This is a genomic window from Mucilaginibacter paludis DSM 18603, from assembly GCF_000166195.2.
In the GTDB taxonomy this organism is placed as follows: Bacteria; Bacteroidota; Bacteroidia; order Sphingobacteriales; family Sphingobacteriaceae; genus Mucilaginibacter; species Mucilaginibacter paludis.
This window is the reverse complement of record NZ_CM001403.1, coordinates 7,278,904-7,336,574: the sequence shown is the minus strand read 5'-3', so window position 1 is coordinate 7,336,574 and position 57,671 is coordinate 7,278,904. Positions and strand designations below refer to the sequence as shown.

The following is a 57,671-nucleotide window of genomic DNA, read 5'->3' as shown; positions in this document are numbered from 1 at the left end:
ACAACCGCACGTTCTGCCTGACGGGGACCTGCGTTCCAATCTTCGTCAGCCATCGAATCATTCGCTTGTTGAATATTCCAATACCTCTCCATAGCGGCCTTCATAAGGGGTTTATAGGAAGTGAAAGTCGCTAAGGCACTAGCTTGGGAATTTCCGGTTAAGGGTACTGAATAGGTATTCATCATACTTTTAAAAAAGGGGATACATTCCTTTAGCGACGGTAAAAGCCTGCCTATATGGAAGTTTTCGTGTGCAATTATGGCACTTAACATATACCAGGTGGTTGCGCCTATACCAGACGGATTACTACCTAAGTTATTGAGGTCGTCCATTTGTTGGCAATAGTTTGAAGAGTTCGTATTGCCACCTGGGCCAGTCACTTCTGTCGTTCCCGGCATAAGGCGTGACGTAGAATAGTAGTGCCCTGTTATTGAGGTTATATATGGTTTCCAATTCGTACCGTCAGAGCAAACATCCATAGTGAAATCTATAGGACCGGTAGATGTTACGCCATATCCTTCGGGTACAGGTCCTCCGGCATCTTTTATAATTATAGCAGATGGATCCATGACAATCCAACACTGGAGTGGCGGCTCTGGACTTTCATCGCCAATCCCCATTACTCTCAAGGTACTTCCCATTGGGTTCTTCTGCCAGGTTTTTGTTACGTGATAGTTATTGGTTGCATTGATATACCCTTCCTCTATAGGCTTCCCATTAATGCTATACGTACGAACTACAGTAAAGTATTTATCGGTTTTATTGTACTGTTTTACAACACCAGCATACACCTCGCCGGTCAGGTTGATGACCACCTCCCGGCGTACGGTGCCATTGGTATACGCAGGTGTAGTAAATGTCCTGGTATCGCTAACCTGTTTGACAGTAGTTTTACTCCAGTCGGGTTTATTGAGTGAAGCGAAGCCGGTATCTGCCGTACTTGGAATCAACTGGCTGTTATACCATTGGGCAACGCTGGCTACATCTTTGGTGAAAACGGTTTCAGAACTTTGCAATGCGTAGTCATGTTTTTGGCAGGCAGCCGAAAGCAGCATAGTGAACAATGCGAGGGCCTTTGCCCAGGAAGCATAGTTTTTGATTTTTAACATTTTTTAAGGTAGGTGAAGTAATAAGATCTGTTTTTTAATTACTGTCTTTAGTTTTCCAACTTGAGCCTACGGATAAGGTTTAGGCCAATGGAAGTTGATTTTGATTTTGTTCATTTTTAGATTGGATTTTAATAAGGTTTAGTTTTTAATGTCGACTGGTGCCAGGTTTTGTAAGTATTGCCGGGCCGCGTTTTTGATCACCGCAATTTTTGCTGAAGGTACTTTTACCGGCTTGTTAATTATCAGGAGCGCCATATTCTGAGCTTTCTGCGTTTGCCGGGTATTTTGATAGAAGATGAAGAGGTTATCCAACGGGACAAACCTTTTCGGGTCCATATAGGCAGCTGTCAAATAATATTGTTCCGCCTGTTTTTCCTGATGCAGCTTGCTGTTCAGCATGGCCAGGCGTGTTGACAGTTCTACATCGCTTAAATAGCGCTTCGCCAGGCTCAGTATTTGCAGACTCTTGTCATTAATGCCCATCTCGCCCAATTCGGCACCATAGTTAAATAAGAATGCGCCATTATTGCCCAGCACGCGGTAGGTCTTCTCATACTGCCTAAAGGCATCGCCTTCCGAGTATAACATGGTTTTTTCTATTTTTCTCCAACTGAGCAGCGCGTTTATTTTTTGCAGGCACAGCAAAAGCAGTAGGCAGGCGGGTATAAAAAGGGCAACCTTAGCCATGCGGCTGAAGCGGAACGCGAACAAGGGCTTTTGACCGGACGCTATTACCGCTATGGAGAAATAAAATACGCAATTGATAGCGGCACTTTGAAATGGGTAAGAAAACATCCCGAAGACAAGGATAACTATGAGCAAGGTGGTAAAAAGCGCAGCATTGGGAACTTTTGCCTTAACCGAACGCCAACCCTGGATACAGGCGAGCACAATGGCCGATATAAATAAGCCAAGGCCGATAATGCCGTTTTCGATGGCGACTCTTAACAGCTCATTAAAGGGGTAATAGTTCAGCCCGGCGGTTTGTATCTCTTGCGGCGCGCCTTTGCCCGACTGGAAGTAGGCCGCCTGGTAGTTACCATATTCGGTAAAGAAATTGCCATAGCCTATTCCCCATAAAGGATGCTCAGTAAACATCCGGGCGCTGATCTTCCAGATCAGAAACCTGCCCGAAACTGATAAAGTATTGCGCTGCCACAGGTAATAGGCAAGGGCGGCAAACACAGCTGCGATAATAACTGTTAGCAGAGGCCAGAAACGGATAAACAACGGGCGAATTTTATCCTTAAAGCTGAAAAATAACAACAAACAGATACCCGATATTGCAGCGACATAGGCCGTACGGGAAAGTGAAAACACCAGGGCGGCCGCTATGATGAGATTAGCAATCGCCAATAAAATCAACCCCAATTTCGGACCTCTGTAAATACCGGCCAGGTAAAGGCCAATAATCAGCCCGACGGCCATAAAGCACCCATATATACCGGGGTTGATAAAGCCTCCCTGGATTCCCGGCCTCCCGGCAAAGGACGGCAACAAGGCAAAATATTGCAGCAATCCCCAACTGGCCTGTAAAAATGATACCAAGAGGATACCGTAAAGTACCGTGACCATCCCATTCCGAAAAAAGCCGAGTCTGATCCAGCTATAGTATATGATACATCCTGCCAGGCTGTAAATCCTGTCTACAGGCAGAAAGGGAGATGCCAGGATATAGGCACTTACAACACTATAGAAGAAAAATGCAAGGATAGCGACGTCAATGATACTGATACCAGCAGCATCTTTCCTGAAGCTGATGATGGACACCATAAAAAAGCAAGCCATGGCGCAAAACAGGTAAGGGGGTAATTCCACCGCCCAGAAAATTTCCCTGATCTTAAAATAATCAAGGAATGACGTAACCGATACCATCAGTGTTAAAGACAGCGCTAACAGAAATGATTTAATATTCAAACCGGTATCCCGGCCAGCTACAGAACCGGAGTCTGCCCTGGATTCTGTCGTAATAACTTGTTCCATTATAATTATAGTACTAATGCAGTTATTACTTCAATAAAAAAACACGTGATAGGTAGTTGCATGCAAGGTTTTTATATGAGAGGATATTTTTTTCAACCTCATATATATACAAGTGTGAAAAAACAGCCGCAGCACCTACTCATTTTTCACTTTTTTTTTAAAAAAGTGAAAAATGAGTAAAAAAACCATGAAAAATACGGTATTAATAACTTATCAGAAGAAAAAATCATATTATTTACCTTATTCTAAGCCATAACAAAGGGATTGTGACGATAGATAAAAAGAAGATGCTATGAAGAGGTACAATATTAGCGCCCTCTATAAAACAAACTGATTTCGACAGCCAGTTTATCACACTCTGAGCCATTGCAAAGCAACATCCCAAAAGGCCGTAGTGAAAAAACCAACCAATATACTTACGCCGATAATGAGGTTAACGAGCCGGAAGTTGAGGTGAAACTGCTCAGATATGATGCTCGAGGTAATGAGCGTGGGCATAGCGGCCTCAAATATGCTTACACGGGCAATGTCTCCACGGATGCCGATCACCAGGGCCGCAATAAGTACAAGTACCGGTGCAATCATCAACTTGTACAGCATCGTTACCGATAGTTGTGATATTTGCTGTTTCCACCCTTTAAACTTGAGTTGCAACCCTACCGAGAAGAGCGCCAGCGGGCCTACGGTTGCCGCAAGTTTGCCGAAGAAGGGCTGGGCGAAAGACAGGTTGAAAAAATGCGAAAGCACTAAGGCCAACACACAGCCGATAAAAGGCGGAAAGGTAACCAACCGCTTTAATATCATGACAACTCCGGCCCGGCCTGCCCCTGTTCTGTCTCCTTTTACTACGTTGATAATACCGGTTGTTGATAGCAGTAAAAACATCATCTGGTCGCAAATAATGGCAATGCTCAGGTATTGTTCGCCAAAATAGGCAGCAATAAGGGGGAAACCTAAAAACGAAGTGTTGCTGTAACCGCTGGCCAGTTCCAGGGTGCTCCGGGTACGTTGCGTATATTTTTTACTTCTGCAATACAGTTCCATAAAAACCCAACTGCCAGCCCATACCACCACAGATGATAAAGCCGGGAACAACATTTGGGCCGACCAATGGATACTGGGGATATACTTGAATGATACCGCGGGCAGCGCCAGATACAAAATCCAGGTATTGATACCCTTATGCGCATCCGCCGGTACAAGTCGCGCCGCCTGGAACACCATTCCGGCTATCATACAAACGGCTATCATTACAAAATTATCCATCGTTCTTTTTATTTCACAAAATTGGGCAGAAGATGAGCCATAGTTATTGTATATTGATAACAAATACTTGTACATTTATACCATGAAGAAATTAAAGCAGTTTGATGCCTTATTGGTGGAAGAATATGAGGAAACTGTTTTCCATCAACCTTCGCACAGCCAGAATTATTATGAGATAGTTTATATTTTTGAAGGCAATGGCGTGCATTGGCTTAATGATAGTGGCATAACCTATAACTCCGGCGACCTGTTTGTAGTTTCGCCGGAGGACAAGCACTACTTCGAGATAAAGCAACGCACCCGCTTTGCCATAGTTAAATTTACCGATAGCTATTTCTGCGATAAACAACATTTGATACCCGATGACCTGTTGATCAACCGCCCCGAAACCATCATGCGGAATAAATTACTGAAGGAAGGTAAACTGGCTTTGGATGAATCTGCAAGGTATCTGTTAAACAATACAATGTGCAATATAGTTGCCAGCAAAGATAGAAAGGACCTCACCTCCTCCCCTTTTATTTACTGCCAGGTTCTGTCTGTTTTTGGATTGATTAAAGAAGCCATGGCGCAACTGGATATCCCCCTGCGAAGCAGGCTTCCTGACCTGAAGGCCCTCACCCTCTATATCCATCAGCATATCTATGAGCCTGAAAAGATACAGGTTAAAAATGTGGCGGCTAATTTTAACATTGCACCCAATTATTTCAGCGTTTATTTCAGCCGGAACTTTGATATGAGTTACCGCGACTATATTAACAACTACCGTATTAAACTGATTGAAAAACGGGTAATGGCTGGCTTAACGCTGAAACAAATTGCTAACGAGTTCGGCTTTAGCGACGAAAGCCACCTGTCCCATTTCTTTCGTAAACGGATAGCGCTTTCCCCTGGCCAATACCGTGCGCAAAAGGCAAGGCTTGATCAAAAGACATAAGGTTTGGCCTATTACATGCCATGCTGAAAATAAGACCAGAATGGTGTAAGTTTGTTTAGGATCAACAACAAGATAGTATGCCATTTTTATCCCAGATATCGCTTCCTCCCCTACAGGATGGCACTTACCTGCAACATATCCAGAGCCTTAACCGGGGCTTACAACTTAAGCTCAAAAGCAATGTTACCTTTTTTGTAGGCGAGAATGGATCCGGGAAATCTACTTTGCTTGAAGGTATTGCCGAGCAATGCGGGTTTAGTTTAAGGGGAGGTAACCGTAACCATAATTTGAACACAGCGCGCCTGTTTGAGGATTTTGAATCGCCCCTGGCAGCCTACCTGAAATTTGTATGGACCCCACGACGGGTGAACAAAGGTTTTTTTATGCGTGCTGAAAGCTTTTTCAATTTCGCTTCTTATATTGATGAATTGGCCGCTGAAGAAGAGGATGAGGAAGATAATATTTTAAAAGCCTACGGTGGCAAATCATTACATGAGCAATCTCACGGAGAATCGTTCCTCGCCCTGTTTAATAACCAGTTCGAAGCAGGTATCTACATTCTTGATGAGCCCGAAGCAGCCCTGTCGCCGGGCAGGATTCTGGCCTTTATGTCGGTAATTCACCAGCTTGAGCAGAGCGGCCGTGCACAATTTTTAATAGCCACTCATTCGCCTATGCTCATTTGTTACCCGGGCGCATCTATTTATCAGTTTGACTACGCCGGTGTGCGCCAAACCCGCTATGAGGATACAGAACATTTTTATCTCACCAAATCGTTTCTGAATAACCCGGCGTTATATCTTCGCCATCTGATGGATGAGTGAAAAATAAATCTTCTCATTTTTTACTTAAAACTGCTGATTACAACAAGATTATTTTTATAAACAGAAGCTATAATAAGGATCAATAAGTACATATATGCCGTTTTTATCTCAAATATCGCTCCCACCCCTGCAGGATGGCACTTACCTGCAACACATCCCCAGCCTTAACAGGGGCCTGCAACTCAAGCTCCAAAGCAATGTTACCTTTTTTGTGGGCGAGAATGGATCGGGGAAATCTACTTTGCTTGAAGGCATTGCCGAGCATTGTGGCTTTAGTTTAAGGGGAGGTAACCGCAACCATAATTCAAACACTGGGCACCGGTTTACGGGATACGAATCGCCCCTGGCGCGCGCCTTGCAACTCACCTGGACACCACGCCGGGTAACCGAAGGCTTCTTTATGCGTGCCGAGAGCTTTTTTAATTTTGCTTCGTACATTGATGAGTTGGCTGTCGAGGATGCCCGCATTTTACAAGCTTATGGCGGCAAATCATTACACGAGCAATCTCACGGAGAGTCGTTCCTCGCCCTGTTTAACAACCAGTTCGAAGCGGGCATTTACATCCTTGATGAGCCCGAAGCTGCCCTGTCGCCGTCCCGGATCCTGGCCTTTATGTCGGTAATTCACCAGCTTGATCAGAGCGGCCGGGCTCAATTTTTAATAGCAACGCATTCGCCCATGCTCATTTGTTACCCGGGCGCATCTATTTATCAGTTTGACGATGCCGGTGTGCGCCAAAGCAGCTACCAGGATACCGAGCATTTTTATCTCACCAAATCATTTTTAAACAACCCGGCATTATACCTTCGCCACCTGATGGATGAGTGAAAATCATTTCTAAATTGAACTTATATTTTAAACTAAACATCAACCTAAATAAAAACCGATATGATTTCGTTAGAACCGGATTTTGAAGACTACAAGAACAATTGCCTTGAAGATTTGATGGATCTGCAAGGGGAGTTTATGAAATTATATGACATTGATAGTTACGAACACTGGTATTACGACCACGGTATTGGCGCCTTCCATTTTAAAGCTGATGATGGAAGAAACCTATACTTTAAATATGTTGACGTTGGATCGTTTTCTACAAAGGCCAATACCTGGAACTGGAGTTGGGATAATCAAACCACACCGGCGCATGTATGCCGCGGGCTTGAAAAAGTAAAAGCATTTGGCCAGGCTAATAACTTTGATCAGCTTACCAAGGGATTGTTTGAGGGCGATGATTACACAGGCTGGGCCATGAATGCCATAGCGGCCAGGCTGTTAAGTGCCATTGGTGCATACCGCGTTCCGCAAGAGCACTTGTTTATTTATTTTGTATTCACCAACCAATTAACGCAGGAAGAATACGATGGATTAAAGGATAAATATGTCGATTGCAGTATCCATAACTCCGGCAGGTTGAGTTTTGTATGCCAACACATCAGTAAAGACCAGTATACCGGCTTTCATGAGGCATTTGAATCCGATCCCTTGGTTGACGACGATGAGGAAGACGATTACCAGGCCTGGTGTGATGAATGTGAAAAAATAAGATTGAGTGAAGGCGAATGGAATGATGTATCAATGGCTTTTGCAAAAATTAAAATTGTTTGCGGCCAATGCTATTTCGAGATCAAAAAAAGGAATCAAACCGGCCAGTAAAAAGTGTTATATCCCCCTGTATGAAAAAAATATTCCTGTTTATTATAATGCTTGTTGTAATGAGCGGAAAGTTAAGCGCCATCAACCTGATTAAAGATAGCCTTACCCGTCAACAATTTATCAAGAGCCAAACGGTTAAAGCCGATACCTTGAATCAAATTGCCTTGACGCTTGCCACGCCAGGCGCACGCTCGGCCGATTTAAACGAAGCGATTAACTATATCATGGAGGGCCTGCATATTTATTCCAAATTCAGGGATAGCACAGGCCTGCGCGAAACTTTTGATCATTTGGCCCTGGTGTATCACTTACAAAAAAAGTATGTCCAGGCTAAGTGGTTCTACATACAGTCAAACAGTTTATCCCGCGATATGCGCGATACGCTTAACATTATTCATTCCCTGCTTAACTTATCAGCTGTAAAAACAGATATTAAAGATTACCCTATGGCCCAAAGGGATTTGCGCGATGCCTTAAGCCTGGCAGGCACCATTCCCGGAATTGATCTTCAGGTTGAAGTACAAAACAGCATTGCGCGGTTTTATACTAAAAAAGGTAATGCTGACAAAGCCGCCGCGGCACTTTACAGAATCGCCTTTTTAACCGACTCCGTATCCCAGGCTAAACAAATGGCTTTAAATCAACAGCAGCAAAAGGCCAAAGAACTGGCCGACAAACAAAAACAATTGATATTGCAGCAAAAACAATTTACAGAACAAAAGTTAACAAAGGAAAAAAACGGAATTACCACTATAGCCGTCATGATCATCGCCCTCCTGGCCGTCGTTTGTTTTATAGTCTTGTTTAAAAGGAAACAGTAAAAACTACTGTGAAGCAGTTACAGTTGGGTAGATAAAAATGGGGCAATCACGCCCCGCCAACAGTCTTTATTAAATTTAAAATAGTTTAAATACCTAATTTTCAGATATTTAAATAAAGCTTTAAATTCCGGTATCCTTATTGTGTCTTCTCTAAAAAACAGAATAAAGAGATGACAAACACATTATTAATAGTCGTAACCCTTGTTTTGGTTGTTATGTTAGCCGACCGTATCCTAACTAAATTTATCGATCTGTTCAATAAGTTTCGCTAATACTATTTGCTTAACGGTTATTTAAAATTTCGGCCAGTTTGGAAGTTTCGCTATCGGCTAACTTTTGCAACGGACCGCTTACCAGCATCTTCATCATCATATTCAGGTCTGCCGAAATTTGATGTGTGGCTACTGTGTTGTCGCCATCACCTTGTAATATCCATTTTAACTCCATGGCAAAAGGAGGTTCTTCAGCAGGGATGATCTGTATCTCCTGATTCTCTATCCTGTTACTCACTTTAAGAGCCAGTTTAGCCATGTTTTGTATGGTAAAACGGGCCTCGTCGGTAGTAGATGTCCAGTTGTAAATATTTTCGGGCATCAGTTGCTGATGATTATTTAAATCAGCCAAAAACTGGTAAACATCGGCAACAGGTTTCTGAATGGTAATCTTGCTCTCAATATTAGTCATGGTAGGTTTTATTTTGTTCAATCCGGTAATTTAGCATCCCATCCAGCAGGGTCTTCGCGCCATTGCTCCAACAGCCTTACATCGTTTTTTGAAATATACTGATTCTTTTCAGCATACTCAATTAACGCGTTATAATTTGATAAGGTAGCAAATTTGCAGCCTGCTTTTTTAAAGTTTTCAACCGAGGCATCAAAGCCATAAGTAAAAATAGCTACCAGCCCAGCCACATCGCAGCCTATGGCTTTAAGTGCTTCAACGGCCTGTAAACTACTTTTACCGGTAGATATCAAATCTTCTACAACCAAAACGCGCTGCCCCTCAAAAACATCGCCTTCAATTAAATTGCCGGTACCATGTTCTTTAGGCTTAGCACGCACATAAACAAACGGAAGCCCAAGCTCCTGGGCAACCAATACGCCCTGGGGTATGCCTGCCGTAGCCACACCTGCTATGCAGGCAACGGGGCCAAATTCTTCCTGTATTAAACGGACCAATTTTTGACGGATGTAAGTACGGATGGCCGGGTGTGAAAGTGTTGTGCGGTTATCGCAATAAATTGGAGATTTCCATCCCGACGCCCATGTAAAAGGATTGTTAGGTTGTAATTTAATTGCTTTAATTTGCAGCAGAAACTCGGCAACTTGCTGTTCGATCTCACTTTTATTAAACATGGCTCAAATCTATAGAATTTATATTAACCAAAAGACACTTCTGATCACAGAATCGATACCGGCTAACCTGACAAACTTTCAACAAATTGAACATCAATCTTTTGATTTGAAAATAATTTATCCACTTATACTGGAGCATTATAAGGGGTATAATTTTTTTGTGATCTGTAACGATGCCCGCGCGTTTTTTAAAAAAATAACCAAAGCGATACCCGTTATCGAAGCCGCCGGCGGATTGGTGAAAAATGAACGGAAGGAGTATCTTTTTATTTACCGGAACGACAAGTGGGACCTGCCCAAAGGAAAAATTGAAAAAGGCGAAAAGGTGAAAGAAGCAGCCGTGCGCGAGGTGGAGGAAGAATGCGGTATTACTGTAAAAAAATTAGGTAAACGAATTTGTAAAACCTACCACGCCTATATTTACAGGGGCGAAGTTGTATTGAAGAAAACCTATTGGTTTAAAATGAAGTGCGAAGGCCAGGAAAAACTGAAACCCCAAAAAGAGGAAGGTATTACCGATGCGCGCTGGTTTGTTCCCGAAAAAATGAACGTCATCACCAAAAACACCTTCCCCTCAATTTTAGAGGTTATGGAAACCGTTGAGTTGGTTAAAGATAAGGCAAAGCTTCCTTAGGAATAAACTGCTCGGCGTTACCATTATAGCGCAAAATTTCGCGTACGATGGTAGAGCTGATAGACGAATAACCGGGCTTGCTTACAATAAAAATACTTTCAATTTCGGGTTCCAGGGCGTGATTCATCTGCGCTATGGCCTTCTCGTATTCAAAATCGGATACGGTACGGATACCGCGGATCATGTAGCCCGCTCCAATTTGTTTGCAAAAATTAATGGTGAGGCCCTCGTAAGCTACCACGTGCACTTTGGGTTCGTTTTCAAAAACGGCGCGCAGCATCTGCTCGCGTTTCTCGATACTTAAAAAACCCTTCTTGGTGCTATTCACACCAATACCAATGTATACCTTATCAAACAAAGCTACAGATCGTTTAAGGATGTCGACATGAGCCTTGGTAACCGGATCAAACGAGCCTGGGAAAAGTGCAATTTTCATGGATGTTGTTTTAAATAAAAGATAGTTTACCTTGTTTAATTAGTATGAATGGGTGAGTGTATAGCCTAACACTTGCTTAATTGTAAAATGGTCTGCATCGGTGCTGTCGGTTGGAAACTTATTGTAGGCCTGGTAAATAATGCCCGGCTTGTTTTTGTCAACCCCTTTAAATAGGGTGCCTATAATTTTTTGTAGTGCCTTGTTCTCACTTTTTATAGCGTTGGTATCGGCAAGGGCGATATGTGATTTGTATTTAATTACCGCAAAGATACCAACCGGACTACCTTCTCTCACTACCTGTGGGCCAATGGCAAATATTTGAGGTTTTGACTTAATACTGTCAACCACAAATGGAAACTTGTAAACCGATTTGGCTTCTTTCATCACATCGGTATAAAAGGCACTCATCGCGTTATCGTTCAGGTATTCAAACTTGTCGCCTCCGGGATCAGCAAGTTTCGAGGCTACAACAATCATGTCTACAGCATCTATATAATTGGTGCTTTGGAAATGGTTAATCGCCGACTGATAATGATCCGGAGCAGTTTGATCCATTACCGAGTAGTCGCCTACTCTTAAAATATTCAGCTTCCAGCTATCGCCATACTTGCCGTAGATGGCCAGGATCATAAAATTAACCGGCAAGCCTGTTGTTACCAAAACGGAAACATAGGTTTTTTTGTTAATGGCCACAAAGTTTAAGCGGTAGTCGTTACTATTATCGTTGTTAGACGCCAGCGCCACATTACTCACCTCATTCAGGTTTTTAACATAGTACTCATCTAAAACCCTGTAGCTTTGCGCGTTATATTTGCTAAACACTTTCAGAATTGTGTCAATATCCGAACCGGAGGTTTTCACCGAGGCATCACACATTAACTTTTTAACCCCCTTGGCATTGCCTTTTGCTATACTTTTAAACAGGCTGTTATTTAAAGCGGATATTTCGTCCCTAACATCCTGATCAATGGTTTTATTGTGCCACGAGCCCACTGTAGCCACCTCAAAAAAACATCCTTGAAAAACAATGCTTGATAATAGGGCGAAAAGAAGCAGGTAAAGGTATTTTTTCATTGATTTTGGATAGAGCTAAATTACCATGTTTACTCCAATCAAGATACTAAATTTTTAAAAAACGAAAATGATGAATGCCCATATTTACGCTGTTCAACAAATGCAGGATGCTGGCTCAAATTTTGCATCGATTGATGCTCCACAATCAGCAAGCCATCGGCGCTAAGCAGGCCTTTCTCAAAAATAATTTTTGGTATTTCGGGTATACGGTTCAGGTCGTAAGGCGGGTCAGCAAATATCAGGTCGTACTGTTCGGTTTCCATTTCCAGGTATTTAAAAACATCGGCCTTATAGGTTACTATATCTTCCACCTTATGCTGCCGGGCCGTATCCTTTACATAATTAATGCAATGCACGCTCCGGTCAACAGCAACAACCTGCCTGGCTCCCCGCGAAGCAAACTCCAGCGAGATATTACCCGTACCGCTAAATAAATCAAGCACGTTTAAACCCTCAAACTCTATCTGGTTGTTTAAAATATTAAACAAAGCCTCTTTAGCTAAGTCGGTTGTAGGGCGTACGGGTAAATTTTTAGGTGTATTAAGCCTTAATCCCCTTAATTTTCCACCAATGATTCGCATAATGTTAATCCGGAAAGCAGTAAAACCTGGTGAGGTAAAAATCCAAGAGGCAAAGCAACAATTTGCGTTTGGTTTAAATAAACTTTGGGTAGCAAATCGCTTAAGCGCTGTATCTTTTTATCGCTGATACTAACCTCTCCACTTAATATCAATGATGTTTCATCTAAATTCAAATCTAACTCGTTGGCAACCAAAACAATGTAATACATCAGTTCGTCGGGGTTGCTAAACGCGTAGCTGTTATAAAACCTTAGTAAATCATCTTTCAGGTAAACCAATTGCAGTTTGTTACCTTGTATATGGGCATACAAATTAAATGCATCCGGCTTTAAGTAGTTTAAAGCCGCTATCAACACTTTTCCAGCAAAAAATATGGAGTTTAAATTTACATGGTTCCCTACTGATTTCATTAAAGCTTCGGTAACTTTAAAAATCACATAGTTGGAGGCGTCCAATCCGTTAACTAATACGGTATCTGTTGGCCCGAGCGTTAAAAGTTTGCGATACGCGTCCACATCGTGCTCGTTATAAAGCGCCTTCGGGATAATTGTAAAACTGTCTGATGGTACAACAACTTTAACATCCTCATATTTTACGGTTAAAATCTGCTTGAGTGTGTCGGGATTATCCAGTTCGCTTTGAGCATAATTCTCGCCCCACACCAGCACTCTTTTACTCTCGGTTTGCAGTATCACAAAAGAGAAATAGTTATCGTTGATATCAATCAACAGTTGGTTACCTTTTGTTATTTGCGGGTTAAATTCGGGATCGTAGTAGTTGTACAAGCCATTACTCATATAGCAAAAGTAAAAAAAATAACACATCCGCGGTTAAGCCTTTTTTCTGCATTTTTGGTATGTGAATACCAACGCCGAATATTTAATCAAATCGTTTCCGCATACACCTAACGGGCAGCAGCTTGAGCTTTTTAAAAGGCTGAACAATTTTTTGCTGAGCGACGATGGCGACGAGTGTTTTTTATTGAGAGGTTATGCCGGTACCGGTAAAACAACTGTAATTAGCGCACTGGTGAAAGCTTTAAGGCAATATAATTACAAGTACGTATTGCTTGCGCCTACGGGCCGGGCAGCTAAAGTAATATCGGGCTACTCATCAAAAAAGGCGTTTACCATTCATAAAAGGATCTACCGTAAAAAATCGGCAATGAGTATCGATGAGTCGTTTATGTTAGGTGATAACGTAGCCACGGATACTTTATTTATTGTTGACGAGGCTTCCATGATATCCGATGAGGCTAACGGCAATAACCGCAACAGCCTGTTGCAGGATCTGATCAGCTATGTTTATAATACCAAAAACTGCAAACTGATGCTCGTGGGCGATACGGCCCAGCTACCGCCGGTGGGCTCGGTTAGCAGCCCGGCGCTCGAAGAAAAAATATTGAAAGATCATTTCCGCCTTAACGTATTTGCTTTTGAATTAACCGATGTGGTACGGCAGGAAAAGGATTCGGGCATCTTAATGAATGTTACCGGCGTTAGGGAACTCATCAGGAACAACAAAAACGAAATACCAAGCATCATTACCAAAGGCTTTAAAGATGTTTTCCGCCTGAATGGCGACAGGCTGGAAGAAGGGTTAAACTATGCTTATAAAAAATACGGCATGGATAGGACGCTGGTCATCTGCCGGTCGAACAAAAACGCCAATATGTATAACCAGCAGATCCGCGGGCGGGTTTTATTCCGCGATGAAGAAATTACCGGCGGCGACCAGATTATGGTGGTACGCAATAATTATTTTTGGCTGAAGGAGGAAGAAGAGAACAGCACCGGTTTTATTGCCAATGGCGATATAGCCCGCATTAAAAAGATCCGCAATTTTCAGGATATGTATGGCTTTAGATTTGCCGATGCGCAGCTGGAATTTATAGATTATGCCGAAAGCCTGACCATCAATTGCAAACTAATGCTGGATACGCTATACACCGATGCCCCTGCCCTGCCACCTGCCGATCAAAAACGTTTTTACCTGGAGGTAATGAAGGACTACGAGCATATTGCCAACAAGCGGGCAAAATTTGAAGAACTTAAAACCAACCCCTACTATAATGCCCTGCAGGTTAAATTTGCCTACGCGGTTACCTGCCATAAAGCGCAGGGTGGCCAGTGGGACGCCGTTTTTGTTGACCAGGGATACTTAACCGAAGAGATGGTGAACAACGATTTTTTACGCTGGTTTTATACCGCCTGCACACGCGCTACCACGGCTTTGTTTTTGGTTAACTTTAACCAACGTTTTTATCCCGCCGGTACCGAGGCCAATTATTGAGGAGAGCTTGGCATGCCGAAAGTTTTTCTTTACGCCTTTACAAGCACTTTTTTTTACCTTACGTTAATCTACGACGAATAGCGGCCAAGATTTAAACAGCAGCTTACGCAGATTTTGAGAAAGATTTTGATGCGTTGAAATTTAGCTTGTCGCGCTGTGCCCTAATACTGCCAACCTGCTCCAGCACTTACAGAAAGCAGAAGCGGCTTTTATCAAAGCCCACTTCTGCTTTCAACTCAAAAACCTTACCTTTGCAGCATGATTACCGTTTCTAATCTTTCCTTGCGTTATGGTAAACGCACACTTTTTGAAGATGTTAACTTAAAGTTTACTCCCGGCAACTGCTATGGCATTATTGGCGCCAACGGTGCAGGTAAATCAACCTTTCTAAAAATCCTTTCCGGAGAAATCGATCCTACAAGCGGGAGCTACAGTTTTTCGCCAGGCGAGCGTATGGCGGTTTTAAAACAGAACCACTATGAGTTTGATGATTTCCCGGTGATTGAAACTGTTTTAATCGGTTATAAAGAGTTATACTCCATCATGAAGGAAAAGGACGCCATCTATATGAAGGAAGACTTTACCGATAAAGATGGCGAACGCGCCGGTGAACTGGAAAACATGTTTGCCGAAATGGACGGATGGAACGCAGAAAGCAATGCCGCCACCATTTTGAGTAACCTGGGTATCAAAGAAGAGCATCATTATAAATTGCTGAAGGAACTGGATGGTAACCAAAAAGTACGGGTATTACTGGCACAGGCCCTGTTTGGCAAACCGGACATCCTGTTACTGGATGAGCCCACCAACGATTTGGATATCAATACCATTGCATGGCTTGAAGATTTTTTAGCCGGATACGAAGCTATTGTACTGGTGGTATCGCACGACAGGCACTTTTTAGATACCGTATGTACCCACGTGGTAGATATCGATTTTAGTAAAATGACGATCTATACCGGTAACTATACCTTCTGGTATCAGTCAAGCCAGTTGGCCTTAAAACAACGCTCCGATCAGAATAAAAAACTGGAAGACAAAGTTAAGGAGCTTCAGGATTTTATCAGGCGCTTTAGCGCGAATGCGTCAAAATCGAAACAGGCTACCAGCCGTAAAAAGGCTCTGGACAAGATCAACCTTGACGAAATTCAGCCATCAACCCGTAAATATCCGGGCATTATATTTAATAACCTGGGCCGCGAAGCTGGCGACCAGATATTACAGATTGAAAATTTAAGCAAAAGTCTGAACGGCGAAGTGCTGTTTAATAACGTGAGGCTGATGGTAAACAAAGGCGATAAAATTGCCGTATTATCGCAAAACAGCTTAGCAACAACCGCTTTTTACGATATATTAACCGGCCGGGATAAGGATTTTAAAGGCGAATTTAAATGGGGTGTTACCATTAAAGCCGCCGATATACCGATGGATAATGCGGCCTACTTTAACGGTAAGGACGAAAACCTGATAGACTGGTTGCGCGAATATTCTGAAGGTGAAAAGGATGATCAGTTTATCCGTGGCTTTTTAGGACGGATGTTATTTTCGGGCGAAGAGGTATTGAAAAAATGTAACGTATTATCTGGAGGCGAAAAAATGCGCTGCATGTTTAGCCGGATGATGTTGCAGCAGCCCAACGTATTGTTGTTTGATGAGCCTACAAATCACCTCGACCTGGAATCGATCACGGCGCTTAACAACGGCATGAAAGATTTTAGGGGAACGATGTTGTTTACCTCACGAGATCATGAGCTTACCGAAACCGTAGCCAACCGCATTATTGAACTTACCCCAGGCGGCATTATAGACAAGTTGATGGACTATGACGAGTACATTAACAACGAAGCCGTACAAAAGCAACGCGAAGAAATGTATGCCATGGCATAAAAGATAAATTAAACAAAAAACGCCGACTGAATTTCAGCCGGCGTTTTTTGTTTAATTCTATATTGTAGTGGTTGCTAACGGCGTACTAATCAACTAACCTAATTGGCATTAAGTTGGGCAGATTTTCCCGTAGAAATGCAAGGGCGGTAAAGTTCTTTGTCCTTTATTTCTTAGCGTCTTTGCGCCTTCGCGTGAGCATCTTACGTTTTAACAATCAAGTAAATTTTTGATTAAATCATCTTGATCTGCACTCAAATGCTTACTTCACCTCGGCCAGGTACTTATGCACAAAGCTGATCGCCATGGAGCCCTCTCCTACTGCGGATGCAACCCTGTTCATGGCACCGGCGCGTACATCTCCGGCGGCGAATATACCGGGGCAACTGGTTTCCAATAAGTACGGATCACGGGCCTGCTTCCATATCTTTTGGAAGGCATCATAATTTTTAAGTTCGCGGCCAGTTTCTAAAAAGCCTTTACCATCCTTGATAATATCCAGCTGAATCCAGTCGGTAAAGGGCTTGGCGCCTATAAAAATATAAAGTCCGTTCGCTTCTCTAAGCTCTTCATGGCCATCAATAATGTTTCTGACAACCAATTGTTCCAACTTATCCGAGCCTCTGGCTTCCGCAATTTCCGATTTTGGTATGATGCTGATGTTTTCCGTTGCGCCAATCTGCTCGATGAGATAGGCAGACATCGTACTGGTTAAATCCTCTTTACGGATAATGATATAAACGTTTTTAGCAAATTTAGACAGGTACATAGCCGCCTGCCCTGCCGAATTGCCGCCGCCCACAATATATACCTGCTTATCCTTACAAGCGGCAGCCTCCGTCATGGCCGAACCATAATAAATGCCTGCGCCCGCAAAATCGGCTATGCCTGTAGTTTCCAGCTTACGATAATCAACCCCGGTGGTAATCACTACGCTGCGGGTATTAATTTCGCCTGCATCCTCCAGTATAATTTTTTTATAGCCATCTTTTTGCTGTATTGCAGTAACGGATAAGGGCGATAAAAACTCTGTTCCCAACCGGGTAGCCTGCGTCATGGCCCGCCTGGTGAGTTCGGATCCGCTTAAACCCGTCGGGAAACCTAAATAATTTTCAATCCGGCTACTTGTGCCGGCCTGCCCGCCCGGTGCGCGGCGTTCTATCAGCAGGGTTTTCAAACCTTCCGACGCTCCGTAAACTCCGGCCGCTAATCCGGCAGGGCCGGCGCCAATAATCACCACATCATAAATCTCGTGCTTAATTTGCGGGTTTAAGCCGATATGCCTGGCAATATCAATAACCGGCGGATCAACCAGGTAAGTACCGTCCTCAAAAAACACTACCGGCAGTTGCTTAGTATTTAGGTTATTCAGGGCGAGCAATTTTTCCGCGTCGTCGGATACTTGAACATCCTGCCATTGGTATGGTATCAGGTTGCCTGCCAAAAAATCTTTAATGGCGTGCGATTTTTTTGAATACTGATAACCTAATACTTTAATGCCCCTGAAATCCGGGCGATAGGTATTGAGCCAGTCGTCCAGTAAACCATCAATAATAGGGTATAGTTTCTCTTCCGGTGGATCCCAGGGTTTCACCAGGTAATAATCTAACTGAATGGTATTAATGGCCTTGATAGCCGCATCGGTATCCGAATAGGCGGTTAACAAAATACGTTTGGCATCCGGAAAAAACTTCATCGCCTTTTCCAGGTATGATACACCGTCCATTTGTGGCATGCGCTGGTCGGAGATGAACATCGCTATATTCTCGCCTTTGTTCTTCAGCTCCAGCATACTGTCCAAACCTTCCTGGATAGATGATGTGCTCAATACGCGGTAGCTGTCGCGGTATTTGCTTTTCAGGTCGCGGGTGATGGCCCTTAAAACCTGAACATCATCGTCAATGCAAAATATAATAGGTAAACTCATTTTTTATAGCTTCTACAGGATAAAGTTTAGGGCTTATTCCATGTCCAAAAATACAATTTTAAAAATCGGTTTTATCCATTTATGGGGAAACAAACAACAAATGCAGTATTACCCGGGGTTGATTTTACTTTGATTTCGCCATGGTGCTGTTTAACAATTTGCATCACCACATCCAACCCCAGGCCAGTGCCCTTACCAATCTCTTTGGTGGTAAAAAACGGCTCAAATATGCGGGTACGTATCTGTTCGGGAACACCCGGACCGTTATCAATGATAGACACCTGTACAAAAGCTCCATCGCGTTCGGTCCTGATCTCCAGTATTCCCTTGCCGTTTACTTCCATGGCATCAATAGCATTATCAATCAGGTTGGTCCAAACCTGGTTCAATTCGCCTATCATGGCTTTTACCATCGGCAGCTCCAGGTCAAAGTTTTCAATAAGATCGATATTGCCTTTGCGGATTTTATATTGCAACATGGTAAGCGTATTACGGATGCCGTTATGGATATCGGCAAATTGCTTATCACTTCCCTGGTCCATGTGTGTAAAGGTTTTCACCGAGTCAACCAGTTTGCCAATCCGCCTCGAGGCGTCCTCAATATCGCCAACCATTTTTTCAATCACCAGGTTGCTGTTAATCCAGTTAAATACCGGCGAAATATAACTCTCGGGTATGTGATCCTTAAAGGCATCCAGATCAGCGAGCTTAAAGCCATAGTCTACCAAATTTTCAGCAATATCCGTGCTGCATTTCACATCGTATCGCTCCATCCAATCAACCATATCATCTTCCTGTTGGCTCCGCTGCATCATAGTCAGCACCGGCTTGTCGGTTTTATTCAATACGGCAAACATCAGGTCGTTAACCTTGTCTACCTCTTCGGGGCTCATGCGGATAGAAATTACATCTTTAAATCTGTCGGGTATCAGTTGCAGATGCTGTTTCAACGATGCCGATCCGCGTACTACTGCCGATGCCGGGTTATTCAACTCGTGGGCCAAACCTGCTGAAAGCTTGCCGAGCGCCATCATTTTTTCATTCTGTTGCTGCAAAGCGGTAAAATCGCGTACGCGGGTAGTCATTACATGTACAAGCGATTGCGTGAGCTCAAAGTAATTGGTTATAAGCTCTTTACTTTTCTCGATGGGCAGGCTCATTAATTGTACATCGCCGTTGGCTTCGGCATAAGCAACCGCTATTTTACCGCGCGAATAAGGAAGATACCCGGCAATTGCCTTGGGCTCAAGGGTAGTGATCTGGCGTGTTTCGTTATTGGTTACCAGGAATAATTTGATGCGGCCGCTAACAACAAAATGCGTAGCATCAATAGGGCTATCGGTTTTGAAGAGGAAATCACCATCTTTAATGATATGGTGCTTGCTGTTATCAATAAGCCATTGTAATTGTACGACCGGAACATCCTGAAGCAGATCTATCGTTTGTAGCCAACTGGTAGTAACCTTAATCATGGGTGCAAAAATTAGTGCAAATAAATATAAGAGAAATATGAACAAGTTTGTGGCCTGCTTTGATTGGAAATGAGGTAACTGATTTAAAGTATTGACTGAGTGAATAAAAAAATGCTACAGAAGCAAAGGCAAGCCACCAAACCAATTTAATTTGAGCATGGCAGTTTCATGAAACTGTTAGCCGACGATGCATACCGGAGGATAAGGTTTTAAACTATTCAGGATAAACAGATAAAATACTTTTTTATATTGCCAAAGCTTCGTACATTAAAAACATCACCATGATAACTACCGAAAAAATCAAGCTATTTGATAACTATAAGGGCGATATTGACGGCTTTACGAGACGTGAGCAAAAATCAAAGCTGAACTTATTTGAGGCCCACGAATGGGCTTTATTGGATAGCTTTTACCAGGATATTGAACTGCTTAACAAAAGACTGGTGAGCAAATATTACGCTGTTTCGTTTTTAGCTGAGTTGCGTAAAAAATGCGACCAGGATGGTTTGGCCATGCTGACAGACAGAATAAATTGTTTAACTGAATTTTAAAAAGTGTTTACCAATCCGAAGTAGCGCCGCTATCGGACGAGCCGCTGTCGGAAAAGCCGCTGTCGTATGATGAGCTGTCGTTACTGCTACCGCTATCGTCGGATGATCCCCAGCTACTGCCAGACCTGCTATCATCGTCATCATCACTATTATCCGCGTATGACGATGAATCGTCTGAATCAGAATTATCAGATAAATTGTCCTGCATTTTGCTTGCGGCATAAGCAGTAGCGGCACCAACCGCGGCCCCTGCAATAAAGCTTCCTGCGCTTGAGCTATGGCCATACGAGCGGTTAACAGGGCGGCCTGTGTACCCAGGCATTGACGGGCGGGAATTGCCCGAGTTTCTCTGATTCTTGATCACGGCAGCAAAAAGCTTAAAGATGCCTATTCCAACCGCCAAAAGGAATAATAACACTAATATAGTGACCGGCCAGTCTTCCCTTCCTTCTGGCGGAGTTTGTGGTTGAGGTTGCTGAACAATTTTAGCGGGCGAAGTGACGGTTACTGGCGCTGGGGAATTATATCCATCTGCTATTTGCCCTACCAATAGTTCCAGGCCACCAGCATAATTCTTGTTTTTAAACCAAGGCTTCATGGCATCCAAAATAGCGGCGCACTTTTCGCTGGTAAAAACAGAATCCAAATTGCGTGCTACCTCAATACGTTGCTGGTGTTGTTTAATGGCTGCAACATATACTAAACCACTCTGGTTATCTCCTACTTGCCATTCCTGACCTATTGCCGTCGAAAAACTTTTGATAGTATACCCATCCGGAATTTTTTCTACCAAAACAATGGCCATTTGCACGCCCAATGCTTTGTCCATTTCGGCTATCTTATCGTTCAGGTCATCAACATCTGCTTTACTTAATACATGCGCAAAATCATCAACATAGCTGTTTTTTTGCGGCTTGGGTATTTGCGCCCAGGCTGTGTTGAAAGTAAGCGCGAGCAGAAAAAATAACAGTTTTTTCGTCATGGTAGAGGCTTTAGTTTAACGCAGTTAAAATAGCATTTAATTGCTAAATAAAGCATGGGCAATAAAAATACTTATTATAAGCGCTGGCAATATGCTGCCACGCCTATTTTGGGGGCGTTACCAGATACGCATGATACTGAAAATTTGACACTGGTGCAGAAAAAAAAGCATACGTGAGCTGCCGCTTTTTCACCTTTACTGTTGCTAAAGTCAGCATTAGCGCTTTGGCATTGGGATTGTTAAGGTTTAAGCGGACATGCGTCCGGAAGTTTAATGAATTAATGATCATTTATTTTTTAAAAAACAATTTAAAGGAGAAAAGGCCATGACATTGGTTAAATTTAAAAACAACACCAACAACGCGTTATTGCCAGGCTTTAACGACGTATTTGAATCTATTTTTAACGATACTTTTTTTAATGACCGACTGGTTACCCGCGTGCCAGCCGTCAACATCAGCGAATCGGCAGATCATTATCATATCGAATTGGCAGCGCCCGGTTTAAAAAAGCAAGATTTCAAAATCAGTGTTGATGATAACCTGCTGAATATTTCGGTAGAACAGCAAACCGAAAACAACGACCGTAAGTATAACAAACGGGAATATTCCTATACTTCGTTCGTCAGGTCGTTCACCTTACCCGAACTTGCCGATCACGCTAACATCGAAGCTACCTATCAAGACGGAATCCTGAAAATTGATGTAGCCAAAAAAGAAGAAGCAAAATCGGTGAGCCGTCAAATCGAGCTCAAATAAGAGTCACATTTTAATCTTTCAAAAAAGAAAAGGCTGCTATTGGTGGTGTGACCCCAAAAAGTTGGACAGTTTACAAAATTAAGTTTTTTGTACGAGAGCTCGGTATTCCACCGGGCTCTTTCCATTTAACCTGTTTTTTATTCTTTCATTGTTATAGTAATGAATGTATTCTTTTAACGAAGTTATAAATTCTTCCGCAGTTTCAAAGCTCTGTTTGTACAGTAATTCTGTCTTTAAGATCCCAAAGAAGCTTTCGGCCAAGGCATTATCCAAGCAGTTTCCCTTTCTGGACATGCTTTGAATAATTCCATGTTTTTCCAAAGCCTTTCTATATCCATAATGTTGATATTGCCACCCTTGGTCAGAGTGAAAAATAAGTCCCCTTATATCTTTCACTTTATCAAAAGCCTCATATAACATTTCATCTATCATCTGCATATTTGGAGATTTTGAAATACTATAAGAAATGACTTCCCCGTTGAACATGTCAATTATAGGAGATAAATAGATCTTCTCCCCTTTAATGTTCATCTGAGTGACATCCGTAGCCCATTTCTGATTAGGCAGATTTGCCTCAAAATCCCTTTCAAGTACATTAGGGGCAATTTTACCAACCTCACCTTTGTATGAGCGATAACTTACTTTCCTGATATTGCATTTTAGGCCTAATGTTCCCATCAATTTTTGGACAGTCTTGTGATTTATGCTATAACCCCGGTTCTTCATTTCGGCGGTGACCCGCCGATAACCATATCTGCCTTTATGCAAGTGGTATATACTTGCGATCTCTTCTTTTTCATGCTTGTATTTATCATCATTTAGGCGCTTGCGATGATAATAAAATACAGAACGAGCCATCTGTTTGCAATCCAATAGAATTGAAACATCATGTTCGGGCCTTAGTTCTTCGATGGCTTTTGCCCACTCATGCGTTCGCGGGCTTCTTTTTCCTTGACTAAGGCCGTGACTTTTTTTAATAGTGCGTTCTCCGCCCGCAAACGGCTATTTTCCGCCTGGAGCTTCTCTACTTCTGTTTCAGGTTCAAGCTTCTTTGATCTTCCCATGCATTTAGGTGGTCGTCCAGGATTCTTTTGCTGGTATAGTACTGCATATCCCTCAACCCGTACTGATCTTACCCAGCGCTCTAAAGCAGTCTTGCTTAATCTATATTCCAGAACAACCTGATTTAAAGGTACTTTTTTTCCTATGACAAGCCTTACAACTTCTTCTTTGAAATCAGGCGTGGGCTTGACGTTAGGTTGTTTGAGCAGCCCACTTTCGCCATAAAGATCATATTTCCGAACCCATTCCAATATCATGCCTTCACGGATATGGCGTTCGCGGGATATCCGTAGAATCGGCTTTCCCTTTCTTACTTGAGAAACTACATCAAGTTTCTCTTCAAATGTGTGCTTTGACATAAATAATAAACCCCAAAAGTTTTTGTCTAACTTTTGGGGTTCACTTCATTGGGATAGCAGCCTTTTTTTTGGAAGTTAACCTTGTCATATCGCACATTTCAAGTACCTCATAACGGCAAAATAACGTAGCAATTTCCATACCCGCGTAGCAATATACATTCGATGCCCCCGCCGGCAAAGCGAAGTATTCCTGGCAATATTGCGCCAAACGGCAATCATACCATTGCAAAAATGCACCAGCAAAAATGCAAAACTTACAATATAAGGTTACTTTTGTTGCAAAATACAATAGTGTATTAATCAAACAATTAATAATGACTGATAAACCATTCGCGGTAATATTTGATATGGATGGTGTAATTATCGATAGTAACCCATTGATAACCAAAGCCTGGAAAGAGTTTTTCCGGATGTACGATATTGATCTTACCGACGAACAGTTAAACCACTATGTTTTTGGCCGGATCTCGACAGATACGCTTAACCTGGTTTTTAATAAGCCAATTAGCACAGATGAAATGCTGGGCTACCAAAAACAGATAGAGGGATTAGTAAGATCACGTTACCGGGAAGACGGTTTGATTGTACCCGGCTTTAAAAATTTTGTTGAATTGCTGATAGCCCATCAAATACCAGTAGCTATCGCCACCTCATCGCCAGCAGAAAGCGTAGCTATCGTTTTGGATATGGCCGGAGCTACATCCTACTTTACTGTAATTACAGATTCGTCGCAGGTACAGCATTCCAAACCTCATCCGCAAATCTATTTAAAAACAGCGGCCAAATTAGGCATACCGCCTGTTGATTGCTGTGTTTTTGAGGATTCTTTCTCTGGCATCCAATCGGCCAAAAACGCAGGTATGAAGGTGATCGGCATCAGTACTACGCATACCCAAGAAGAGCTTTCCGGGTTAGCCGATGCCGTGATACCCGATTTTACCCATATTGGCATTGACCTGATCAGTGAGCTGCTTGCCAAATAGTTATTACACTAAATGAATACCGAAATTACATCAGCCCAGTTAAACCATTCGCCCAAAGTAGTCAGGCTCGCTGTAGCCGCTATGTTTTTTATGGCCGGGTTGTGCTTTGCCAGTTGGGCATCGCGCATTGCCACCATTCAGCAAAAACTATCCCTGTCAGACGCAGCATTGGGTGGCGTATTGTTTGCTTTGCCGGTGGGTCTGATGTTATCGTTGCCCTTGTCGGGATGGTTGGTAACCAAAATAGGCAGCCGTAAACTACTGGCAGCAGCATTAAGCACCTACGGCCTGGCTTTAATTACCCTTGGCGCGGCAACGCAGGTTTACCAATTGGTGGGCTGCCTGGTAATATTCGGCTTAGCCAGTAACGCAACCAATATAGCCGTTAATACCCAGGCCGTAGCTACCGAAGGTTTGTATGTTAAACCTATAATGGCATCCTTCCACGGCGTGTGGAGCCTGGCCGGCTTTATTGGCGCAGGCATAGGCACGTTGATGATAGGGATTAACATTTTACCATTGTATCATTTTATACTGATAGCCATCATTACGATCATCACTGTAGGTATCAGCTGGCATTACCTCCATAATGATCATAGCCCCGCCAGCAGTGGCCCTGCTTTTGTACTACCCGATCAATCGCTGGTTACCTTGGGCCTTATCGCCTTCTGTTCAATGATTGTGGAAGGCGCCATGTTTGACTGGAGCGTTATTTATTTTAAAAAAATTGTTCTGGCAGAAAAAGCCTGGATAGCAGCAGGCTACACCGCCTGCATGTGTACCATGGCTATGGGCCGGTTTGTGGCCGATAGCTTTTCGGCCCGGTTTGGCCTAAAACGTACCTTGCAGGTTAGCGGGGCACTAAGCACACTGGGCCTGCTGGTGGCAGTTACATTCCCCACTATGCTTACGGCCATTATCGGTTTTATGCTGGTGGGAGCCGGTATATCATCAGTAGTGCCGATGGTTTACAGCGCTGCGGGCAAATCAAAAACCATGCTGCCGGGGGCAGCCATAGCTGCGGTATCAACCATCAGCTTTGTTGGTTTTTTAATTGGGCCACCTGTTATCGGTTTCCTGGCCGGAGCTTTTACGCTTCGGGTTTCGTTTATGTTTTTAGCTGCCATGGGCGCCTGTGTGGTTATCTTTTCAACCAAGGCGAAGCTCTGACAGATTTTAAGTTTTGCTGAGTAAGCGATCCAGCCAACCGGGGAAAAAGGGGATGACATTTGAACCTCTTAGATGATCAAGTGCAGATAAAAAAGTGCGCAAAGGCCCCGACTGCACGCCGGGCCGGGTTTGGCCTGTGGGTGGAAGGATCGGGCAGTCTTGACTTTTTTGGTTCTTTTTGTGTCAAGACAAAAAGAACAAAGCCCTTCCCGCGGCGTTTGAGCGGGCCGATGTCGTAAATTAAGAATACTGATTATAAAAGCAAAGATAGCACAATGATAGTCAGCGCACTTAATATGATGCATACTTATCGCACGCAAAAGGTCCCTCCTCTCGTCGGGATGACACGATGGAGAGGAATTTGGTATTGAAATCAATAACTTAACAGAACACTACTATAAGTAACGAGCACAGCCAACCGGGAAAAAATAGGAATGACGTTTGCGCCTGATAAATTGCCAAGCGCAGATAGGAAAAGCGGGCAAAGGCCAGATTGCACGCCGGGCCGGGTTTAGCTCAGCCACAACGCTACAAACCCGAATAATAATCATACCCTTGTTCGGCCCAGTAATCGGGTGGGCGGGTATTGCTAAAGGTAATAGTTGATATCCGTTTCAGATTTTTAATGCCATATTTCACCGGGATAATCAGCCTCAAGGGTGCGCCATGTTGGGGCAACAAAGGTTCATCATTCATCTCGTATGCCAATATGGTTTGGGGGTGCATCGCGCTGGCCGTGTCCAGGCCCACGTAATATTTTTTATCAGGCGTAGCCATACCCACATATTCCATCTCGGCTTGCTTATCCAACTGGTAATGCGCCACAAAATCACTAAATTTTACGCCCGCCCAATGCTGTATCTGGTCCCAGCCCTCAACGCATTTAAAATCAAAAACCAGTTCAGTTTTAGGCAGGGCCTGCAACTCTTTAAGACTAATGCTCAGTACATCGCCGGGCGCCCGGTTTATATTGAGTTTCCAATCAGCTATGTTAAAATCGCCGGTAAGGCCAATATCACTATTCACGCGCACCTTTTTTGCCGCCATCTCTTTAGGATAGGTTTTAACCAGGTGATTATTACTGAATAGCCGCCTAAAAAACAACTCGGTTTGGTTTAAAGCCCTTCGCAATGGCTTGCGCGTTCTGGCGGTAATGCCTGTTGTTTCCAGCTCGGCATTATAAAGCAGCTTCCAGCCGGTTAAGGCCGCCGCCTGCAATAAAATAAACGTTCCAAAGGCTATAAAACTGCGCCTTTTTATTTGCTTATCCACCGGCATTTCTGCACGTGTATCTTCAGGCTGGTTAGCTGGCTGATCCATCATTTGTAACTAAATTAGGGTTTGTATCCCCGGGTTTGTCTTCGTTTACAACCTCAAAGCCGGTTACTGCCGAGCTAAAGTTTGCCCATCCCGCTAATATTACCTGTACAATATGGATCACAAAAAACAAACAGTAGCCTATGGTTAACGCAAAATGTATAATACGGGCAAAATGGTAACCGCCGCACAAAAAGCAAAGCCAAGCAAACTGCACGGGTTTATAAATAGCCAGCCCGGTTAACAAGGAGCCTAAGCCCATTAAAATAATAGCGGTGTAGGCAATGCGTTGCGCTGCGTTATATTTACCCTGTGCAGGTGCACTTTTACGGATATGAAGATCGTGGAGCAACACCAGCCAGGCTTCCTTAAAAGAATGCTTTTGAGGAACAAGATCGCGCCATTCGCCCGAGATGAGCGTATAGGTTACATATAAAATACCGTTAACGGCAAAAAACCACATAAACAAAAAGTGAAAGGCCATACCCTCTGAAAGCCGGTGCGTTATATGGAAATATTTATAAAAGCTCTCCGGAAAAAAATGAAATAGCTCGTTGCCGCCTATCGATATTTTGTAAGTATCGCTGGCCCAGTAAATTAATATACCGCTCCATATCATCACCATCAGCACCGGGAAATTAACCCAGTGAAACCAACGCATGGCAAGAGAATGTTTTTCTTTAATTTTTTTCAAGATACCTTGGCGGTTATTTATACTCCCGAAATTACGATCTTTTATGCAGATATCATTTATAGCCGGTTAAAAAAATCGCGTCTGCCCCGGTCAACTCCACTATCCTAACACAGCGCCGCTATCCTAACTTAAACCATGACCCATCCGGCTTTAATTGGGATAGCAAATAGGTAATGAGGTGTATTCTATAAAACCAAATAACAAAATACTGGTTTTGCAGTTAATAGTTTTTATCCTGCGCAATAATATTTTATCGTTGAACACCTTTATAGCAAATGAGAATAAATAATACCGGTTCAGAAGAGTTTAACACCTATAGCGAAAATATTTTCCGTACACTAATTGAAGAATCGCCCCTGCCTGTTGGTTTATATGTGGGTCGCGAAATGGTAATCAGCGTGGTTAACGATACCATTTTAAAAATATGGGGTAAGGATGAATCCGTAATTGGTAAAACTTACAGAGAGGCCCTGCCTGAACTGGAGGGTCAGCCCTTTTTTAAATTGCTGGATGATGTATACACCACCGGCATACCTTACCACGCCAAAGAAGACGTTTGCTACCTGATGGTTAACGGCGAACTAAGAAGATATTACTTTAATTTTGCTTTTAAGCCTTTAAAAACGGCAGAGGGCAAAATATGGGGCATTTTAAATACCGGCACCGACGTTACCGACCTGGTATTGATGCGCAAACAACTTGAAGAGGCCGAAACGCGCACTAATTTTGCCCTCGACGCCGCCGGGATGGGTACCTGGGACCTTGATCTGATCAATAACAGCGTAACCTGCGACAATCGCTGCAAAGAGCTTTTCGGCTTTCCGAAGGATGGACTGGTTCGATATGAAGATCTATTAAGCCATATGCACCCCGATGATATCGCCCGGGTGGATATCGCTGTGATGAATGCCATCAATCCGCAGGTGAAGGAAAATTATGACGTAACTTATCGCACTGTAGGCTATAAATTGAGATGGGTGCGATGCAAAGGACGCGCTTATTTTGATGACAATAACAAAGCCTATCGTTTTGCAGGTACCGTGATTGACATTACTCCGGAAATAAATACCCGCGATGAACAACAAAAGTTACTTTTCCTGATTGAAAACAGTTCTGATTTTATCAGCCTGTCTACCTGGGATGGTAAGCTCACCTATCTTAATACCGCCGGGCGGCAAATGATGGGCTTTAATAACATGGAAGACGCGCTGCAAGACGCACATCACTATCTGATGCCAACCGAAGTGGACAAAATTAACCAGGTAATTTTGCCCGCGATGTTAAAAAACGGACGCTGGAGCGGCGAGCTTTTGTATAGGCACGCAGTAACGGGGCAGCCTATTCCGGGGCATGTAAACACCTTGTTAATTAAGGATCCGCTAACCGAAGAGCCATTGGGCAGAGCTACCGTGGTAAGAGATTTGCGTAACGAGATAGCTTTAAAAAAAGAACAGCAGAATTTGATAACCGTTGTAGAAAACAGCGCCGACATGATTGTTGTTACCGACCTGGAAGGTAATGTAACTTACATTAATAAAGCGGGGCAGCAATTAATAGGGGCCGATAATATTGAAGAATGTTATAAAAAAGCACTTGGTTATTTTATGCCAGACGCAACGCATTTGCTGGGCAAGGAAGTGCGCCCTAACATGCTGAAAAACGGGGCATGGGCCGGTGAAATACAATGCAGGCATTTTAAAACCGGCGAAGCAATACCCGCCTGGTTAAACGCCTTCACCGTAAACGACCCTGCGACGGGAGAACCAATAGGTTTTGCATCGGTTACCAGGGATATGCGGGCCGAAAAAGCAGCACAGCAGGCTCTTGCCCAAAGCGAGGAACTTTTTAGAAAGATCACCATCGCTTCGCCAGCAGCCTTATGGATGACGGATATAAACAGCCAGATTACCTACGTTAACGAAGTCTGGATCAATTGGACGGGATATAGTTTAGCCGAACAATTGGGCGCAGGCTGGCTCAAGGCCGTGGTTGAGGAGGACAGGACGACGGCGGCTAACAAGCTGACAAGCGATTTTGAACGGCACAAATTCCATGAAAGCCAGTTCAGGATCAAAAGCACGGATGGTCAGTTACGCTATATCATCTGTACCGGCAACCCTCAATACAATACCCATGGCGCATTTACAGGCTATATTGGCGCATGTGTTGATATTACCGAGCTTAAGCAACTGCAAAGGCAAAAGGATGATTTTATAGGCATTGCCAGCCATGAGTTAAAAACCCCGGTAACCAGTATTAAAGCATATACCCAACTGCTGGAAAGTATGATGCGCAAAAAGGGCGACTTAAAAGAAGCGGGCATGATATCCAAAATGAACGTACAGATAAACCGCCTTACCATGTTGATTGAAGACCTGCTTGATGTTACCAAAATCACTTCGGGCAGGTTGCAGTTCCATCAAACCTGGTTTAACTTTAACCAGATGATGCAAGAAGTAGTTGAAGATTTGCAGCGCACTACCGCCAAACATACGCTGATTGAAGATTTTAATGCTGATACGGAAATCTATTCGGATAAGGACCGTGTAGGACAAGTTTTGATCAACCTCATTACCAACGCCATTAAATACTCGCCTGATTCGGACGAGATCATCATCCGAACCGCAATTGAAAACAATGAAGTACAGGTTTCCGTTCAGGATTTTGGTATAGGCATAGCGCAGGATAAAATTGACAAAGTTTTTGAACAGTTTTATCGCGTAAGCGGCGACAAGGAACACACCTTTCCGGGCCTGGGCTTAGGCCTGTACATATCCTCGGAAATTATTAAACGCGAAGGTGGAAAAATATGGGTGGATAGCGTTGAGGGTAAAGGATCGAAGTTTTGTTTTTCGCTGCCCATTAAGGCACGGGTTTAAAGTTTGGATTATTTACCGCGAGGCATGTAGATAATAATACCGGCGCCCATTAAGGCTACCAGTGCTCCAATAATATCGTATTTATCGGGCTTAAAACCATCTACTTTCCAGGCCCATAACAAAGCCATGGCAATAAATATACCGCCGTATGCCGCGTAAACGCGGCCAAAGTTAGCGGTTTGCAGGGTTGCGGCAACACCGTATAGAGCCAGGGTAACACAGCCAACAATACCGTACCACAAAGGTTTATCTTGTTTAAGCCATAACCAAACCAGGTAACCGCCGCCAATCTCCAGCAAGCCCGCTACTATAAAAAGCGATAACGATTTGATGATGTTCATGTTATTATATGGTATTTATGTTTTAATGTGCTGATCGATTCCACGTATGCGGATGAAAGTGTTAAGCCCAACCATAAGTGCAATGCAGGCCCGCCCTGTTGCCAACAATTAAAAACAAGGTATTTATGCCGGCCGATGGCAAAATCATCCATCAATCCCTTTGCCCATCAGCCCTTTCTTATATTTAACTGGTGGCGCAGCCTTGCTAAAATATATAATTAATTTTAAATGCAACAGTTATCTTTGCTATTCAATTTCAAGCCGATGAAAAAAGTAAAATATCTTATTATTGCCCTTATCCTGATGGGTACTTATCATGCCAATGCACAAAACGGCACGGCCAATGCAGGTTTGAACCAGGTGCTGGCATCATACCTGGATATTAAAAACGCCCTTGCAACGGATAATAGTAAGTTAGCAAATCAAAAAGCAACGGAATTTACCGCCGCCCTTAAAGCGGTAAACGCCGGTAAACTGGATGCCAAACAAAAAACCACCTGGTTGGCCTACAGCGAAAAATTAAGATTTGACGGCGACCACATCAGCGAATCTCAAAAGATAGATCATCAGCGGGAACATTTTACAAGTTTATCTAAAAACATGTTTACCGTTGTTAAAGCCCTTAAAGCTAATAAACAGGTAATTTACCAGCAGTATTGCCCCATGAAAAAAGCAAGCTGGCTAAGCGAAACAATGGCTATTAAAAACCCTTACTATGGCAAAGAGATGCTTGAGTGCGGGCAAACTAAAGAAACACTGAAGGCAAATCCATAAGCTTCGTTATTGAATAGGGGCTCGCTACTTACCGGCATCAGTATCGTGTCAACGATAAAATGTCTATTATCGCTGAGCTAATTTATTAATAATCAATCAGGAATTCCGAATTTGACTCAAGACTCCGGACTAAGTACTATTGACTTTACACTGCTTAGTATCAGCCCCGCCACGGCCTTACCACTTGCCAGCGCAGCTTCTACAGTGCCCATTTCAGCACCGTCGTACAATGCTTCGCCTGCAAAATAAATGGTGTTGTTGAAGGGCTCGGCTAACAGCCTGCGCGATTTTCCGGTGGCAATGGTAGCGTAGCTGTATGATCCTCTCGTAAAATCGTCGGCCGTCCAGTTCATTATTTTATGGCCCGTTAGTTTTTCATTCAGGGTGGATACAGGCATGCTATAAATTTCAGACAAGGAAAGTAAAGCCAGTTGCAAAACCTCATCATCTGTGGCATCCTTAAGGGCCATGGCTGGCGGCCCTCCTATCCAACCGGTTAACATCGGGATGGCATCAGGAGTTTGTGTCCACCACGTAGGGATGGCCTGGCCGCTAAACAGATATATCATATTTTTCACACTGGCATCGGCACCCTTTTCAAGCGCCTGCCTTTCCCAAAATATATCATTAAACTGCAACAGTACTTTAATAACCGCTCCCATACCCATTTCCAAGATGGCTTGTTCCCTTTCGGGGATCTGCGGTACAAAGCTGAGGGCAGCCCGCTCATGCTTGCCAGCCTGCAATACACCAAGGGGCAATGCAATTACCACTTGCTGTGCCGAGTATTGAAGCCCGGCATCATCCACAGCAATAACTTTGCCTGGCTGCCATTGTATTTGTTTAACTATAGTTGATAAATGGATAACGCCACCTGCCTTAATAATCTGCTGCTCCAGGTAAGCTATCATGACCGAATATCCCCCTGTTACACGGTATTGATGTTCTTCGTCTTCACTCTGTAGCTCCCGGCGCATCGCAAAAGTGCTGAACCTGGCTGCGTCGGCGGTATCGTAACCGGAAGCAAAACTGCGTAGCATGTCCCTGGTTTCGGCATATCTTGCTTCCGTTAAATGCGTATCTAAAAAATTATCAAGCGTTATATCCTCCGTCAAGGCATTCAGCTTTTGTATCAGCAGTTCATAATCAGGTATAAACTGTTCGGCCTTTTTAAAACTGCCATCGTTGTAACGCCACATATCACCGGCGGCATTTGTTGCCCCTATGCCAGCCTCTTTTAACAAATGCAGCGTAACAGGGAGCTTGCCATGTATAAACTCGGCGCCCAACTCGGCACCATCAATAAACACATCATCAACAACCGTATGGATGCGTCCGCCGGTTCTGTCGCGGGCTTCCAGAACCGTCACTTTTTTTCCAGCCTTTGCCAAATGCATCGCTGCCATTAAGCCCGCAGCGCCTGCGCCTATAATTAGTATATCCGTTTGTTGCATTATTCCGTTTAATTATCCTTATACAAAACAAACCAATTATTGTTAACAGGATATATATTATTCTGTCAATTTAAAACATAACCATCCGCTTAACCGTTAATTAATCAAACCCAAAATCAAATCGCTATGGAAATAGATAAAGCATATATCGGCACAACCGAAGACGAAATTTGGCAACAAATTGCCACCGATATTAACGACGATACTTTAGAATACCGCGCAATGATAGAGCAAGACGATAAGCACGTTATGCTTGACATAGACATTGACCTTGGCGGAGGCTTTGAAGGCGGCTATGCCACCACGAGTTATAGCGCACCTGTAGCAAACCATAATTTTAAATTTGCCGTACACGAAGAACACTTTACAGACGAAATAGGCAAGTTTTTTGGCATGCAGGATGTAGAAATAGGATACCCGGAACTTGACCATCACCTGGTGATTAAAACCAATGACGAGGAAAAAGTAAAAACGCTTTTTGTTGACCCTAAAGTAAGAGAGGTTTTTACCAGCCTAACGGATTTTGATTTCGGCATACACCTGCACGATATTGAAGACAGTGACGAAAAACAAGCCTTTTTAGAACTTAATATAGAAGATGGCATTACCGATATTCCCACTTTAAAAGAGTTATACCACGTGTTTTATACGGTATTACTTACCATTTAAACCGCTTTGACATGAATAAAGTAAAAAGCACTCTTAAATGATTATCCATTTAAGAATGCTTTTTTATTAGCTTAGCGTTGGTAATACCTGTTAGCCTGATACTCTTTGCGCTACTATGTTCAAGCTTACTTCAGGTTGATATAAACGGGCTCATTTCTATCGCAGGTTATTTTACCATCAACATACTTTAACTCGGCCATTTGTATTACGCTGCGCCGCGCTTGTAATGTATTGGGTGGCGCAGGGTTGGCCTTTGCCCTGCCGGGATGCGTAAAGTAAAACAAGTAAGCCTTGCCCTGGTTAACAATCACATCGGCATGGCCTCCAATAGCCTGGTCGTCCTTTCCGGTTCCGGGCAATTCTACCAAACGTTCTTCCTGCCGTTTCCAGTCGAGCAAGTCACTGCTTGAGTATACACCCAGGCCTTTCCAGTTGTCAACAATCATCCAGGTGCGGTCTTTCCATTTAAATACTACCGGACCTTCACCGGGCATATCATGTACAGCCTTGCCTTTATCTGTCCAGTTATCCAGATCAGGACTGTCGGCATAATAGATCGATTTATGGTCGTCTTCGTTATTATACCACATGCGCCATGTACCATCGGGCAGTTTATAAACGCAAGGGTCTATCACTTTATCCGAAGCCAGCTTAAGGGTTGATTGGTATTTCCAATTCAGCAAATCGGTGCTGGTTAAATGGATAATGTTGCGGGGATGATGCCAATCGGTAAAAATACCGGGAACATACGTGAGGTACATATGATACAAACCCTGATATTCTATAACTTCGGGCGCCCAATGAGTATATTCGGGTGTGGGCCTGTAATTAATATTAGCCGTATCTTTATATTTCCAGGTAGCACCATCTACAGATTCTGCTATGCCTATCCGCGTACCATGTACCCAGGTAACTCCAACCGCGCTCTGATCGCTGGCGCGGCGGTTGGTATAAAACATCCACCATTTTTTTACTTTTTTATTCCAGACGATCACCGGATCTGCCGCTCCATCGTAAACAGGATCGACAAATAGCGGTTTTGGCGCAAGTTTGCCAACGGTTTGGCTTTGAGCCGATGAATGAAGCGGCAGAAGACCGATGAGTAAAAGGATCGCTATTGTATGCTTGAAGTAGGACATGCGGTTATAATTGTAAATAATGAGTTATGTAAATGTTTTAATGTGCAAATATGCTGATGGGTAAATGTGCAAATTTTAAATATGCTAATGTGTAAATTTGAATACTTTAAATTTTAAGCTGTACAAACTTGAAGTACTGAAGCTCTATCGGTTTTCGGGAGGGGGGAAGCCCCATTTGCACATTTACACATTTGAAAATTTCCGCATTGGCACATTGTCACTTTTTTTTTACTTGTGCAGAATTGACTTTTAGGAATGGTTATTGTTTAATGCTTAAAAGAGTAATTAATTGAATTGTTAAACTCTATAAAAATACCCGTGATGAAGAATGTATCTGGAACGCTGTTCGCTTTTTTATTTTTACTGAGTGCCTTGATATGGTCGGTGGTGACTGCCATTGTTTAAGCATTGAATTACTCTCTAAAGTGATTTGCCATTGAAACTTCATCAGGTAGATGGCGACCCTCGCTTGTTGGGCAACATCCTTATCCTTGTGGGCGAGTTAATTTAAGTTATCCACCTCAACCAAAGCAGACTTTGGCAATTTAAACACCTGTCTAAAGAGTCTATACGATGGCTGTGTTGCTGATAATTTTATAAATTAACTTCTTTTAACCTACCCAGCTATAACTCTGGCCCCTCAGCAGTTTTGTTAGCTAAAATTTCGCGCTGTAAAACCCGTGCTGTTTTGGTGCTGCCATCATGGCTCCAGCCGGGCGGATTAAACAGGTATTTCAATTTGTTAGCCAAGCCGGGGGCTTTACTCATATCCGCTATAAGCGCCCTCCACTCATGGAAAACAATGTTGACTGGCCCCATATCTTCCGGCTGCTTGGTAATGCCATATCGGGTGGGTTCGTCCAGGTCTTCGTCTCTAAAAGTGCCGAACATCCTGTCCCATATACTAAGTACCATCCCCATATTTTTATCAAGATACGGGATATTGGAGGCATGGTGAACGCTATGTTGCGAAGGGGTTACAAAGATGTAGCCATACCAGCGCGGCAGGTTAATTTTATACCGGGTGTGCACCATATTACCGTATAGCTGCGTGAGCAGATAGGCGTATAAAATATCGATGGCGCTAAAACCCATCAGCGCAAGCGGCAAATAAAAAAACACTCTATACAGCGGCTCAAACACGGTAGACCGGAAGCCAACCGTAAAATTAAACTCCTCGGATGAATGGTGCGTTACGTGCATGGCCCAAAACAGGCGGCAGTAATGGCCCGTATAATGTAGCACCCAGTACAAAAAATCCTGAACTACGATGAGCACAAACCAATACGCAAACACGTTTTTAATTTCAAATAAACGGAACTGCCAAAAAAACTGTAGTACAAAAAAGGTAAACCCCTTGACCAATAAATTGAGGCCAAAAGCCAAACCTGTAAGGTAAAGGTTATTTAAAGTATCGCGTTTTTGGTAGTACTTACGGTTTTGAACGTAGCTGAAAATCATTTCAACAAGCGTTAAAACAATCAGCAGTATAAATAAGCAGATAGCGGCCTTATCTTTCAGTTCAAACCTGGGCATATTGTAACGAAGCGTAATATTTCAAACTATCGCAAAGTTCGTCATCAGTGCAGATGTTATCAATACGGCATTCGCCAATTTTTGTCAGTAAGGAGCAATTTATTTTCCCACCCTGGTTCTTCTTATCTTTTTTCATGATGGCGTTCAATGCCGTATAGCACGATTCATGAATAGGATATTTGCCGTAAACGCCAAGCAAGGTGTCAACAATTTCCTGCATATCACCGGCAGGTAAACCGGCCTTTAAGTGCGAAAGATAAGCCTCGCATATCATACCGGCCGCTATGGCTTCGCCGTGGGTTAAGGGGTTACTGTCGTTATCCAGCGAATAACTTTCAAGCGCGTGCCCGATGGTATGGCCAAAGTTTAAAATTTTACGTATACCACGTTCAGAAGGATCTTCGGTAACTACTTTATTTTTGATAACAACCGATTGGTAGATTAGCTGATCAGTTGGGTTTTCCAGGTCGCTAATTTTCAAGACGTTCCAATAAGAGGCATCGGCTATCAAACCGTGCTTCAACATCTCGGCCATGCCCGATTTCACCTGCCTTGCAGGCAAAGTACTTAAAAAGGCATGCTCAATAAAAACCGCCTTGGGTTGAGTAAACGTACCTATGATATTTTTCAGGTTATCAATATCGATACCTGTTTTGCCGCCTACAGAAGCATCCACCTGGGAAAGCAATGTAGTGGGGATATGTATAAAATCGATACCACGTTTAAAGGTAGATGCCGCAAAGCCACCCAGATCGGTTACCACGCCGCCACCTAAATTAATCAACAAGCTACTACGATCGGCATCAAAATCAATCAGCATTTTCCATATCCCGATACAAAAATCAATGGTTTTGCTTTCTTCGCCGGCGTTAATTTCTATCAGGTCGAAATCGTCGCGGTTGTTTAATTTTTCGCGGATATAAGGCAGGCAGTGCGTACTGGTATGCTCGTCAGTCAGAATAAAAAAACGGGAGTACTTACCTTCGTTGATAAAGTTATTGAGGTGTGTTGTTACGCTATTAAAATAAATAGGATAATTAATGCTCTGTATCTGGTTCATTTTATTTCACTAAAATTTGATGGCCACGAAATTCTACTAAATCGCCTTGTTTAACCTTTAATCGCTTACGGGTATCAACGGTGCCATTGTATTTCACTTCGCCCTGGCTTACAACTATCTGGGCTTCGCCGCCTGTTTGCACCAGGTTTGTGGCCTTGAGCAGTTGTATCATCTGGATATAATCTCCGGTTAGTATAAATTCAATCATGGAGTGGCAAAAATAAACTATTCGTTGAATAATGAGTGATATAAAAACGCATTTTATAAATTTGCAGCATGCTGACCCATAACAATCCAGTTCCCCGTGTGGGGAAACAACTTTCTTTTGAAAATACCGAAGTTGCTTTCAGGCAAACTTCCAATGCCGACCTGAAACGGGCGTGGTGGCTTTTCAGGATGATCAACGTTAACTTTTTGGTAAAAATAGGCCCTCCTATTACCAATTTCGCGTTGAATATCGGTTTACCTGTTAAAGGAATTATCCGAGCTACAATATTTAAACAGTTTTGCGGAGGCGAAACTATTGCGGGATGCGATGCTACCATTGCCAATTTAAATAAGGGTGGCGTGGGCACCATACTCGATTATTCGATTGAGGGGGAAGACGAAGAAGCTGTTTTTGACGAAACCTGCCAGGAAATTATCCGCACCATTAACCGCGCCAACGGCGATAAAGCGATACCATTAACCGTTTTTAAAGTAACAGGAGTTGGGCGTTTTGCCTTGCTTGAAAAGCTCGATGCTAAACAAGCGCTCAACGAAACCGAACAACAGGAATGGACGAAGGTAAAAGCCCGGGTTAAGGCAATATGCCAAAAGGCTTATGATCTAAACATCCCGGTAATGATTGATGCCGAGGAAAGCTGGATACAAAACACCATAGACGGCCTTGCCCTGGATATGATGCGTACTTTTAATCGCGAAAAAGCGCTCATTTATAATACTTATCAATTATACCGCCACGATAAGGTGTCATCCTTGCAGCACGATTATGAAATTGCCCAAGCCGAAGGTTTTTATTTAGGTGCCAAACTGGTACGCGGGGCTTATATGGAAAAAGAACGTAAACGCGCGGCAGAAAATGGTTACACATCGCCCATACAGCCAACCAAACAAGCCACCGATGCCGATTATAACGAGGCTTTAAAGTTTTGTATAGCACATATTAGCAAAATTGCTATTGTTGCCGGTACCCATAACGAGGATAGCTGCCGCCTGCTGGCCAATTTGCTTGATGAATACCAGGTGAACCATAACCACCCGCATGTATACTTTTCGCAACTGTTAGGCATGAGCGATAACTTAAGCTTTAACTTGGCCGATACGCAATACAATGTAGCCAAATATGTACCCTACGGCCCTGTAAAAGCAGTACTCCCCTATCTATTCCGCCGGGCAGAAGAAAACACCGCTATTGCAGGGCAAATGAGCCGCGAGTTGGGCTTGATTACCAGGGAGAAGAAAAGAAGAGGAATTTGATGAGGAATAGCTTAATCAGGGAATTAAATAAGTTTTCCGCTTCTATCTCACATTCAGTTAAAAAGCGGCCCGATTGCCTGAGGTTAATCATGTTAGCCGCAACGGATACGCTTTAAATTTCATTTCTGCTGGCATATGCGGCTAATTCCTTATGCTGCACCATACCTGTGTAAGTAACATCAAAAATATTTCTCTGCTACAGGCAGGTGCATCATTCAGCCAAATTTTGAAACACATTTTGCAGGATACTGGTTTTAAATACATCAGTATCCCGCATCTGCGCCTGCAAGTTTGGGCTGTAGCATGCCTATTTGGCTTAAAACAAAATAATGAATTGACGATTAGTCATTTATGGCCGGTTTAGACTGACTTTTTTACTGATGGCGGGAGATGGCAGTGGATTTGATTAACCCTAATCACTATGAATTTCAACAACTTTACCATCAAAGCACAGGAGGCTGTACAAAAGGCTTCCGAAATTGCCGTGGGCAACCAGCAACAGGCAATTGAAACCGCCCACCTGCTCAAGGGGCTGCTACTTGTTGACGAAAATGTGATCAGCTTTTTATTAAAAAAGCTCAACGTAAATATTAACCGACTAAACGAATCATTAGATCAGCAGATAGCTACCTTCCCTAAAGTTAGTGGCAGCGAGGTTTACCTTTCATCGGGTGCCAATTCGGCATTGCAAAAGGCACAAGGCTATCTAAAAGAGTTTAAAGATGATTTTGTGTCTGTTGAGCATTTGCTGCTCGGTATTTTGGCCGCCAACGATAAACCATCAAGGCTGCTCAAGGATATGGGCGTTAATGAAAAAGATTTAAAAAAGGCTATTGTTGACCTGCGCGGAAGCAATAAAGTAACCGACCAAAATGCCGAAGCCACTTACAACGCGTTAAATAAATATGCCAGAAACTTAAACGAGTATGCCGAGTCGGGCAAGCTCGATCCGGTTATTGGCCGTGATGACGAGATCAGGCGGGTGATCCAGATCCTGTCCCGCCGTACCAAAAACAATCCTATTTTAGTTGGTGAGCCTGGCGTTGGTAAAACTGCCATTGCCGAAGGGATTGCCTTCAGGATTATCAAAGGCGACGTACCCGAAAACTTAAAGTCTAAAACAGTTTACTCGCTGGATATGGGCGCGTTAATTGCCGGGGCTAAATACAAGGGTGAGTTTGAAGAACGTTTAAAGGCTGTAGTGAAAGAAGTTATCAATGCCGAAGGCGATATCATCCTGTTTATTGACGAGATACATACCCTGGTTGGCGCCGGTGGTGGCGAAGGGGCAATGGATGCGGCCAATATTTTAAAACCGGCCTTGGCCCGTGGCGAGTTAAGAGCCATAGGTGCTACCACATTAAACGAGTATCAAAAATATTTTGAGAAAGATAAAGCCCTGGAACGCCGTTTCCAAAAGGTGATGGTTGACGAACCCGATACCCAGGATGCTATATCTATTTTGCGTGGGCTGAAGGAAAAATATGAATCGCATCATAAGGTGAGGATACTGGACGAGGCGATCATTGCTTCGGTAGAGATGTCTCAACGCTATATATCCGACCGGTTTTTACCCGATAAGGCTATCGACCTGATGGACGAAGCGGCTTCAAAATTACGGATTGAAATGGATTCGGTACCAGAAGTAGTAGACGAGTTGGAACGCCGCATTATGCAGCTTGAAATTGAGCGCGAAGCCATTAAACGCGAGCATAATGATAAAAAGGTAAAAGATCTGAGCGAAGAAATTGCCAATCTGTCCTCCGAACGCGATTCGCTCCGTGCCAAATGGCAGGGGGAAAAAGACGCTGTAGACAATATCAACAGTAAAATTGAACAGATAGAAAACTATAAGCTGGAAGCCGAGCAAGCGGAACGCGCTGGAGATTATGGCAAAGTAGCTGAATTGCGCTACGGCCGCATCCGCGAAACCCAGGAAGAGGTTGAAAAATTGAAGAAAGCCCTGCTTGAAAACAAGGATGATACCCGCATGCTTAAAGAGGAAGTTACCGCCGAGGATATTGCAGGTGTTGTAGCCCGGTGGACAGGCATACCGGTTTCTAAAATGATACAAAGCGAGCGCGAAAAGCTGCTGCACCTGGAAGACGAACTGCATAAACGGGTTGCCGGGCAGGAAGAAGCCATTGAGGCCATAAGCGATGCCATACGCCGCAGCCGTGCCGGTTTGCAGGATAAACGCAAACCCATAGGCTCATTTATATTTTTGGGTACTACCGGGGTTGGTAAAACTGAGTTAGCAAAAGCTCTGGCAGAATACCTGTTTAACGACGAAAGTGCGCTGGTGCGGATAGATATGTCGGAATACCAGGAGCGCCATGCGGTATCCCGTTTGGTAGGCGCGCCTCCGGGTTATGTAGGTTACGATGAAGGCGGGCAATTAACCGAGGCTGTTAGGCGCAAACCATACAGTGTTGTTTTGCTTGATGAGATTGAAAAGGCGCATCCTGATGTATTCAACATTTTGCTACAGGTTTTGGATGATGGCCGTTTAACGGATAACAAGGGCCGCGTGGTGAATTTTAAAAACACCATCATCATCATGACCTCCAATATCGGATCGCATATCATCCAGGAAAATTTCCAGGGATATGAAGAGATTAACCGCGACGAGGTGATTGCCAAAACAAAAAACGAGCTGTTTGAATTGTTGCGCAAAACTATCCGCCCCGAATTTTTAAACCGGATAGACGAGATCATTATGTTTACACCGCTTAGCCGCGATGAGATTAGTGATATTGTTAAACTGCAATTTAAGCACCTGCAACAAACCCTGGCCGAAATGGGCATCACGCTCGATGCCAGCGAGGAAGCTTTGGATTGGCTTGCCCAGTTAGGTTATGATCCGCAATATGGCGCAAGGCCTTTAAAGCGTGTTATACAGAAAAAAATACTGAACGAGCTATCCAAGCAGATACTGGCAGGCAAGGTTGATAAAGACAGTAAAATAAAACTGGATACCTTTGATAACCAATTTGTATTTTTAAACGAAAAAGCCGATGCCCCGGTTGCGTAAGGCAACATAAGCAAGCATATCATTTAATCCCTGGTTTTTTGGCCGGGGATTTTTTTTTGTGCCATCCAATTTAAAACAAGCCCCCTGCTTTTAGGTTAATAATTATAATTAACTTTATACAAGCTATCATGAAAAACTTTGAAACGGCACTGGATGCCATACAGGACCTGAACAAGCGGGGATATACAGCCAACTTAAGCCTTGAAGGTGATACCATTGATGATAAGGCCCGCGGGATAAAAATGACTGCAGATGATTTTGAAATTACTGAGTTTTATCGTTTTGAGGGCGCTACCAACCCATCGGATATGTCAATAGTTTATGCCATCGACTCGGAAAAAAACAACCTGAAAGGTGTATTGATGAATGCCTACGGCGTTTACGCCAACAACAGCTCTTCGGCAATTGAAGCCAAATTAAACCATAACCATATGAAATGACAGATTTTCATAAAACATATCAAAATAAGGACATCACTGTTTTTTGGCAGCCCGAAAAATGCTTACATAGCGCCAACTGTGTACGTGGGCTTCGGGCTGTTTTTGATCCTGGCCGTAAACCATGGATAGAATTGTCGGAAGGCGAAACAGAAGATATTGTCCGCACGATTAACAATTGCCCCTCTGGCGCACTTTCTTTTGAGTTTAACGCCCCGGCATCTATTTAACCGGCAACAAGGCAGCTTATCAAGTTGCGGCATTTGGCCTTTATACCCGGCTTACCTGCATTCATCATTAAGTTAAGCTGCTCAATGAGCATGTCCCCTATCCAGGAGTAACGCAATCTCAGGTTAAACAAAATCTGCAGGCAAAACGTTTTTACCGCTACGGGCGTTTTTGTGTCTATCAACAAATCGAAACAACGTTCGGCAACTGGCTCCAGGTTTAGTAAAGCCACCTTATCGCTTATCATTTTGGGCCTGCGCCCATCCGTTAAATGCATTATTATTTTAGCATAATGGCGCTGGCAGCTTTTGTTCCCGATGCGGCAAAAATTTAGAACAAGCTCATCAATCTCGTTAATATACCTGAAGGAATCACGTAATATCAAATTCTCCATTAACCATGAGGCCCTAAAAGCTACCTCCTTCTCGGGTACGAGTGTTAGGCAGATCAGCTCTTTAACATCAAACATTTCATTGTAAAGCAGGTCGGTTAGTAAAAGTAATTTGTTTTTACTGATAGCTACCGATAGATGTGGCAACAGGTTATCCTTACTTTTTATAGTTTCCACGGTTAGCTCAGCATAGTAATATAAGCTTAAAATTAAATTGTAAAAACACAACAGTGCATATCTACCCAGTGTAAACAGAGCAACGATATCCAATAAATTAACGAAAAAAGAGCTTAAAATATTACCGGCAAAGCTGTTGAATCCAACTAATTTTGATCAGTGTATTATGGCTTAAAAAAAAAGCCGGCATAAAGCCGGCTTAATCTGATTATATGGTTTGATTTGATCTAAAACACCTGCTCAAACATATTAACAGCATCCTTGCTCTCAAGCGTGGTATGCCCCATTAAAAACTCATCAACTTTGCGCGCAGCCTCGCGGCCTTCGGATATGGCCCATACCACCAGCGACTGGCCACGACGCATATCACCGGCAGTAAACACTTTGCTTACATTGGTGCGGTAAACACCCTCGCGCGCTTTTATATTTTTACGCTCATCAAGCTCAATACCCAATTGCTCCAGCATACCGTTGTATTGCGGGTTTAAAAAGCCCATAGCTAAAAACACACGCTGGCAAGGTATCTCGCGCTCCGAACCTTCAATTTCATGAAATTTAACCGGGCGGTTCATCACATCTAATTCCCAGTTTACATCAGTAACTCTCAGTGCCCGCAAATTTCCTTTTTCGTCACCCAAAAACTCTTTGGTGTTAATTCCCCAGTGGCGCATCACCCCTTCCTCGTGCGAGCTCGTGGTTTTAAGCACCATAGGGTAACTTGGCCACGGCATGTGTTGCGTACGCTCAGCAGGCGGCTGCACCATCACCTCAAATTGCCTTACGGAGCTTGCCCCCTGGCGGTTTGATGTGCCCACGCAATCGCTGCCGGTATCACCGCCACCTATTACAACTACATCTTTACCTGTGGCCAAAATATCTTCGGCATCAAAGCTTATGCCGCTCACCCGTTTATTTTGCTGTTTTAAAAAGTCCATTGCAAAATAAATACCCTTCAAATCCCGGCCAGGGATAGGCAGGTTACGCGGAATGGTTGAACCTCCTGAAAGAATTACCGCATCGTTATTACGCAGCAGTTCATCGGGCGCAATGTCTTTACCAATCTCGGTATTGCATTGAAAAACGATGCCATCTTCCTCCATAATCTGGATCCGGCGATCAACAACCCATTTCTCCAATTTAAAATCAGGGATACCGTAACGCAATAAACCTCCCGGCCTGTCGTCGCGCTCATATACGGTAACGCTATGGCCAGCCTTGGCCAATTGTGCCGCAGCAGCCAAGCCTGAAGGACCAGAACCTACAACCGCCACTTTTTTGCCGGTTCTAACCAGCGGGGCGGTGGGCTTAACCAGGTTTTTAGCGTAAGCTATTTCAATGATATGTTTTTCAATTTCCTCGATAGCTACCGGCGGCTTGTTAATACCCAACACACACGCCGATTCGCAGGGCGCAGGGCATATACGGCCCGTAAACTCCGGAAAATTGTTAGTCGACGATAAAATGGTATAAGCTTCTTCCCAATTTTTACGATAAACGGCATCGTTAAACTCAGGAATGATATTACCCAGCGGACAACCCGAGTGGCAGAAAGGCACACCGCAGTTCATGCAGCGGGCCGATTGCTCGTTCAGTTTCTCATCGGTATATAAACTTTCAAATTCCTTGTAGTTTTTAACACGCTCCTGCGGAGCTATTTTATGCGGAAGCTCTCTTCCAAATTCTTTAAATCCAGTTGGTTTTCCCATTATTATATTAACTGATGGTTTGATATTGTGCCTGTTGCAAAACTTTTTTGTATTCTTTAGGGAATACCTTTACAAATTTCAGAAGTGATTCTTCCCAGTTGGCCAATAGTGTTTTGGCAACCGTACTACCTGTAATTTGCACATGTTTGCGCAGCAATGTAACAACCTGTTCTTTATCTTTTGCCGATAGCGGGTCAAGGTCTACCATTTCGGTATTGCAATTTTCGGTAAAGGTATTTTCCGGATCATAAACCCAGGCTATACCGCCGCTCATACCCGCTGCAAAGTTACGACCGGTTGTACCCAAAATAAGCGCACGTCCGCCGGTCATGTACTCACATCCATGATCGCCTACACCTTCAACCACGGCGGTAGCACCCGAGTTACGCACGGCAAAACGCTCGCCGGCCATACCGCGGATAAATAACTCGCCGGATGTAGCGCCATATAGCGCCACGTTGCCGATGATGATATTATCTTCGGGAACAAAGGTGGCTTCTTTAGACGGATAGATCGCCAGTTGCGCTCCCGAAAGGCCTTTGCCTACATAGTCGTTAGCTTCACCTTCCAATTCAAAAGACAGGCCTTTGGTTGAAAAAGCGCCAAAGCTTTGTCCCGCGGAACCGGTAAACTTGTAGTTAATGGTATTTTCGGGCAAACCAGCAGATCCATATCGTTTAGAGATCTCGTTAGAAAGCATGGTACCAATGGTACGGTCGGTATTTTTAACGTCGAACGCTGCAAAGACAGGGCTTTGGTCGTCCAATGCCGGTTTAGCATGTTCTAACAATTTCCAGTCGAGTATATCGGCCATGCCGTGGTCTTGCTGCTCGCTGTTATAAAGTGTTAAACCTTTAGCGTTAGATACCGGGTGCAATATGCCGGAAAGATCGATCTTTTTGGCTTTCCAATGTTTAATGCCATCCTTAACCTTAAGGAATTGTACACGGCCCACCATCTCATTAATCGTTCTGAAACCTAATTCGGCCATAATCTCGCGCATCTCTTCGGCTAAAAAGCGGAACAGGTTCACAACATGATCCGGCTGACCGGTGAATAGCTTGCGCAATTCAGGATCTTGAGTGGCAACACCTACAGGGCAGGTATTTAAATGGCATTTACGCATCATAATACAACCACCTACAACTAAGGCGGCTGTGGCCACGCCCCATTCTTCGGCTCCCATTAAACAGGCAATTGCCAGGTCGCGACCGGTTTTCATTTGTCCGTCGGCCTGTAAAACCACACGGCTGCGCAGTTTACTGCGTACCAGGGTTTGGTGTGCTTCGGCTAAACCAAGCTCCCACGGCAAGCCCGCATGTTTGATAGAACTTATCGGCGACGCGCCTGTACCACCATCATACCCGGCAATCAATATCACATCGGCATGAGCCTTGGCAACACCTGCTGCAATAGTACCTACACCGGCTTTTGATACCAGCTTCACGTTAATACGTGCCGTGCGGTTAGCGTTCTTTAAATCAAAGATCAGCTGCGCCAAATCTTCAATCGAATAAATATCGTGGTGCGGCGGCGGAGATATCAAACCTACACCAGGCGTAGCGTGGCGGGTTCTGGCAATCCAGTCGTCAACCTTGTGGCCGGGCAATTGACCGCCTTCACCAGGTTTTGCACCTTGTGCCATTTTAATTTGTAACTCATCGGCATTGGTAAGGTAATTTGATGTTACCCCAAAACGTGCCGAAGCAATCTGTTTAATGGCTGAGCGCATCGAATCGCCATTAGGCAAACGCTCGTAACGCATTTCGTCCTCACCCCCTTCGCCAGTGTTGCTCTTGGCTCCTATGCGGTTCATGGCGATGGCCAGGGTACTGTGAGCCTCATGAGAGATAGAGCCGAAAGACATGGCACCGGTAGCGAAACGTTTCATAATGGTTTCAACCGGTTCAACTTCGTCGATGCTGATAGACTCACGATGGTGGGCAAAATCAAGCAGGCCGCGGATGGTAAAATGTTTCTCTGATTGCTCGTTAACTATTTTAGCGTAGTTTTTGTATACGTTATAGTCATTGGTGCGGGTGGCATGCTGCAACAAGTGGATGGTGTTAGGGTTAAACAAATGCGCTTCCCCCCTTCGTTTCCATTGGTAAATACCGCCTTCTGGCAATAAATGATATTGGTTTTTCGACTCGCCGAAACCAATACGATGTTTTGACAATGCCTCGCGTGCAATTTCGTCGGCACCCAAGCCACCTATACGGGTAACAGCACCGGTAAAGTAACGGTCGACCACGCTTTTGTTAAGACCCAAAATTTCAAACACCTGCGCACCGTGATACGATTGCAAGGTGGAAATTCCCATCTTAGAGAAGATTTTTAACAAACCATCACTAACGGCCTTAATATAATTTTTTGATAATGTTTTTGAGTCGATGCTCTGGTCTATCTTACCATCATTCTTTAAAGTATCGATAGTAGCCAGGGCCAAGTAAGGGTTAATAGCGCTTGCGCCAAATGCCAGTAAGCAGGCAAAGTGGTGAACTTCCCAAACATCACCAGCTTCAACAACCAGGCCTACCGAACCACGGCAGCCTTTTTTAATTAAATGGTGATGCACGGCCGATACCGCCATTAAAGATGGTATGGGAGCATGTTCCGAATCAATAGCACGATCCTGAAGGATCAGTACCTCAAAACCGTCCTCAACTGCATCTTCGGCGTAACGGCAAAGCCTGGCTATACCTTTTTCAAGTGAACCCGGCTGCCCGTCGGCTTTAAAGTAAGTTTGTATGGTTTTAGCGTGGAACAAACCGGTGTCAATACTACGCAGTTTTTCCAGCTCATAATTATTCAGGATGGGCTGTTTTAAGGTAACACAATGGCAGTGCATTTTATCCTCGTCCAGCAAATTACCGTTGTTACCGATAAAGGTAGCCAAACTCATTACCAAACGCTCGCGGATTGGATCAATAGGCGGGTTGGTAACCTGGGCAAAAAACTGTTTAAAATAGCTTGACAAATGCTGAGGCTTGTCGGACAGGATAGCCAAAGGAACATCGGTACCCATGGAGCCGATAGGCTCTTTACCATCGATGGCCATAGGCATAATAATGGTATCAATATCCTCGCGCGAGTAACCGAAAACCTGCTGGTAACGAAGTACAGAATTGGCAGACAGGCTGGAGAACGACAAACGAGGCTCCGGCAATTCTTCCAGGCGAATCTTATAGTTTTCGAGCCAGCGCCCGTAAGGCTGCTGCGAAGTAACTTTCCTTTTTATTTCGTCGTCGGTAATAATTTTACCCTGCTCGGTATCGATCAGGAACATCTTACCGGGTTGTAAACGGCCTTTGCGTACTACATTCTTTTCGTCCAGAGCTAATACGCCGGCTTCTGATGCCGCAATCACACGGTTATCGCTGGTGATCACATACCGTAAAGGACGAAGGCCATTACGGTCGAGCAAAGCGCCGATGAGTTTACCATCGGTGAAAGAAATAGCTGCCGGACCATCCCATGGCTCCATCAGCGTGGCGTGATATTCGTAGAAGGCCTTTTTTATCGGGTCCATCTGCTCGTTGCCGTCCCAGGCTTCAGGTATCAGCATCATCATCACGTGTGGCAATGAGCGGCCTGAGTGTAATAGTATCTCGATGATGTTATCCAGGCATGCCGAGTCGGATTGATTGTTATCAATTACAGGCAACAGCATGTCCATTTCTTCTTGTGTGAAGTATGGAGATACATAAGATTTTAAACCCGAATAAAACCAGTTTAAATTACCGGTAAGGGTATTGATCTCGCCATTATGCGCTATCATGCGGAATGGCTGAGCCAGGCGCCATGATGGGAACGTATTGGTAGAAAAACGTGAATGGATCATACCGAAACCCGATTCCATACGCGGATCGGACAAGTCGGTAAAATACTGACGAACCTGGTAAGTAGTTAACTGACCTTTAAATATAATAGTTTTGCAGGATAAAGATGTGAAGTAAAAATCCTCGGTGGCATCTTTAATGGTTTCGTTAATGGTTTTGGTGATGTACCTGCGCAGTACATAAAGCTTACGCTCAAAATCGTCGGCATTGGTAATATGCTGCGGGCGGGCAATAAATAATTGCTCAACATCAGGCTCGGCAGCGCGGGCGGTTTCACCTAAACCCGAGGAATCAACAGGCACCTTGCGGTAACCCAGGTTATGTAGCCCAAGCTTTTCGATAGCGTTTTTAATCACGTTACGGCAAGCTTTTTTAACGGCAGAATCTTTGGGGAAAAAGATCATACCTACGCCATACTCACCCGGCTCGGGTAAGCTTATTTCGAGACTGGTACACTCTTCCATGAAAAACTCATGAGGAAGTTGTATCAAAAGTCCAGCTCCATCGCCCGACAAAGGATCGCAGCCGCAAGCTCCGCGGTGCTCCATGTTTTCGAGAATGGTAAGCGCGTCAAGAATGATTTGGTTGGATTTATGCCCATTGATGTTGGTTATAAATCCGGTACCACACGAGTCGTGTTCAAATTCGGGCCGGTAAAGACCTTGCTGGTTAGAATCAGTTTGCTCCATAGCTTAGTAAAGCATTATTATAAAAGGGTGTAATAACGAAGATAATCAATACAGATAAATTATAAAAGGATTAAGAATTTTTTAGGATTAATCAAAAAAATGATCCTAAAGAAGCATTCGATTATCATTATTTTAATATTGATAGCCAAGCAATAAAAAAATGGCAAATACACCACACAAAACTTCGCTATATTAACATAATATAAAGCCTACAATATCAATAGAATTAATCTCAATAATTCGTAAACTGGCCAAAGTATGACTAAAATCATGTTAACTGGCATTTTTAAACTAAACATATTGGGCAGTCAATTGTATAACACTTAAGCCTGGAAGGCCATCAGCATCGCTGATCAAAAGGCGCATCAAAAACACTGAACAATAATTTTTGTAACACCCGGAACTATACAATTTTAATATTTAGCTAAACATACCTGATTTAACAATTTACAAAATGAAAATAGGCATCATTGGCGCAGGCAATATGGGTTTTACCCTTGCTAAATTATTTATTAAGGCGAGATACCAGGTGGCCATCAGTAACTCGCGCGGACCGGAATCGCTACAGGAAATGGTAAAGCAATTAGGCGACAACTGCATAGCTTTAAAAGTAAACGATGCCGCTGCCTTTGGCGATGTGGTTTTACTCACGGTGCCGTGGCGATCGCCCGAAGCCCTACCCGACCCGCAATATTTAAAGGACAAAATTGTGATAGATGCCATGAACCCCTATAAGGAAAATGGCGAGCTATTCGAGCTGGGCGAAAGCACATCGAGCGAAGAAACTGCCAAACGCTTGCCGGGCAGCCTTATCGTTAAAGCATTTAACACCATCCACTTCAAGCATTTAGCCGACGCTCCGCAAAAAGAACTGCCCCTACAGGAACGCAGGGCAATTTTTATAGCCGGAGATAATACCGAAGCCAAAGCCAAAGTTGCCAGGTTGATAGAACAAATTGGCTTCGCCGGTATTGATAATGGCAGCCTGCACGATGGCGGCAAACTACAGGAGCCTAACGCGGAACTTTATAATAAGGAAATTACCTGCGGCGAAGCTTTAACGCTGGAAGCTAAAAACAGGAAGTAAGAAGCAAGAGATAAGAGGCAGGACTTTGGCTTTCGGCCTATTATTTCTTATCTCTTGCCTCTTATTTCTTGCTTCTCATTTCTCACTTCCAAATATCTTATCTAAAAATGCAACGGTATAATTCAGGAAGTAAGAAGCAAGAGATAAGAGGCAGGACTTTGGCTTTCGGCCTATTATTTCTTATCTCTTGCCTCTTATTTCTTGCTTCTCATTTCTCACTTCTTAAATATCTTATCTAAAAACGCAACGGTATAATTTAAGGTTGGCTCAAACCAGGGGTTAAATAATAAAAATGGATGAGGGGTATCGGGCAGGGTATGAACCTCGCTATAAATATGCAGCGAATCCAGTTGATGGATCATATCGCTTCGCCCGGCGTGCATGCGGTCTACCGCGCTATTGATAAATATTATAGGCGGCGTGTGTTGGTCTACGTGATTAAGGGCTCCTGCCTGGTTCCACAGATCAGGACGCTCGTCCTTGCTGAACCCAAACCAATAAGTTGCTGCCGACTTGCCCTTGCTATCGTTACCCTCGCCTGATTCGGGGTGAATAAATGCCAGTGTTCCATCTACATCAACAATAGCCTGCACCTTGTCCGACTGATCATTATAGCAATCATCACCCGGAAAAAGGCTGCTATTATTGGTAGTGCCGATAAGCGTGGCCAGCTGCCCTCCTGCAGAAAATCCCCATACCGCAATTTTACCTGCATCTATATGGTATGCTTTAGCATTGGCGCGCATCCAGCGGATAGCCGTTTTTAAATCGTTAACAGCAGCCGGATAGAGCGCTTCATTTGAAAGACGATATTCAGCAGTTACAGTTACATAACCTTTTGAGGCCATCTGCTGCGCCATAGGCACATGCTGCGAGCGGTCGCCCGAGCGCCAGCCGCCGCCATGAATCATCAGTATAGCGGGATAGCTTTTTTTACTTTTAGCCGATGGATAAAAAACATCCAGATGCAGTTGCCTGCCACCAACGCTGCAATAAACCAGGTTCAATTTAGATATGATGTTAACCGGTACCGGCGGATTAGCCACAGTGATAAATGGATATTTCTTTTTTGCGTTTTTGAATGCGCTGTATAACGTGAAGGAGGTATCCCTTTCCACAGGTTTTTGCTGCGCAAAAGCGTGGAAAGAAGAAGCGATTATGATTAATAACAGAATAAAGCGGACTTGCATCGGGTTATAATTTACTATAAAGGTAAATTTTGTATGCTGATAATGCTACTCAAAGCCATCAAATTTTCGTTGGTTAGCAGAGCGATCGAGGATGGCGACACCTGGTTTTACTGCGTCGGCATCAAAGGGAGTATGATGTTAAACTTTGTGCCTTTCATCAGGCTGCTTTTTACGCCGATGGTTCCGCCAAGAGCCTCTACTTGTGTTTTTACCATAAACAGCCCCATGCCCCTGCCTTGTATACTGGTATCAAAACGGCTGTATAAATCAAACAATTTCGAACCGTTTTGAACCAGGTCAATCCCTTTTCCATTGTCTGTAAATGCCAGTTCCAGATGATCCGATGTTTGATAAGCCTCTACCCTGATCATCGTTACAATATCCTCGCGGCGATAATTAACGCTATTTAACAACAAATGATAGAAGATGCTGTACAGATAATTCCGGATGGTGAACAAGCGGTCAACCTGGCTAAAATCACAACTAATTTGCAGATTATTTTGGTTGATGACGGGTTGTAAACTCATTTTAACATCGGTTAGCAAATCGTTAAAATATACCGTCTCCTTTTTTTCGTTCACCGGTTCGCGTACCTGCAAAACCATCGTCAAATCCTTCACGATATGATCAAGATTATTTACCGACGAAAGGATATGTTTGATCACTGCCATTTGTTCAGCCGGATTAGCATTCGGCAACAGATCCAAAATCTGGCTTAAACCTATAATGTTGGCCACCGGTGCCCTAAAATTATGCGAAACGATATAAGTAAACTGCTCAAGGGTTTTATTGCGCTGAACAACGTCTGCAATCATCCTGTCATACTCCAGCTCGGCTAAACGTTTTTCGGTAATATCCTTTATCACCGCGTCAACCCGTACCAGGGTACCTTTGGCATCCACCCAAGGTACCCTTTTATTCTCAACCCACCGTACAGCACCGTCTTTACGAATCACACGGTATTGGTTAACCGTTTGTACGCCTTGTGCCAACATGACATTTCCGGATTCGATCAGATGACGATCTTCGGAGTGAATAACGGCGATCCACAATTCAGGATCGGCCTTAAATTCTTCGGGATTATAACCAAAAATCTGATCGCAGTTATCAGATATCCGCATAAATCGGTTTTCAACTACATCTCTCGAAAATAAAACCTCCCCTATCCTGTTAAACAGGGTAGTCAGCTGGATATGGGCATCCTCCAAATCTACTGCTGCAAGCCGCTTTTCGGTAATATCCTGCACATAGCCGGCAATGGTATGGAGCTTATGATCGGCATTGCGTATCACCGTTACCCCATTATTCAGATACCTGATCTGCCCGTTATTTAAAATTCTAAAATTATAGCTTTCTACATTCGTTTTATCACCAACATCCAATGTTTTTTGAAGCACAAAGTTCCTATCTTCCGGGTGTACCTTTTGAATAAAACTTTCAAAAACACTCTCCGTTTTTGCAGGATCTATCGCCCAGATCCTGTACATTTCATCAGACCCGCTAACCACCTGAGTATCCAGGTTCATGCTCCAGGTGCCAAGGGAAGCCAATTTTTCTGCGATGTTGTTGTGTTCGTTATTCCTGATCAAACGGTCGAGCAGCCTGCTTCGATCCTTAGCTTCTTTCCGGCCCCGCTTCAGCAACATCACAATAAACGCTAAAATAAAGGCGCCAGTGGTAAACAAACTTATATTAACTATTGAAAGGGCTTTTTTAGACTCGGCCTTTCTCACACTCAGTAATCCATTCTCGTTATGCTCAACCTGCCTGATAAAAAAAGCACCCCTATCTGCATCTATTTTACCTTTGCCAGCTTGAACAAGCGCGAGAGCCGGTGCCAGGCCTTGAGATTTACGTAATGAAATAACTCGTTTTGAAAATGCTGTTTGTATATTGAGATACTTACCTACCGAATCTAACAGCGGCGGAATGACTAAATTATCTGCTGTAATATGTCTAACCGTATCAAGCTCCTTTAAAGCTTGATTGCTGACCTGGTTAAATCGCGTAACTGATGCCTGGTCGCCTGTCAGCATAAAATCCCTTGCAGACATGCCACTTTCAGTTGCAGCTAATTGAATACGGCCGGTATGGACCAGTACTTCGTCCGAATGTTTTAGCCACAATTCCCTCGTGTTAGCCCGCTTAATATCATAATAGGATGCAAACAGCAGGCAAGCCAGAATCAGCATGGATAATTCAATACTGTAAATGATCCGTTTATTGAAAGTATCCATCATTGGATTATTTAAATTGAGTAGCTGTAAAATGGCGATGACAAATGCCCGATCTAAACAATCAGATCAAACGACTTACAATTGGTTTGTATTTTAAAGGGCCAACCGCAGATTAAACAATGTAAAAAACATTTACAAATTAAAACTCAGGTTATCATGGTTAAACAAAGCCCGAATATGGCAGTGCATTCAAAGCTAATGATATTAATCAATATTTAACCGGATGTGATAAGCTAATTAAACTCGCTGAAAAAATAAATTCTGCTTACTTTTACAACGGCTTTAGGGGTGTACCTGTAACACAGGCACTGAGATGATACCCTTTGAACCTGATCCGGATAATGCCGGCGAAGGGAAAAGTAAATGTTAGTTCTGCATCTTTTTATTCAAAAAGAGCTCCTTGGCCATTTAATTTATTTAATAGCTATTTTATGAAGGAGCAAATCTGGGCGCAAATTATCGCCGTTAAACAAAACTCGCCGCTGGTACACAACATTACCAATTATGTGGTAATGAATAATACTGCCAATGCTTTGCTGGCCGTGGGAGCATCACCTATTATGGCACATGCCCATGCCGAATTAACCGAGATGGTTAACATAGCCGGAGCGCTTGTAATTAATATAGGCACGCTTGATGAGTACTGGGTTAAAAGTATGCTGATTGCTGCTGAACAAGCCAATACGCTTGGCAAGCCCTGGGTGCTTGACCCGGTTGGCGCAGGTGCCACAACCTACCGTAACGAGGTATTGAAACAACTTTTAAAACTTAAGCCCACAGTGATTAGAGGAAACGCCAGCGAAATAATGGCACTCGCAAGCCAAAGCAACAGTACCAAAGGAGTCGACAGCGTTCACCAAAGTAATGATGCTGTTTCGGCAGCGCTACGGCTTAACGATGAGTTTGGCAGTGTGGTTTGCATTTCGGGCGCTACGGATATTATTGTTAATAACGATAACACAACACGGCTTTCAAACGGCAATAGCCTCATGGCAAAGGTTACCGGCCTTGGCTGCACCGCTACGGCTTTAACCGGCGCTTTTTTGGCGGTAAATCCGCAGGATGCTTTTTTGGCTACTACAGCTGCTATGGCTCTGCTCGGTGTATGTGGTGAAATAGCCGCTGACCTATCCGCAGGCCCCGGAAGTTTACAGGTTAACCTACTCGACATTTTGTATAACCTTACTGAAGAAGAGTTTTTTACCACACTTAAAATAAGCTAAGCGTGATGGGCAATTTCCCTTACCGACTTTACCTGGTTACCGACGAAGCCGCCTGCCTTGGCCGGGACTTTTTTTGGGTGATTGAACAAGCCATTAAAGGTGGCGTTGATATGGTGCAACTAAGAGAGAAAAACCTATCGGACCAGGCTTTTTTAAACAAGGCCCTGCTGTTGAAAGATCTGTTAGACAGGTATAATGTCCCTTTGATAATTAATGATAATCTGCCGGTAGCCGTGCATTGCGGCGCGGCAGGGATACATGTTGGTAACAGCGACAGCCCGCCAACTAAAATACGCTTACAACACCCCGATACAAAATTTTTAGGTTATTCGATTGAGTATGAAGCGCAGCTTGAAACGGAGGATGCACGTGTATCAGATTACCTGGCTCTGAGCCCGGTTTACGCCACCAATACCAAAACGGATACTGTTACCGAGTGGAAAACTGAAGGCATCCACAGGGTACGACAGATAACCAATAAACCCTTAGTAGCCATCGGCGGAATTAATGAAGCTAATGCCGCTTCTATCATTACCGCTGGAGCCGATTGCCTGGCAATTGTATCGGCTATCTGCTCGGCCGAAAATCCGGCATTGGCGGCAGAAAGATTAAGAAACCTAATTGACCGAAGTATGAACAGCTATGAAAAAATTTAAATATACATCGGTATTGACCATTGCCGGCTCCGACAGCGGAGGCGGTGCAGGCATACAGGCCGACCTGAAAACATTTGCCGCCTTAGGCTGCTACGGTACATCGGCTATTACGGCCATCACCGTACAAAATACACTTGGCGTTACCGCGATACACAGTATTCCGCCGGAGATTGTGGCCGGGCAGATTACAGCAGTGATGGACGACATCAAACCATTGGCTATTAAAATAGGAATGATCCATAGCGCCGAACTGGCATTGGCTATTGCCACAACCCTTAAAAATTACCCGCATATACCGGTTGTGCTCGACCCGGTAATGGTAGCCACCAGTGGCGACCAGTTGATTGAGCATGATACCATCGGCCTGCTTAAAAAGGAATTATTCCCCTTGGCCACACTGCTTACACCCAACTTAGATGAAACCGCCCTATTGACTGGCAAACGCGTGAATAATGTAACCGATATGCAAAATGCGGCAGCGGAACTATTAAAAAAAGGTTGCAAAGCCGTTTTAATTAAGGGTGGGCATTTACAGGGAGATACTCTTTACAATTTCTATCTGGATCAAAATGCCGATCAGGAGTTATTTAGCTCTGTGGCGGTACAATCGCGCAATACACACGGTACTGGGTGCACCTTATCATCGGCAATAGCCGCCTTTTTAGCCCGGGGTAATTCATTAAAAAACGCCATTATACAGGCGCAGCACTATATCCATCAGGCTATAGAACAGGGCGCGCAGGTAGTAACCGGCCAGGGCCACGGGCCTGTTAACCATTTTTTTAATCCTCAAATCGCTATTCAATATGAGCTGGAGTAACACCGCCTGGCAACAAGCCGAGCATATTTATCAAAAAATTATTGCAATGCCCTTTATACAGGAGCTTATTGCAGGCACATTGCCTCAAGAAAAGTTTAAATTTTACATTGAGCAGGATGCCCTTTACCTGGAACAATTTGGAAGGGCTTTGGCACTTATTGCGGGGCGGGCTCACCAAACACAGCATGTGCTGGACTATACCCGTTTTGCCGAGGGTGCCATAGTGGTTGAAAGCACCTTGCATGCAAGCTATTTTAACACCTATAATATTAGCGGTTTGGCCAAGCCAACGCCTGCCTGCCATTACTATACCAGTTTTTTACTCAGCACAGCCGCACTGGCACAGGTAGAGGTGGCCATGGCCGCCGTATTGCCCTGTTTTTGGATATACCAAAAGGTGGGCGACTATATTTACGGGCAGCACCAAGTGACTAACAACCCTTATAGTGAATGGATTGATACTTATGCTGGCGAAGAATTTGCGCAACTGGTTGCCAAA

The 57,671-nt window shown here is 43.7% G+C and carries 53 protein-coding genes and 1 riboswitch (2 of these 54 only partly in view); of the genes, 25 read left to right on the top strand and 28 right to left on the bottom strand.

Features of this window, described 5'->3' with window-relative positions; translation table 11 throughout:
- From MUCPA_RS31180 to MUCPA_RS31170, 3 genes are all read right to left on the bottom strand, one after another.
- Positions 1-1,109: the 5' portion of a hypothetical protein gene (locus MUCPA_RS31180; RefSeq protein ID WP_008512003.1), read on the bottom strand. 85 nt of this gene lie to the left of the window's left edge; 1,109 of the gene's 1,194 nt are visible here — the first part of the coding sequence; it begins with the start codon at positions 1,107-1,109; the stop codon falls past the left edge of the window.
- 138 nt (positions 1,110-1,247) lie between these two features.
- Positions 1,248-3,092: an O-antigen ligase family protein gene (locus MUCPA_RS31175; protein WP_008512000.1), complete on the bottom strand. Its 1,845-nt coding sequence runs from the start codon at positions 3,090-3,092 to the stop codon at positions 1,248-1,250.
- Between the two features lie 351 nt (positions 3,093-3,443).
- The gene (locus MUCPA_RS31170; RefSeq protein WP_008511998.1) at positions 3,444-4,358 is read right to left on the bottom strand and encodes an AEC family transporter; all 915 of its coding nucleotides are present in this window, start codon (positions 4,356-4,358) and stop codon (positions 3,444-3,446) included.
- Between the two features lie 82 nt (positions 4,359-4,440).
- Between MUCPA_RS31170 and MUCPA_RS31165 the strand changes: the two genes are divergently transcribed.
- The 5 genes from MUCPA_RS31165 (at position 4,441) to MUCPA_RS31145 (ending at position 8,594) form a co-directional block, all read left to right on the top strand.
- Positions 4,441-5,295 (top strand): helix-turn-helix domain-containing protein, encoded by an 855-nt coding sequence (locus MUCPA_RS31165; protein ID WP_008511996.1) that lies wholly within the window; start codon positions 4,441-4,443, stop codon positions 5,293-5,295.
- 77 nt (positions 5,296-5,372) lie between these two features.
- Entirely contained in the window at positions 5,373-6,119 is a 747-nt protein-coding gene (locus MUCPA_RS31160) for an AAA family ATPase (protein ID WP_008511994.1), read from the top strand.
- A 94-nt stretch (positions 6,120-6,213) separates the two neighbouring features.
- The gene (locus tag MUCPA_RS31155; protein ID WP_008511992.1) at positions 6,214-6,948 is read left to right on the top strand and encodes an AAA family ATPase; all 735 of its coding nucleotides are present in this window, start codon (positions 6,214-6,216) and stop codon (positions 6,946-6,948) included.
- A 60-nt stretch (positions 6,949-7,008) separates the two neighbouring features.
- Positions 7,009-7,773 carry a DUF6882 domain-containing protein gene (locus tag MUCPA_RS31150; protein ID WP_008511990.1) on the top strand — a complete coding sequence of 255 codons (765 nt, stop codon included), beginning with the start codon at positions 7,009-7,011 and terminating at the stop codon, positions 7,771-7,773.
- Positions 7,774-7,793: 20 nt separating this feature from the next.
- Positions 7,794-8,594, top strand: a complete 801-nt coding sequence (locus tag MUCPA_RS31145) for a hypothetical protein (RefSeq protein ID WP_040626715.1) — start codon at positions 7,794-7,796, stop codon at positions 8,592-8,594.
- Positions 8,595-8,876: 282 nt separating this feature from the next.
- Here the strand turns inward: MUCPA_RS31145 and MUCPA_RS31140 are convergent, their stop codons facing one another.
- The gene (locus MUCPA_RS31140) at positions 8,877-9,278 is read right to left on the bottom strand and encodes an SRPBCC family protein (RefSeq protein WP_008511985.1); all 402 of its coding nucleotides are present in this window, start codon (positions 9,276-9,278) and stop codon (positions 8,877-8,879) included.
- Positions 9,279-9,295: 17 nt separating this feature from the next.
- Entirely contained in the window at positions 9,296-9,949 is a 654-nt protein-coding gene (pyrE, locus tag MUCPA_RS31135; protein ID WP_008511983.1) for an orotate phosphoribosyltransferase, read from the bottom strand.
- Here pyrE and MUCPA_RS31130 point away from each other — a divergent pair.
- Positions 9,948-10,583, top strand: coding sequence for an NUDIX hydrolase (locus MUCPA_RS31130; protein WP_008511981.1), 636 nt, complete (start codon positions 9,948-9,950; stop codon positions 10,581-10,583). The two genes, pyrE and MUCPA_RS31130, sit on opposite strands and share 2 nt — an antisense overlap.
- Here the strand turns inward: MUCPA_RS31130 and coaD are convergent.
- Genes coaD through MUCPA_RS31110 form a run of 4 tightly spaced genes read right to left on the bottom strand, consistent with a single transcriptional unit; the run spans position 10,558 to position 13,471 of the window.
- Positions 10,558-11,019: a pantetheine-phosphate adenylyltransferase gene (gene coaD / locus MUCPA_RS31125; RefSeq protein ID WP_008511979.1), complete on the bottom strand. Its 462-nt coding sequence runs from the start codon at positions 11,017-11,019 to the stop codon at positions 10,558-10,560. The two genes, MUCPA_RS31130 and coaD, sit on opposite strands and share 26 nt — an antisense overlap.
- Positions 11,020-11,058: 39 nt before the next feature.
- Positions 11,059-12,093 carry a hypothetical protein gene (locus tag MUCPA_RS31120; RefSeq protein ID WP_008511976.1) on the bottom strand — a complete coding sequence of 345 codons (1,035 nt, stop codon included), beginning with the start codon at positions 12,091-12,093 and terminating at the stop codon, positions 11,059-11,061.
- 38 nt (positions 12,094-12,131) lie between these two features.
- Positions 12,132-12,674, bottom strand: coding sequence for a 16S rRNA (guanine(966)-N(2))-methyltransferase RsmD (gene rsmD / locus MUCPA_RS31115; protein WP_008511975.1), 543 nt, complete (start codon positions 12,672-12,674; stop codon positions 12,132-12,134).
- Positions 12,650-13,471, bottom strand: coding sequence for a DUF3822 family protein (locus MUCPA_RS31110; protein WP_040626713.1), 822 nt, complete (start codon positions 13,469-13,471; stop codon positions 12,650-12,652). The genes rsmD and MUCPA_RS31110 overlap by 25 nt, the downstream gene beginning before the upstream one ends.
- 61 nt (positions 13,472-13,532) lie before the next feature.
- Between MUCPA_RS31110 and MUCPA_RS31105 the strand changes: the two genes are divergently transcribed.
- Entirely contained in the window at positions 13,533-14,966 is a 1,434-nt protein-coding gene (locus MUCPA_RS31105; RefSeq protein WP_008511970.1) for an ATP-dependent DNA helicase, read from the top strand.
- Positions 14,967-15,224: 258 nt separating this feature from the next.
- Positions 15,225-16,853 carry an ABC-F family ATP-binding cassette domain-containing protein gene (locus tag MUCPA_RS31100; RefSeq protein ID WP_008511968.1) on the top strand — a complete coding sequence of 543 codons (1,629 nt, stop codon included), beginning with the start codon at positions 15,225-15,227 and terminating at the stop codon, positions 16,851-16,853.
- 259 nt (positions 16,854-17,112) lie between these two features.
- On the opposite strand, the gene MUCPA_RS39450 is transcribed toward MUCPA_RS31100, so the two are convergent.
- The gene (locus MUCPA_RS39450) at positions 17,113-18,777 is read right to left on the bottom strand and encodes an FAD-dependent oxidoreductase (RefSeq protein WP_008511965.1); all 1,665 of its coding nucleotides are present in this window, start codon (positions 18,775-18,777) and stop codon (positions 17,113-17,115) included.
- Positions 18,778-18,848: 71 nt separating this feature from the next.
- Positions 18,849-20,249: an ATP-binding protein gene (locus MUCPA_RS31090; RefSeq protein ID WP_008511962.1), complete on the bottom strand. Its 1,401-nt coding sequence runs from the start codon at positions 20,247-20,249 to the stop codon at positions 18,849-18,851.
- Positions 20,250-20,530: 281 nt separating this feature from the next.
- On the opposite strand from MUCPA_RS31090, the gene MUCPA_RS31085 reads away from it, so the two are divergent.
- Positions 20,531-20,800 (top strand): hypothetical protein, encoded by a 270-nt coding sequence (locus MUCPA_RS31085; RefSeq protein WP_008511959.1) that lies wholly within the window; start codon positions 20,531-20,533, stop codon positions 20,798-20,800.
- Positions 20,801-20,807: 7 nt separating this feature from the next.
- Here the strand turns inward: MUCPA_RS31085 and MUCPA_RS31080 are convergent, their stop codons facing one another.
- Positions 20,808-21,782: a TPM domain-containing protein gene (locus tag MUCPA_RS31080; RefSeq protein ID WP_008511957.1), complete on the bottom strand. Its 975-nt coding sequence runs from the start codon at positions 21,780-21,782 to the stop codon at positions 20,808-20,810.
- A gap of 54 nt (positions 21,783-21,836) precedes the next feature.
- Between MUCPA_RS31080 and MUCPA_RS39360 the strand changes: the two genes are divergently transcribed.
- Together MUCPA_RS39360 and MUCPA_RS31075 are read left to right on the top strand one after the other, a co-directional pair.
- The gene (locus tag MUCPA_RS39360; protein ID WP_008511955.1) at positions 21,837-21,959 is read left to right on the top strand and encodes a hypothetical protein; all 123 of its coding nucleotides are present in this window, start codon (positions 21,837-21,839) and stop codon (positions 21,957-21,959) included.
- Positions 21,960-22,107: 148 nt separating this feature from the next.
- On the top strand, positions 22,108-22,539 hold the full coding sequence (locus MUCPA_RS31075) for an Hsp20/alpha crystallin family protein (RefSeq protein ID WP_008511953.1): 432 nt from the start codon (positions 22,108-22,110) through the stop codon (positions 22,537-22,539).
- Between the two features lie 78 nt (positions 22,540-22,617).
- Here MUCPA_RS31075 and MUCPA_RS31070 read toward each other — a convergent pair whose 3' ends face one another.
- Positions 22,618-23,517: an IS3 family transposase gene (locus MUCPA_RS31070; RefSeq protein WP_157544057.1), complete on the bottom strand. Its 900-nt coding sequence runs from the start codon at positions 23,515-23,517 to the stop codon at positions 22,618-22,620.
- On the bottom strand, positions 23,439-23,960 hold the full coding sequence (locus MUCPA_RS31065) for a helix-turn-helix domain-containing protein (RefSeq protein WP_008506063.1): 522 nt from the start codon (positions 23,958-23,960) through the stop codon (positions 23,439-23,441). Before MUCPA_RS31065 ends, MUCPA_RS31070 begins: the two co-directional genes overlap by 79 nt.
- Positions 23,961-24,274: 314 nt before the next feature.
- On the opposite strand from MUCPA_RS31065, the gene MUCPA_RS31060 reads away from it, so the two are divergent.
- Complete coding sequence (locus MUCPA_RS31060) at positions 24,275-24,943, top strand: HAD family hydrolase (protein WP_040628468.1); 669 nt, start codon at positions 24,275-24,277, stop codon at positions 24,941-24,943.
- A gap of 12 nt (positions 24,944-24,955) precedes the next feature.
- Positions 24,956-26,113: an MFS transporter gene (locus MUCPA_RS31055; protein ID WP_008511948.1), complete on the top strand. Its 1,158-nt coding sequence runs from the start codon at positions 24,956-24,958 to the stop codon at positions 26,111-26,113.
- 528 nt (positions 26,114-26,641) lie between these two features.
- Here MUCPA_RS31055 and MUCPA_RS31050 read toward each other — a convergent pair.
- Complete coding sequence (locus MUCPA_RS31050) at positions 26,642-27,436, bottom strand: molybdopterin-dependent oxidoreductase (RefSeq protein WP_008511946.1); 795 nt, start codon at positions 27,434-27,436, stop codon at positions 26,642-26,644.
- Positions 27,417-28,124 (bottom strand): cytochrome b/b6 domain-containing protein, encoded by a 708-nt coding sequence (locus MUCPA_RS31045; protein WP_157544017.1) that lies wholly within the window; start codon positions 28,122-28,124, stop codon positions 27,417-27,419. The genes MUCPA_RS31050 and MUCPA_RS31045 overlap by 20 nt, the downstream gene beginning before the upstream one ends.
- A 275-nt stretch (positions 28,125-28,399) precedes the next feature.
- Between MUCPA_RS31045 and MUCPA_RS31040 the strand changes: the two genes are divergently transcribed.
- The gene (locus MUCPA_RS31040; RefSeq protein WP_008511940.1) at positions 28,400-31,003 is read left to right on the top strand and encodes a PAS domain-containing sensor histidine kinase; all 2,604 of its coding nucleotides are present in this window, start codon (positions 28,400-28,402) and stop codon (positions 31,001-31,003) included.
- An 8-nt stretch (positions 31,004-31,011) separates the two neighbouring features.
- On the opposite strand, the gene MUCPA_RS31035 is transcribed toward MUCPA_RS31040, so the two are convergent.
- Positions 31,012-31,344, bottom strand: coding sequence for a YnfA family protein (locus MUCPA_RS31035; protein WP_008511938.1), 333 nt, complete (start codon positions 31,342-31,344; stop codon positions 31,012-31,014).
- A 264-nt stretch (positions 31,345-31,608) separates the two neighbouring features.
- On the opposite strand from MUCPA_RS31035, the gene MUCPA_RS31030 reads away from it, so the two are divergent.
- Positions 31,609-32,118 (top strand): DUF3347 domain-containing protein, encoded by a 510-nt coding sequence (locus tag MUCPA_RS31030; RefSeq protein WP_040626711.1) that lies wholly within the window; start codon positions 31,609-31,611, stop codon positions 32,116-32,118.
- 116 nt (positions 32,119-32,234) lie between these two features.
- Here the strand turns inward: MUCPA_RS31030 and MUCPA_RS31025 are convergent, their stop codons facing one another.
- Positions 32,235-33,572 carry a flavin monoamine oxidase family protein gene (locus MUCPA_RS31025; protein WP_008511935.1) on the bottom strand — a complete coding sequence of 446 codons (1,338 nt, stop codon included), beginning with the start codon at positions 33,570-33,572 and terminating at the stop codon, positions 32,235-32,237.
- Between the two features lie 126 nt (positions 33,573-33,698).
- Here MUCPA_RS31025 and MUCPA_RS31020 point away from each other — a divergent pair, with 126 nt between their 5' ends.
- Entirely contained in the window at positions 33,699-34,241 is a 543-nt protein-coding gene (locus tag MUCPA_RS31020) for a hypothetical protein (RefSeq protein ID WP_008511933.1), read from the top strand.
- 125 nt (positions 34,242-34,366) lie between these two features.
- Here the strand turns inward: MUCPA_RS31020 and MUCPA_RS31015 are convergent, their stop codons facing one another.
- From MUCPA_RS31015 to MUCPA_RS31000, 5 genes are all read right to left on the bottom strand, one after another.
- On the bottom strand, positions 34,367-35,380 hold the full coding sequence (locus MUCPA_RS31015) for a glycoside hydrolase family protein (RefSeq protein WP_008511932.1): 1,014 nt from the start codon (positions 35,378-35,380) through the stop codon (positions 34,367-34,369).
- Positions 35,381-35,646: 266 nt separating this feature from the next.
- Entirely contained in the window at positions 35,647-35,778 is a 132-nt protein-coding gene (locus MUCPA_RS39355; protein ID WP_008511930.1) for a hypothetical protein, read from the bottom strand.
- A gap of 226 nt (positions 35,779-36,004) precedes the next feature.
- On the bottom strand, positions 36,005-36,916 hold the full coding sequence (locus tag MUCPA_RS31010; RefSeq protein ID WP_008511929.1) for a sterol desaturase family protein: 912 nt from the start codon (positions 36,914-36,916) through the stop codon (positions 36,005-36,007).
- Entirely contained in the window at positions 36,903-37,976 is a 1,074-nt protein-coding gene (gene aroB, locus MUCPA_RS31005; RefSeq protein WP_008511927.1) for a 3-dehydroquinate synthase, read from the bottom strand. The genes MUCPA_RS31010 and aroB overlap by 14 nt, the downstream gene beginning before the upstream one ends.
- A 1-nt stretch (position 37,977) precedes the next feature.
- A complete protein-coding gene (locus MUCPA_RS31000; protein ID WP_008511925.1) occupies positions 37,978-38,184 on the bottom strand; it encodes an RNA-binding S4 domain-containing protein in 207 nt (68 codons plus the stop codon).
- Between the two features lie 68 nt (positions 38,185-38,252).
- Here MUCPA_RS31000 and MUCPA_RS30995 point away from each other — a divergent pair, with 68 nt between their 5' ends.
- The 4 genes from MUCPA_RS30995 (at position 38,253) to MUCPA_RS30975 (ending at position 43,156) form a co-directional block, all read left to right on the top strand.
- On the top strand, positions 38,253-39,455 hold the full coding sequence (locus tag MUCPA_RS30995; RefSeq protein ID WP_008511923.1) for a proline dehydrogenase family protein: 1,203 nt from the start codon (positions 38,253-38,255) through the stop codon (positions 39,453-39,455).
- A 421-nt stretch (positions 39,456-39,876) separates the two neighbouring features.
- Positions 39,877-42,489, top strand: coding sequence for an ATP-dependent chaperone ClpB (gene clpB / locus MUCPA_RS30985; protein WP_008511920.1), 2,613 nt, complete (start codon positions 39,877-39,879; stop codon positions 42,487-42,489).
- A gap of 128 nt (positions 42,490-42,617) precedes the next feature.
- Positions 42,618-42,929, top strand: coding sequence for a hypothetical protein (locus MUCPA_RS30980; RefSeq protein ID WP_008511918.1), 312 nt, complete (start codon positions 42,618-42,620; stop codon positions 42,927-42,929).
- Entirely contained in the window at positions 42,926-43,156 is a 231-nt protein-coding gene (locus tag MUCPA_RS30975) for a (4Fe-4S)-binding protein (RefSeq protein ID WP_008511916.1), read from the top strand. Before MUCPA_RS30980 ends, MUCPA_RS30975 begins: the two co-directional genes overlap by 4 nt.
- Here MUCPA_RS30975 and MUCPA_RS30970 read toward each other — a convergent pair.
- The 3 genes from MUCPA_RS30970 to gltB all read right to left on the bottom strand — a co-directional run bounded on the left by MUCPA_RS30970 (position 43,153) and on the right by gltB (position 49,959).
- Entirely contained in the window at positions 43,153-43,722 is a 570-nt protein-coding gene (locus MUCPA_RS30970; protein WP_157544016.1) for a hypothetical protein, read from the bottom strand. The two genes, MUCPA_RS30975 and MUCPA_RS30970, sit on opposite strands and share 4 nt — an antisense overlap.
- 227 nt (positions 43,723-43,949) lie before the next feature.
- Positions 43,950-45,428, bottom strand: a complete 1,479-nt coding sequence (locus MUCPA_RS30965; RefSeq protein WP_008511912.1) for a glutamate synthase subunit beta — start codon at positions 45,426-45,428, stop codon at positions 43,950-43,952.
- Between the two features lie 7 nt (positions 45,429-45,435).
- Positions 45,436-49,959: a glutamate synthase large subunit gene (gltB, locus tag MUCPA_RS30960; RefSeq protein WP_008511910.1), complete on the bottom strand. Its 4,524-nt coding sequence runs from the start codon at positions 49,957-49,959 to the stop codon at positions 45,436-45,438.
- A gap of 430 nt (positions 49,960-50,389) precedes the next feature.
- Here gltB and MUCPA_RS30955 point away from each other — a divergent pair, with 430 nt between their 5' ends.
- Entirely contained in the window at positions 50,390-51,046 is a 657-nt protein-coding gene (locus tag MUCPA_RS30955; protein ID WP_394330573.1) for an NADPH-dependent F420 reductase, read from the top strand.
- A gap of 215 nt (positions 51,047-51,261) precedes the next feature.
- Here MUCPA_RS30955 and MUCPA_RS30950 read toward each other — a convergent pair whose 3' ends face one another.
- On the bottom strand, positions 51,262-52,236 hold the full coding sequence (locus tag MUCPA_RS30950; protein WP_008511908.1) for an alpha/beta hydrolase: 975 nt from the start codon (positions 52,234-52,236) through the stop codon (positions 51,262-51,264).
- 107 nt (positions 52,237-52,343) lie between these two features.
- Positions 52,344-54,476, bottom strand: a complete 2,133-nt coding sequence (locus MUCPA_RS30945) for a PAS domain-containing protein (RefSeq protein ID WP_008511907.1) — start codon at positions 54,474-54,476, stop codon at positions 52,344-52,346.
- A 271-nt stretch (positions 54,477-54,747) separates the two neighbouring features.
- Positions 54,748-54,846: riboswitch (TPP riboswitch) on the top strand.
- A gap of 58 nt (positions 54,847-54,904) precedes the next feature.
- Here MUCPA_RS30945 and thiM point away from each other — a divergent pair.
- The 4 genes in view from thiM to tenA are tightly spaced (at most 5 nt apart) and all read left to right on the top strand, a layout consistent with a single transcriptional unit that may run on beyond the window.
- Complete coding sequence (gene thiM, locus MUCPA_RS30940) at positions 54,905-55,696, top strand: hydroxyethylthiazole kinase (protein WP_008511906.1); 792 nt, start codon at positions 54,905-54,907, stop codon at positions 55,694-55,696.
- A 5-nt stretch (positions 55,697-55,701) separates the two neighbouring features.
- On the top strand, positions 55,702-56,352 hold the full coding sequence (gene thiE / locus MUCPA_RS30935) for a thiamine phosphate synthase (RefSeq protein WP_008511905.1): 651 nt from the start codon (positions 55,702-55,704) through the stop codon (positions 56,350-56,352).
- Positions 56,339-57,172 carry a bifunctional hydroxymethylpyrimidine kinase/phosphomethylpyrimidine kinase gene (gene thiD / locus MUCPA_RS30930; protein ID WP_008511904.1) on the top strand — a complete coding sequence of 278 codons (834 nt, stop codon included), beginning with the start codon at positions 56,339-56,341 and terminating at the stop codon, positions 57,170-57,172. The genes thiE and thiD overlap by 14 nt, the downstream gene beginning before the upstream one ends.
- Positions 57,159-57,671 carry the 5' portion of a thiaminase II gene (gene tenA, locus MUCPA_RS30925; protein WP_008511903.1) on the top strand. Its footprint extends 150 nt past the window's final position, so the window shows 513 of its 663 coding nt (coding positions 1-513); the start codon lies at positions 57,159-57,161; its stop codon lies off the right edge, out of view. The genes thiD and tenA overlap by 14 nt, the downstream gene beginning before the upstream one ends.

Bases quoted from the DNA above. Each gene is read 5' to 3' on its own strand.
- MUCPA_RS31175 (WP_008512000.1), bottom strand. From the start codon at position 3,092: ATGGAACAAGTTATTACGACAGAATCCAGGGCAGACTCCGGTTCTGTA.
- MUCPA_RS31170 (WP_008511998.1), bottom strand. From the start codon at position 4,358: ATGGATAATTTTGTAATGATAGCCGTTTGTATGATAGCCGGAATGGTG.
- MUCPA_RS31165 (WP_008511996.1), top strand. From the start codon at position 4,441: ATGAAGAAATTAAAGCAGTTTGATGCCTTATTGGTGGAAGAATATGAG.
- MUCPA_RS31160 (WP_008511994.1), top strand. From the start codon at position 5,373: ATGCCATTTTTATCCCAGATATCGCTTCCTCCCCTACAGGATGGCACT.
- MUCPA_RS31155 (WP_008511992.1), top strand. From the start codon at position 6,214: ATGCCGTTTTTATCTCAAATATCGCTCCCACCCCTGCAGGATGGCACT.
- MUCPA_RS31150 (WP_008511990.1), top strand. From the start codon at position 7,009: ATGATTTCGTTAGAACCGGATTTTGAAGACTACAAGAACAATTGCCTT.
- MUCPA_RS31145 (WP_040626715.1), top strand. From the start codon at position 7,794: ATGAAAAAAATATTCCTGTTTATTATAATGCTTGTTGTAATGAGCGGA.
- MUCPA_RS31140 (WP_008511985.1), bottom strand. From the start codon at position 9,278: ATGACTAATATTGAGAGCAAGATTACCATTCAGAAACCTGTTGCCGAT.
- MUCPA_RS31130 (WP_008511981.1), top strand. From the start codon at position 9,948: ATGGCTCAAATCTATAGAATTTATATTAACCAAAAGACACTTCTGATC.
- pyrE (WP_008511983.1), bottom strand. From the start codon at position 9,949: ATGTTTAATAAAAGTGAGATCGAACAGCAAGTTGCCGAGTTTCTGCTG.
- coaD (WP_008511979.1), bottom strand. From the start codon at position 11,019: ATGAAAATTGCACTTTTCCCAGGCTCGTTTGATCCGGTTACCAAGGCT.
- MUCPA_RS31120 (WP_008511976.1), bottom strand. From the start codon at position 12,093: ATGAAAAAATACCTTTACCTGCTTCTTTTCGCCCTATTATCAAGCATT.
- rsmD (WP_008511975.1), bottom strand. From the start codon at position 12,674: ATGCGAATCATTGGTGGAAAATTAAGGGGATTAAGGCTTAATACACCT.
- MUCPA_RS31110 (WP_040626713.1), bottom strand. From the start codon at position 13,471: ATGAGTAATGGCTTGTACAACTACTACGATCCCGAATTTAACCCGCAA.
- MUCPA_RS31100 (WP_008511968.1), top strand. From the start codon at position 15,225: ATGATTACCGTTTCTAATCTTTCCTTGCGTTATGGTAAACGCACACTT.
- MUCPA_RS39450 (WP_008511965.1), bottom strand. From the start codon at position 18,777: ATGAGTTTACCTATTATATTTTGCATTGACGATGATGTTCAGGTTTTA.
- MUCPA_RS31090 (WP_008511962.1), bottom strand. From the start codon at position 20,249: ATGATTAAGGTTACTACCAGTTGGCTACAAACGATAGATCTGCTTCAG.
- MUCPA_RS31085 (WP_008511959.1), top strand. From the start codon at position 20,531: ATGATAACTACCGAAAAAATCAAGCTATTTGATAACTATAAGGGCGAT.
- MUCPA_RS31080 (WP_008511957.1), bottom strand. From the start codon at position 21,782: ATGACGAAAAAACTGTTATTTTTTCTGCTCGCGCTTACTTTCAACACA.
- MUCPA_RS39360 (WP_008511955.1), top strand. From the start codon at position 21,837: ATGGGCAATAAAAATACTTATTATAAGCGCTGGCAATATGCTGCCACG.
- MUCPA_RS31075 (WP_008511953.1), top strand. From the start codon at position 22,108: ATGACATTGGTTAAATTTAAAAACAACACCAACAACGCGTTATTGCCA.
- MUCPA_RS31065 (WP_008506063.1), bottom strand. From the start codon at position 23,960: ATGTCAAAGCACACATTTGAAGAGAAACTTGATGTAGTTTCTCAAGTA.
- MUCPA_RS31060 (WP_040628468.1), top strand. From the start codon at position 24,275: ATGACTGATAAACCATTCGCGGTAATATTTGATATGGATGGTGTAATT.
- MUCPA_RS31055 (WP_008511948.1), top strand. From the start codon at position 24,956: ATGAATACCGAAATTACATCAGCCCAGTTAAACCATTCGCCCAAAGTA.
- MUCPA_RS31050 (WP_008511946.1), bottom strand. From the start codon at position 27,436: ATGATGGATCAGCCAGCTAACCAGCCTGAAGATACACGTGCAGAAATG.
- MUCPA_RS31040 (WP_008511940.1), top strand. From the start codon at position 28,400: ATGAGAATAAATAATACCGGTTCAGAAGAGTTTAACACCTATAGCGAA.
- MUCPA_RS31035 (WP_008511938.1), bottom strand. From the start codon at position 31,344: ATGAACATCATCAAATCGTTATCGCTTTTTATAGTAGCGGGCTTGCTG.
- MUCPA_RS31030 (WP_040626711.1), top strand. From the start codon at position 31,609: ATGAAAAAAGTAAAATATCTTATTATTGCCCTTATCCTGATGGGTACT.
- MUCPA_RS31025 (WP_008511935.1), bottom strand. From the start codon at position 33,572: ATGCAACAAACGGATATACTAATTATAGGCGCAGGCGCTGCGGGCTTA.
- MUCPA_RS31020 (WP_008511933.1), top strand. From the start codon at position 33,699: ATGGAAATAGATAAAGCATATATCGGCACAACCGAAGACGAAATTTGG.
- MUCPA_RS31015 (WP_008511932.1), bottom strand. From the start codon at position 35,380: ATGTCCTACTTCAAGCATACAATAGCGATCCTTTTACTCATCGGTCTT.
- MUCPA_RS39355 (WP_008511930.1), bottom strand. From the start codon at position 35,778: ATGGCAGTCACCACCGACCATATCAAGGCACTCAGTAAAAATAAAAAA.
- MUCPA_RS31010 (WP_008511929.1), bottom strand. From the start codon at position 36,916: ATGCCCAGGTTTGAACTGAAAGATAAGGCCGCTATCTGCTTATTTATA.
- aroB (WP_008511927.1), bottom strand. From the start codon at position 37,976: ATGAACCAGATACAGAGCATTAATTATCCTATTTATTTTAATAGCGTA.
- MUCPA_RS31000 (WP_008511925.1), bottom strand. From the start codon at position 38,184: ATGATTGAATTTATACTAACCGGAGATTATATCCAGATGATACAACTG.
- MUCPA_RS30995 (WP_008511923.1), top strand. From the start codon at position 38,253: ATGCTGACCCATAACAATCCAGTTCCCCGTGTGGGGAAACAACTTTCT.
- clpB (WP_008511920.1), top strand. From the start codon at position 39,877: ATGAATTTCAACAACTTTACCATCAAAGCACAGGAGGCTGTACAAAAG.
- MUCPA_RS30980 (WP_008511918.1), top strand. From the start codon at position 42,618: ATGAAAAACTTTGAAACGGCACTGGATGCCATACAGGACCTGAACAAG.
- MUCPA_RS30975 (WP_008511916.1), top strand. From the start codon at position 42,926: ATGACAGATTTTCATAAAACATATCAAAATAAGGACATCACTGTTTTT.
- MUCPA_RS30965 (WP_008511912.1), bottom strand. From the start codon at position 45,428: ATGGGAAAACCAACTGGATTTAAAGAATTTGGAAGAGAGCTTCCGCAT.
- gltB (WP_008511910.1), bottom strand. From the start codon at position 49,959: ATGGAGCAAACTGATTCTAACCAGCAAGGTCTTTACCGGCCCGAATTT.
- MUCPA_RS30950 (WP_008511908.1), bottom strand. From the start codon at position 52,236: ATGCAAGTCCGCTTTATTCTGTTATTAATCATAATCGCTTCTTCTTTC.
- MUCPA_RS30945 (WP_008511907.1), bottom strand. From the start codon at position 54,476: ATGATGGATACTTTCAATAAACGGATCATTTACAGTATTGAATTATCC.
- thiM (WP_008511906.1), top strand. From the start codon at position 54,905: ATGAAGGAGCAAATCTGGGCGCAAATTATCGCCGTTAAACAAAACTCG.
- thiE (WP_008511905.1), top strand. From the start codon at position 55,702: ATGGGCAATTTCCCTTACCGACTTTACCTGGTTACCGACGAAGCCGCC.
- thiD (WP_008511904.1), top strand. From the start codon at position 56,339: ATGAAAAAATTTAAATATACATCGGTATTGACCATTGCCGGCTCCGAC.